Raw genomic sequence first — 56,485 nt, forward strand, 5'->3', positions numbered from 1 at the left:
TGGCTTCCGGGGTGAAGGTGTAGGTGCCGTTGGCGTTGATCACCAGGCTGCCGATGCCATTGAGCGCGGCGGTCTGGCCCGCATTGAAGCTGCCGTTGATGCCGGCCACGCTGAAGCTGGTGACGGTGAGGCTGTTGTCCACATCGCTGTCGTTGCCCAGCACGTTGCCGGTGGCCGAACTGTCTTCGGCCACGCTGTTGCTGTCGGCGGCCAGAACGGACGCATCGTCCACCGGACTTACGTTGCCGAAGCTCAGCTCACCGGTATCAGTGGCAGTGCCGTCACTGACGCTATAGGTCGCGGTCGGCACCGGGCCGTTGTAGTTCGGGGCCGGCGTGAAGGTGTAGGAACCATTGCCATTGATGACCAGGGTGCCGACGCCGGAGAGGGTGGCGGTCTGGCCAGCTGAATAGGTGGTTCCGCCTACGCTGAACTGGGTGACGGTGAGGCTATCGCCGTCGGTGTCGCCGTCGTTGGTCAGCACGTTGCCGCTGGCCGGAGTGTCCTCGGTCACTGCAGTCGGGCCATCGTTGGCTGCGACGGGGGCATCGTTCACCGGATTCACGCCAATAGTGACGACGATGGTATCGGTGCCGCCTTTGCCGTCTTCGACGATCACCGTGAAGTTGTCGGTGCCGTTGAAGTTCGGGTTGGGCGTGTAGGTGTAGGAGCCATCCGGGTTGATCACCACGGCGCCGTTACGCGGGCCGTCGCCGGGCGAGTAGGTCAGCGGGTCGCCCTCGGGATCGGTGGCGCCCAGCTGCCCGTTCACCGGGGTGTCTTCGTCGGTGGTGAGGCTGGCGTCCTGGGCTTGCGGAGCACCATTGGGGACATCCGGTCCCGGCAGGGTTTCATCCGGCAGTCCGCTATCGGGCTCATCGGCCGGGGCTGCATCCACGGTGGGCGTGGCGTCGTCCTCTACCAGCACTTCGGTCGCGAGCGGCTCGATTCCGGTGGTGAAGCCAATAGTGGGGTCGACGCGATCACCCGTCGCATCCAGCATCACGAAGCTGTGGCCGCCACCAGCGGCACCGCCACCCGCACCACCCGCGCTTGGGCCGGCCGCGGTAGCTTCGAGTTCCTTGGTCGGGTCGACGCCCGCCTCAATGGCCTTTTGCAACTGGGCGACGTCATCGGCAGGCGTTTGCGGAGCGGTTTGCGCAGCCTGGGCCTCAATGCTGGCGACTGCGTCGGTCTCGCTCCACTGCGCGTCACGACCCAGATCGACGGTACGACCGTCGGTGAGCTCGAGCGTCACCATCCCCTCGAGGCCCGTCTGCAACTGGTCGCCCTTGAACAGGCGGTCACCCTCCACGAGCAGGCGCTGGAACCCTTCCGGGGACATTGCGAAGACCTGGCCAACAATGCTTTTGACGATCGCAATAACACTGCTCATGGGGTGACTCTCCTGAATTGGATCTGGCTTGTCGTCACTGGGGTCGATTTAGGAGGACTTCGCGCAGGACTGACATTCCCTATCTATAGTTTGTTACATGGCGAAACGGTGGCGCCAATATATTGGCTTATTACAATTGGCTATTGGATATATGCCAAAGTATTGACCAATTGGCTTCCATCCTAAACAATCGATTTCATGCTGTCACTTTGATATTTATGTGTTCGTCCACCGGGTTCGAGTGTGACTCCGTTCACGAAATCCGAGCCTTGACGGACAGCAAGCGCCAGTGAAGTTTCCGGACCTCCAATTCAACGAAAAGGATGCCAAGAATATGCGTCTGCGACTCTCCGCCGTTCTCCCTTTCGCCCTGGCTGCAAGCCTTCCCGTGCAAGCCCAGAGCCTCTCCGAGGCGATGCAGCGAGCCATGGACGTTCATCCGGAAATCCAGGCGGGCGTTAATAGCCGTCTTTCTGCCGACAAGCAGCTGAGGGCAGCCAAGGGCGGCTACCTACCGTCCGTCGACCTGCTGGGCGGTTATGGTCGCGAAGGCACCGACAACACCACCACCCGCGCCACCGGCAACGACCACTGGAAAACCATGACCCGTGGCGAGTCCAGCCTGCGACTGCAGCAGATGGTGTTTGACGGTTTTGCCACGCAGAACGAAGTCGGCCGCCAGCAGGCCACCGTGAACTCCCGTGCCTACTCGCTGCTGGGGACTTCTGAGCGCACCGCGCTGGACGTGGCGCAGGTCTATATAGATGTGCTGCGCCGCGAGGAAATGGTCCGCCTGGCCCAGGCCAACCTGCGCAGCCACGAGCGCATCTTCGATCAAATCAGCCTGCGCAGTGAACGCGGGGTAGGGCGTCTGGCCGACCAGGACCAGGCTGAAGCGCGTCTGGCCCAGGCCCGCAACAACCTGATCACCGAGCAGACCAACCTCAACGACGCCCGCACCAACTACTACAGCGTCGTGGGCATTGACCCGGCGGATCTGAGCGAGCCGGCCGGTCTGCCGGGGCAACTGCCGGAATCCCTCGAGGGAGCCCGCCAGACCCTGCTGGCCAACAGCCCGATCCTGCGTTCCGCCGAGTCCGATGTCGCTGCCGCCGAGAAACAGTACGACGCCGCGAAGTCCTTCTTCTACCCGCGCTTCGATGCCGAATTGTCCCGTGGAGCGGACAATGACATCGACGGTGAGGACGGCCACGTCAACGATTGGCAGGCGATGTTGCGCATGCGTTACAACCTGTTCGCCGGGGGCAGCAACAAAGCGGACCTGGAATCCAAGGCCTACCAGATCAACGAAGCGCTGGATATCCGCAACAACGCCCTGCGCGTGTTGAACGAGGAACTGGGCCTGTCCTGGAACGCCCTGGGCAATGCCCGCGAACAGCTGCCGATCGCCCAGCAATACGTCGACTACAGCACCCGCGTGCGTGAGTCCTACCAGCAGCAATTCAGCATTGGCGAACGTACCCTGCTCGACCTCCTGGACAGCGAAAACGAGCTGTTCACCGCCTCACGTCGCCTGGTGGACCTGCGCTACACCGAGCTGTTTACTCAGTACCGCATCAAGGCGACCATAGGCGAGTTGCTGAAAAGCCAGGGAGTGGTGGCACCGATGGCTACGGTCGTGCAGACCGAGCTCAAGCCAGAAGCAACTCTCCCCGGCCTCAACTAGGTACCTGATTCGGATCCGCGCGGCGCAGCAGGAAATCCCTCCCTCCTGCGCCGTGTCGTCCGGCCTGGGACCTGAATACCCGAAGAACCCAGAGCAGAGAATCCAGGCGTGGATCCAGAAGTCAGTCGCGCACACATCAATACCGATCCCCGCGGGCAGCATGACGATCCTTTGCTCGACTCGCTGCTATCCCTTTGTGTCCTGCATCGAAAGCCTGCCAATCGGGCGATGCTCACCAGCGGCCTGCCGCTGCCCAAACAACGCCTGACCGCCGAACTGCTACCCCGCGCTGCCGCCCGTGTCGGCCTGCAGGGCCGCTTGCTGCAGCGTCGCCTGGAGCAGATCCCGAAGATCGCCATGCCGGCCTTGCTGCTGCTCAAGGAAGGCCGTTGCGCGGTGATGCTCGGCTGGGACGACGACGGCGGTGCGCGCCTGCTGCTCAGCGAGAGCGATGGCGGTGAGGTGAAGGTCTCCCGCGAGCTGCTGCAGGAGGACTACAGCGGCCATGTGTTCTTCGCCCAGCCCCAGCACAAGTACGACCTTAATCAGGGCAGCCTGATCCCGCGCACCAAGTCCTGGTTCCGCGACACCCTCAAGCGCTCCCGCTGGCTCTACACCGATGCGGTTGCCGCCAGCCTGCTGATCAACCTGATCGGCCTGGGCGCGCCGCTTTTCGTGATGAACGTCTACGACCGCGTCGTACCCAACCAGGCTGTCGCCACCCTCTGGGTGCTGGCCGTCGGCATCGGCGGTGCCTACGTGTTCGACTTGCTGCTCAAGACCATGCGCGGCCTGTGCCTGGACCTGGCCGGCAAGAAGACCGACCTGATCATTTCCGCGACGCTGTTCGAGCGCATCGTTGGCATGGCGATGAAATACCGTCCGGCGCGGGTCGGCAGCTTTGCCCAGAACATCCACGAGTTCCAGACGTTGCGGGACTTCCTCGCCTCGCTGACGTTGACCAGTGTCATCGATCTGCCGTTCACCTTGCTGATCCTGCTGGTGATCGGCCTGCTCGGCGGCCACCTGGTGTGGGTGCCGATCCTGGCGTTTCCGCTCGCCATGGGCATCAGCTGGCTGTTGCAGAAGCCGTTGGTGGCGACCATGGATCGCACCATGGCACTGGCCGCCGAGCGCCAGTCGAGCCTGATCGAAACCCTCGCCGGCCTCGATGCGGTGAAGGTCAACAATGCCGAGAGCGACCGCCAGTACCTCTGGGAGCAGACCATCGGCACCCTGGGCCGTCTCGAGCTGCGGGTGAAGATGCTTTCCAGTCTGGCAATGAACCTGACGCTGATGATCCAGCAACTGGCTGGCGTGGTGATGATCGTCGCCGGCGTCTACCTGATCATGGCTGGCGACCTCAGCATGGGTGGGCTGATCGCCTGCTACATGCTGAATGGCCGTGCCCTCGGTCCGCTGACCCAGCTCTCCGGGCTGCTGACCCGCTACCAGCAGGCGCGCCTGACCATGAAGTCGGTGGATCAGATGATGGACCTGCCCCAGGAGCGCCAGGAAAGCGAACAGCCCCTGGTACGTTCCAAATTGCAGGGCAGCCTCGAACTGCGCCAGATCAACTTCACCTACCCGCACCAGCAGACGCTCGCTCTCAGTGAGGTCAATCTGGTCATCCGTCCGGGCGAGAAGATCGGCATCATTGGTCGCAGCGGCTCGGGCAAAAGCTCCCTGGCCAAGCTGATCGTCGGCCTCTACCAGGCAGACTCGGGCAGCCTGCTGGTGGACGGCACCGACATCCGCCAGCTGGATGTCAGTGAGCTACGCCACAACGTCGGCTATGTGCCTCAGGACATCCAGCTGTTCAGCGGCACCCTGCGCGACAACCTCATGTCCGGCGCCCGCTATGTGGAAGACGAGCTGGTATTGCAGGCGGCCGAGTTGTCCGGCGTACACGAGTTCGCCCGGATGCACCCGCAGGGTTATGAACTGCAGGTCGGCGAGCGGGGCCAGAACCTCTCCGGTGGTCAGCGGCAGAACGTCGCCCTGGCCCGCGCGCTGTTGCTTGACCCGCCCATCCTGCTGCTCGACGAACCAACCAGCTCCATGGACAACCCCGGCGAAGAACGCCTCAAGGAACGTCTCTCCGCGGTCATCGCCAATAAGACCCTGCTACTGGTCACGCACCGCGCCTCGATGCTCTCGCTGGTGGACCGTCTGCTGATCATCGACCGTGGCCGGGTCATCGCCGATGGTCCGAAGGAAGCGGTCATGGAAGCGCTGAAGAAGGGGCAGATCAGTGTCGCATAAGGATTTCGGCGCACTGCGCCAGTACTTCAAGGGTAGTGATTCGCTGGCCGACCAACCTCTGCCGGAGGTCAACAAGGCCCTGGTGGAGGACGCGCCGCGCGTGGTGCGCCTGACCATCTGGGTGCTCATTGGCTTCACCCTGTTCATGCTGCTCTGGGCTCACTTCGCGCAGGTGGATGAGGTCACCCGTGGCGAAGGCAAGGCGATTCCATCGTCCAAGCTGCAGAAGGTGCAGAACCTGGAAGGCGGTATCGTTTCCGAGCTGTTCATCCGTGAAGGCCAGGTAGTGGAGGTTGGTGACCCTCTGTTGCGCCTGGACCCGACCCGCTTCGAGTCCAACGTCGGTGAAACCGAGGCCGACCGCACGGCGATGCAACTGCGGGTGGAACGCCTGAGTGCCGAGGTGGATGACCGGCCGCTGCAGATCTCCGAAGAGCTGCGCAAGCTCGCTCCCGAGCAGGCGAACAGCGAAGACGCCCTCTACCGCAGCCGTCAGCAGCAGTTGCAGGAAGAAGTGGCTGGCCTCGAAGAGCAGCTGGTGCAGCGTCGCCAGGAGCTGCAGGAGTTCATCTCCAAGCAGGGCCAATACCGCAACAGCCTGCAGCTCCTGCGGCAGGAAATCTCCATTTCCGAACCGCTGGTGGCCCAGGGGGCGATCTCCAAGGTGGAAGTCCTGCGCTTGCGCCGAGCCGAGGTCGAGAACCGCGGCGAACTGGAAGCCACCAGCCTGGCCATTCCCCGCGCGGAGTCGGCGATCAAGGAAGCCGAGCGCAAGATTGCGGAGACCCGTTCGCGCTTCCGCAGCGAGGCGCTGGCTCAGCTCAACGAGGCGCGCACCGAACTGAACAAGGCCAACGCCACCGGCAAGGCCCTGGAGGACCGCGTCAAGCGCACCCTGGTCACTTCGCCGGTGCGGGGCATCGTCAAGCAGTTGCTGGTCAACACCATCGGCGGCGTTATCCAGCCGGGCAGCGACCTGGTGGAAATCGTGCCGCTGGACGATACGTTGCTGGTGGAAGCGCGTATCCGCCCGCAGGACATTGCCTTCCTGCATCCCGGGCAGAGCGCCATGGTCAAGTTCACTGCTTATGACTTCACCATCTACGGCGGGTTGACCGCGGACCTCGAACAGATCGGTGCGGACACCATTACCGATGATGAAGGCAACAGCTTCTATCTGATCAAGCTGCGGACCCAGAAGAGCCATCTGGGAAGCGACCAGAACCCGCTGCTGATCATCCCCGGCATGGTGGCCTCGGTGGACATCATGACCGGCAAGAAAAGCATCCTGAGCTACCTGCTCAAGCCCATCATCAAGGCTCGTGCCGAGGCGCTGCGGGAGCGGTGATCCCACTCGCGTGGGGTGGACTGTCTATTTGTAGGAGCCAGCTTGCTGGCGAACCACCGTGCAAAAACATTCGCGAGCAAGCTCGCTCCTACAAGGAAGGCGTCGCTGGCCTCACTCGGTGAACAACTTCTGCACCACCGAGAAATCCTTCTTCCCTTTGCCCTGCTTGAGCAGCAGTCGGTAGAGCTGCAACGCCAGGGCGCCCATCGGCGTGCTGGAAAGACTGCCCTGTGCGGTTTCCTGGGCCAGGCCAAGGTCCTTGGCCATCAGTTCGGCCATGAAGCCGCCATCGTAGTCCTTGCTCGCCGGTGCGTTGGGCATCACCCCCGGCCAGGGGTTGTAGCGTTCCAGCACCCAGTTGCCGCCCGAACTCTGGCGCATGATCTCGGCCAGAACCGCCGGGTCCAGGCCGTTCGCCACACCAAGGGCCATGGACTCCGCAGTGCCGATCATCTGCACCGCCAGCAGCTGGTTGTTGCAGACTTTGGCCACCTGGCCGGCGCCATCGGGGCCTGCATGGAAAATGTTCTTGCCCATGGCCTGGAAGACCGGCCGCGCCTTTTCCAGTGTCGCCGCCTCGCCGCCCACCATGAACGTCAGGGTGCCGGCCGCAGCGCCTGCAGTTCCGCCTGACACGGGAGCGTCCAGCAACTCGATGCCCTTCGCCTTGGCGGCGGCGTGAACCTTGCGTGCGGATTCCGGGGCGATGGTCGAGCATTCCAGCACCACGCTGCCGGGGGGAATGGACTCGAGTAACCCGTCGCTACCCAGCAACAGGCCTTCCACATGCTTGCTCGCCGGCAGCATGGTGATGACGACCTCGGCTCCGCTGACGGCATCGCGAGCGTCCCGGGCCGACTTGGCGCCCTCGGCCGCCAGCTCGTCGACGGCGGCCTGAATCAGGTCGTAGACCTTGAGTTCATGGCCAGCCCTGAGCAGGTTGCGGGCCATGGGCAGTCCCATGTGGCCCAGTCCGATAAAGGCGATCTTGCTCATCGTGCTTCTCCTTGGCCCGGCACCGTGGCGGCGGGCGAGTTGTCAGAGATCGTCCAGCGGATGCCGGCCTTCCCACACCGGCTCGAAATGGGCCTCGATCACCGTACGGGGAATGGCCGCCACATCCGGCCAGTGCCAGCGCGGGGCGTTGTCCTTGTCGATCAGTCGGGCCCGCACGCCCTCGGGAAACTCCGGATGGCGGCAGCAGTTCAGGCTCATGGCGTATTCCATGCGGAAGACTTCGGCCAGCGACAGGTGCTTTGCGCGGCGTATCTGTTCCCACACCAGGTGCGCCGTGAGCGGGCAGCCACCAACCAGGGTCTTGGCGGCGCGTGCCAGGGGCACGTCGCTGTCGTGCTGCAGGGCCGCAATGGCCTTCCAGGCGGAGGCCACATCGGGCACATCCAGCAGCTCGTCGATACGCTGGCGTCGTGGCAGCCATTGAGCTTCCGGCAGTTGGCTGCGGGCTTCGTGCTCCAGTGCCTTGAGCAGGCTGTTGAGCTGGGCTTCGGGGTGATCGCGCCAATTCAGCTGGACCAGACCTGCGACCAAGGCATCCTGCTGATCCTCCAGCAGGAAGCGGTCGGCCAGGTCGAGGTCCAGGGCATCGTGGGCGTTGATGGTTGCGGCACCGAGACCGAGGAACAGGCCGAGCTTGCCCGGCAGGCGGGCGAGGAACCAGCTTCCGCCCACGTCCGGGTAAAGGCCGATGTTGATTTCCGGCATGCCGAGGCGACTGGAGGGCGTGACGATGCGGATGGACGCGCCTTGCATCAGCCCCATGCCGCCACCCAGCACATGGCCGTGGGCCCAGCAGATCAGCGGTTTGGGAAAGGTGTGGATGCGGTGGTCGAGGCGGTACTCATCGGCGAAGAAGCGGCCCGCCAGCGGCGGCACTACACCGGGATGCTCGCGGCACGCGTCCACCAGTTTGCGGACATCCCCACCGGCGCAGAACGCCTTGGGGCCGTTGCCACGCAGCAGCACGCAGACGATCTCCGGGTCATCGGCCCAGGCGCGCAGTTTGGCGTCCAGGGCCTCGATCATAGGCAGGGAAAGGGCGTTGAGGCTGGTCTCGGCATCCAGGCTGGCGATGCCGATGCGCGCGCCGTGATGGCCGCTGCGTTCTTCGAAACTCACATTCATGATCGTTCTCGTCGGGCTCGAGGTCATTTGTTGCGCCAGTGCGGGTCGCGCTTCTCCAGGAAGGCGTTGACGCCTTCGCGGGTGTCCTCGGCGTCGAACAGGTCGACGAAGCGTTCGCGCTCTTCCGGCAACCAGCTGTTCGGCCCACGCTCCCGGGCACCCTGGATCAGCGGCTTGATGGTGCGTACCGCCACCGGGCTCTGCCGCGCCACCTTGGCGGCCAGCAGCAGGGCGGTGCCACGGGCTTGGCCGCTATCCACCACCTGTTCCACCAGGCCGATGCGCAGGGCGGTCTCTGCATCCACGCGCTCGCCGCAGAGAATCATGCGCTTGGCCCAGCCTTCACCCACCATCCAGGACAGCGCCTGGGTGCCGCCCGCGCAGGGCAGCAAGCCGACGGCAGCCTCCGGGAGGGCCATCTGCGCCTGGCGTTCGGCGATGCGGATATCGCAGGCCAGGGCGCATTCCAGGCCACCGCCCATGGCGTAGCCGTTGATCGCGGCGATGGACACGCCACGGAAATCCCGCAGGGCTTCGAATGCCTCGCCGAAGCGGCGGGCCATTTCGCGGGCGCGCGCCTTGTCGCCATCGGCGAAGAGGTTGAGGTCCGCCCCGGCGCTGAAGAACTTCGGCCCCTGGCCGGTCACCACCAGCGCGTAGATCTGGTCGTCGTGATTGAGGTGCGTGATCAGCTGCTTGAGGCCGATCAGCGATTCACGGTCCCAGGTATTCGCGGGCGGGTGGTTGATGGTGATCAACGCGGTGTGGCCGTGCTTTTCCACCGTCAGCTTGTGGGTGAGGTCGAAAATTCCTGGCTGGTAGGGTTCAACGGCGGTAGACATGTGCATCTCCTTACAGCAGGCGGTCGATGGCTCCGCCTTGTTCCAGTAAACGGCGCGCCACGATGACGCGCATGATCTCGTTGGTGCCTTCGAGGATCTGGTGCACCCGGGTATCCCGTACCCAGCGCTCCAGAGGATAGTCGTTCAGGTAACCGTAGCCGCCATGCAGTTGCAGGGCCTCGTTGCACAGCTCGAAGCATTGGTCGGTGGCAAAGCGCTTGGCCATCGCGCAGTAGAGGCTGGCCTCGGCATGGCGATGGTCCAGGCGGTGGGCGGCCAGGCGCACCATCTGCCGACTGGCGGTGAGGGCCGTGAGCATGTCGGCCAGCTTGAACTGCACGGCCTGGAAGTCGGCCAGTGGCTTGCCGAACTGTTTGCGTTCCTCGACATAGCGCAGGCTCTGCTCCAGGGCCGCCTGGGCGGCGCCGAGGGAGCAGCTGGCAATGTTCAGACGGCCGCCATCCAGGCCCTTCATGGCATAGACGAAGCCCTGGCCTTCCGGGCCGATGCGGTTCGCGAGGGGAATGCGCACACCTTCGAAGGTGATGGTGCGCGTGGGCTGGGCGCGCCAGCCCATCTTGTCTTCATTGCGGCCATAGCGGATGCCCTCGGCATCGGCTGGCACCAGGAAGCAGGAAATACCTTTGGCGCCTTCTTGTCCGGTACGCGCCATGACGATCAGGACCTGCGTGCTGCCGGCGCCGGAAATGAAGCACTTGCTGCCGTCCAGCACGTAGTGGTCGCCATCGCGGCGAGCGCGGGTGCGCAGGTGGGCTGCATCGGAGCCGGCATCCGGCTCCGTCAGGCAGTACGAGGCAAGCAGTTCGCCGCTGATCAGTCCGGGCAGCCAGTGCGCCTTCAGCGCGGCATCGCCGAATGACGCGAGCATCCAGGCGGCCATGTTGTGAATGGTGAGGTAGGCGGTTGTAGCCACGCAGCCCGCGGCGAGCTGTTCGAAGATCAGCGCGGCGCTCAGTCGGGAAAGGCCCAGGCCACCATCCTCTTCGGCGATGTAGAGCGCCAGGAAGCCCTGTTCCGCAGCACGACGTATCACCTCCAGCGGGAAGTGGTGGTTGCGGTCCCAGTCTGCGGCGGATGGCGCCAGTTCATGGCTGGCGAAGGCGCGGGCGCTGTCCACCAGCAGGCGTTGTTCTTCGGTGAGGTCGAAATCCATAGGTCGTCTGCCTTTGCTCGGTCCCGTGGCGCAGCCGGGCGCCTCGCCGCTACTTCAGGTGGATGGTCATGTTCGGGCCGGTGACCGGGCTGTCATCGAACCAGCGGGAGGTGACCGTCTTGGTCTCGGTGTAGAAGCGCACCGCTTGTTTGCCATAGGCATGCAGGTCGCCATAGAAGGAGCCTTTCCAGCCGGTGAAGGAGAAGAACGGCAGGGGCACGGGGATGGGTACGTTGATCCCCACCTGGCCGACTTCCACCGCATGCTGGAAGTGCCGGGCGGCGCCGCCGGAACGGGTGAACAGGCTGGTGCCGTTGCCGTACGGGTTGGCGTTCACCAGGGTGATGGCGTCTTCCAGGGTGTCCACTTCCATGCACACCAGCACCGGGCCGAAGATTTCCTCGCGGTACAGGCCCATCTTCGCGGTTACGCCGCGGAAGAGGGTGGGGCCAAGCCAATTGCCGTTCGGATAGTCGGGCACCTCGCACTGCGAGCCGTCCAGCAGGCATTGCGCACCTTCCGCCTTGCCTTCGGCTATCAGGCGCAGGACGCGTTGGCGAGCCTGCTGGCTGATCAAGGGGCCGAAGGCCGAATGGGCGTCTTTCCAGTGGCCCGGGCGCAGTTCGGCCATTTGCGCGGCCAGGTCCGGAATCCACTCACGCGCCTCGCCAACGAAGATGGCCACGCTGATGGCCATGCAGCGCTGACCGGCAGCCCCGCAGCTCGCACCCACCAGGTTGCTCAGCACTTGGTCCTTGTGGGCATCGGGCAGCACCACCATATGGTTCTTCGCACCGGCGAAGGCTTGCACGCGCTTCAGATGGGCCGTGCCGGTGCGGTAGATGTGCTGACCCACCGGTACCGAACCGACGAAGGAGATGGCGCGCACATCGGGATGGGTGAGCAGAGCGTCCACCTGTTCGCGGCCGCCGTGGAGTACTTGCAGGACACCTTTGGGGGCGCCGGCTTCGAGGAACAGTTCGGCGAGGCGGTTGGGAGTCAGCGGGTCCTGCTCCGAGGGCTTGAGGACGAAGGTGTTGCCGCAGGCGATGGCCAGCGGAAACATCCACAGCGGGATCATCGCCGGGAAGTTGAAGGGAGTGATTCCGACGCACACGCCCAGGGGTTGCACCCAGCTGGCCGTGTCGATTTCACGGGCGACGTTCTCCACCGTCTCGCCCATCATCAGGCTGGCCACGTTGGCGGCGTGCTCGGCCACCTCGATGCCCCGCCAGACATCGCCCTTGGCATCGGCGAAGGTCTTGCCGGTTTCGCTGGCCAACAGTTCGGCGAGTTCGTCGTGATGCTCCTTGAGCAACTGCTGGTAGCGCAGCATCAACCGGGCGCGTTCCGGGACCGGCACTTCGCGCCAGGTGAGGAAAGCCTGCTTGGCACTGGCGACGGCGGCTTCGATTTCCTCCGCCGTGGCTTTGGGCGCGAGGGCAAGGACTTCCTGGGTCGTCGGGTCGGTGATTTCGATCAGCTCGCGGGCACGGCTGTCGCGCCACTCACCGTCGATCAACTGCGGAATTGTCCGGGCCATCTGGTCCTCCACCCGTGAGACGGGACCTTGTTGTTTCTTGCCTTATAGCGGCCGCCGATCCGGATGTGGATTGACGATCTTGGCTGCGGGATGGACGATCTTGGCATTGCAGGCCACTACAAGAACCCACATGAGCCGCTCCGTCGAGACCTCCAACTGGCCTTTGCCGGCCAACGGCGTGCGCTTCACCACGCCACCGCGCCTGCGTCGCTTGCTGGCCCGCCACCCGCTGACTTCTGCCTGTTATCCGCTGGCCCTGGGCTACTACCCGGAGGCGCAGGGGCACCGCATGGAACGGCATCAGCCCGAGGACAACCTGTTGATCTACTGCCGCTCTGGACAGGGCTGGCTGGACAGTGGGGATGGACGATTCGAGGTGGCCGGTGGCGACCTGCTGCTGTTGCCCAAAGGGCAGGTCCATGCCTACGGCGCGGATGCGCAGCGGCCGTGGAGCATCTACTGGGTGCATTTCGAAGGCGAGCTGGTGGAGGACTACCTGCGCCCGTTGGGGAAATCGGCATTGCGCCGGATCGGCGTGCAGCCCCGGTTGCTGGCGGATTTCGACGCCTTGCTGGGGTTGCGCAAGCAGGGCCTGAACCTGCCGCACTTCGTCCATGCCGCGCATCAGTTGCAGACCCTGCTGACGTCCCTCGCGGTACTGCCGGTACGGGGGTATCTGAAGTCAGGCCGGGTGCTGGACGTGGACGCGGTGCAAGCGGTGATGCGCGCCCATCTGCACGACAGCCTCAACCTCGATCAGTTGGCGGCGCAGTTCAAGCTGTCGCGCTTCCACTTCGCCAAGACCTACCGCGCCCTGACCGGCCATGCGCCGATCCAGGATTTCATCCAGCTGAAGATGGCCCATGCCTGCCGCCTGCTCGATGAGGGCGACCGCGGTGTGAAGCAGATCGCCGAGCAACTGGGCTACGAGGACGTCTATTACTTCTCGCGGCTGTTCCGCAAGGTGGTGGGCATGGCCCCCAGTCATTACCGGGTGTTGCATCAGGGCTGAATCGAATGGATTCCTGTAGGGGCGATTTCAATCGCCAAGCGGACCGCAGGTTCGCCCTTGGCGAATGAATTGGCTGTGTTTGCATTAAGGGTTGAGCTGCATTGCCCCGTAGGAGCTGGCCTGCCAGCGAATGGCCCCGTTTCGCTAGCAAGCTAGCTCCTACAAGGCTCCTGGGCCCCTACAGCAGGATCAATCCGCCTCAGGCGGCCTGCCGCCCAACAGCTTGAGCCACAGGGCAACCACTTCGGCCAGTTCGGCACGGAGCACCTGGGGCGTTGGCAGTTCCATGCGCTGGTAGGCCGGTAGTCGTGCCAGGCGGTCATCGTTGCGGGGTTCTTCCAACAGTTGGCTGGCGACCTGCACCACGTCGGCGAGGTCAACCGGGCCCTTGTGCTGGCGGCACCAGTCGCGGCGCAGGCGTGCACAGTCCTGCAGGTTGGTCGGCAATTTCCAGGCACTGAGCAACAACACGCCGACTTCGGCGGAGAGCTGTTCGCAAAGCCGTTGCACGTCGACTTCCAGGCGTGACACCTGTGGCCATTGGTGCAGCTCTCGGAGAAGCGGCAGGCTGCCGATGTCCTGAAGCAGGCCTGCCAGCAGCGCGTCTTCTTCCTCCAGGTGGGGCAGGTGCTGGGCCAGGCCCGCGCTCAGGGCGGCGCGTTGCAGGCTGAGGTGCCAGCGCTTGTTGAAGACCTTGCGCAGGCTGGGTTCGTCGCCTTCGAACAACTGGTGCAGCTCGAACGCCAGCACCAGGTTGACCAGGCGTCTGCCATCCAGTTGCCTGACCACATCCAGCAGCCGCGCGCCGGGCTGGATGTGGCCGAGCAGGGGCAGGGCCGCGAACTCCATCAGGCGTTCGACCAGATTGGGGAAGTTCTCCAGCAGGGCAGTGGCCTGCTCGTGGGAGGGGGCGTCACTCGTCAGCAATTGGCGCAGGCGCAGGGAAGCCTCAGGCATCGGCGGCAGCGCGCCGGCGTCCTTGAGAAAGCGCTCGTAGAGCGCGAGTTTCACCGTGTCGTGACGATTATCCATGTGGGCTTGCTCCAGACGTCCTTGATTGACAAGGGTAGTGGGCATTTCTTAGGGTGCCCGACCATCGGGCGGGAAGCGCCCCGGCAATCGCCACGGAATAGATAGAGTGATGACTGAAAGCGACGACCGGATCAGGCTCGAAGAGAGTTGGAAAGAAGCTCTGCGGGATGAATTCGAAAAGCCCTACATGAAGGCCCTGGGCGACTTCCTGCGCCAGGAAAAGAGCGCCGGCAAGGTGATTTTCCCGCCCGGACCGCTGATCTTCAATGCCCTGAACTCCACGCCGCTGGAGCAGGTGAAGGTGGTGGTCATCGGCCAGGACCCCTACCACGGACCGGGCCAGGCGCATGGTCTGTGCTTCTCGGTTCAGCCGGGCGTGCCGACGCCGCCGTCCTTGCAGAACATCTACAAGGAACTCAAGCGCGACCTGAACATCGAGATTCCTTCCCACGGCTACCTGCAGTCCTGGGCAGAGCAGGGCGTGTTGCTGCTCAACACCTCCCTCACCGTCGAGCAGGCTCGGGCCGGTTCCCACGCCGCCGCCGGCTGGCAGCCCTTCACCGACAAGGTCATCGAAGTCGTGAGCCAGAGCCGTCCGCGCCTGGTGTTCCTGCTCTGGGGCTCCCATGCGCAGAGCAAGGAACGGCTGATCGACCCTACCAAGCACCTGATCCTGAAGTCGGCGCATCCCTCGCCGCTGTCGGCTTATCGGGGCTTCCTCGGTAATGGCCACTTCAGCCGCTGCAACAAGTTCCTTGCCCAGCACGGCCTGGACCCGATCAACTGGAGCCTGCCCGACCTCTGAGGTCGGGTTCAGCCGGGGTAGCATTCCAGCCCCTTGAGGTCGGTGACCATTTCGCCGATGTATTCGCGCAGCGCATTGCGCTGCCGCTCATCGGCGCTGTTGAACAGGTCGGTGAGCAGCTGCGCAAGGGCGTTCTCCGCTGCCGGATAGGCCTTGCGGTACTCCGGCGTCCAGGCGTCTTCCGGCTCCTGCAACAAGGCAGTCATGCGCGCCGGGAAGTTCGAGGCGTGTCGAACGTACAGGGCGTTGCGCACCTCCTTCTGCCAGTTCTCGCGGTTCTCCGCCCAGATGCGGTTGTAGTCGCCCTGGCCTTTGGCCCAGGTATCGATTCGCGCCACCTGGCTCGCCCGCAAGGGCCCCATCCATTGCTCGACGCGCGCGCGCATCCGCAGCGACCTGGCTGTCACCTGCTCCTTGAGGGGCGGCGCGACGTGCTCTTCGCGAAGTCTCGCATTGCGTTCGTCCATGGCGACGTAGAGCTCGCCCATCTGCGTGGGTGAAAGGTCCTTTGCCAGCCCCAGCACCGTAGGGGTGACCTGTACGGAGAGGTCGTGCACGGCATTGCGTACCTGCACGAACTGACCGCGCAGGTCGGTGGCACTTACTTGCGGGCGCTGGCTCATCTGGTCGAGTTGTTCCAGCCAGGCAACGTACTCCGGCAGCTGAGTGCTGCAGTGCCAGGCCAGGTGCTTTTGCAATCGTGGTGTCATCCAGGCTTCCTGGCTGTCATCGAGGGTGATGTATTTGCTGATCCACCACGGGATGACCAGGTCAAGATTGCGGTAGGCCAGGTCGAGCCGGCTGCAGGCGACCAGCAGCAGGATGGCTGTGGCGAGCAGCGAATAGCGGAATGCAGCCATGCGTCCGGACATGAAAGTCAGCCTTGGGCGACCAGCGAATAAGGGGAGAGCATAGGCGCGTCTCATTTCCTGTGGACCGGTGGCCGCAACCGGATGTTGCAGAAGAATAAAAAAAGCCCGCACAAGGCGGGCTAAGCGTGGCTCTCTTGCTTCGTCCAGCGCCGGAACACCGGTTCGGCGAGGAACAGCACCAATAGCAATCGCAGCACCTGCAGGGCGGTGACCAGCGGCACCGAGAGTTGCAGGGCTTCCGCGGTCAGGCTGAGTTCGGCGATGCCACCGGGCATCATGCCCAGCATCAGCGAGCGGTGATCGAGCCCGTCCAGCCACCCGAGCAGCTCCGCTGCCAGCGAGGCAAAGGCCATGCCCAGGGCAGTGGCGAACAGCGTCCGGGCGATGAAGGCGGGCGCGCGACGGAAGAATGCACGGTCGAAGTGGCAGCCCAGGGCGCTGCCGATCAGCCATTGGCCCAGCTGGCTGGCGCCCTGCGGCAGGCCGAGTTGCAGGTCGAAGCCGATGCTCATCGCGGCACTCACCAGCAAGGGGCCGATCAGCCAGGGGTTGGGTTGGTTAAAGCGTTGCATCAGCATTGCCAGCAACGCGCCACCGCCCAGCAGAAGGGCAAGCCAACTCCAGTCGACCTGTGCCATCTGGTGCTGTGTGGCAGGCACGCCGACGAACAGCTGGAACAGCGCGGGCACGCTCAGCACCACCAGCAGCAAGCGCAGGCTCTGGCCGGCGGCGACGCGGCTGAGCACCGCGCCATTGCGCTGGCCGAGGTTGACCATCTCGCTGGCGCCACCGGGCATGCTGGCGAAGAAAGCGGTGGCACGATCCTCGCCGCTGCGCAGCATCAGGCTGATACCGATGACGCTGGAGAGGGTGGTGGCCACGGCGCCGACCAGGATGATCGCGCTATTGGCCAGCACCTGCTCGATGACCGCCGGGGTGAAATGCAGCCCGATGCCGATGCCGACTACCCACTGGCCGCATTTGCGGCCGCCGGGGACTTCCGCCAGCGGCAGGTTGCCGATGCAGCGCACGGCGATCACGCCCAGCAGCGAGCCCACCATCCATGGCAGCGGCCAGCCCACCAGGCTGGCCAGCCAGCCGCCGGCGGCACCCACCAGCGGCGTCAGCAACCACTTAGGCATGGGCCAGCTTCGCCTTGGCCCGACGTGTACGCATCCAGCGGATGCCCGGCAGGGCCAGCATGATCGCAGTCAGCACCCAAAGGGCGATGGTGATCGGGCTGCTCCAGAGAATGCCCAGATCGCCGTCGGTGATGGAGAGCGCGCGACGCAGGTTGGATTCCATCAACTCACCGAGGACGAAGCCGAGGATCAGCGACGACAGCGGGAAGTCCATCTTGCGCAGCAGGTAGCCAAACACCCCGAGGGCGGCCATCAGCACCAGGTCAAAGGTGGTGCTGTGCACGGCGTAGACGCCGACCACGCTGACGATGGTGATCGCCGGCACGAGGATCCAGGTCGGCACGCTGAGCATGCGCGCGAACAGGCCCACCAGCGGGATGTTCATCACCAGCAGGATGACGTTGCCGATGAACAGCGAGGCGATCAGGCCCCACACCACATCGGGCTGCTGCTCGAACAGCAGCGGGCCGGGCGTGATGTTGTACAGGGTCAGGGCGCCGATCATCACGGCGGTGGTGCCCGAACCCGGTACACCGAGAGTCAGCATCGGGATCAGCGAACCGCAGGCCGAGGCGTTGTTGGCCGCTTCCGGAGCCGCGACACCCCGCAGATCTCCCTCGCCGAAGCGGCCGGAGCTGCCTGCCATGCGCTTTTCGCTCATGTAGCTGATGGCGCTGGCGATGGTGGCGCCGGCACCCGGCAGCACGCCGATGACAAAGCCCGACAGGGAGCTGCGCACGCTGCTCCACCAGGTGAAGGTGAATTCCTTGAAGTTGAACAGCATGCGTCCGCTGGCCTTGACCGCTTGCTGGCCGGTAGCGGTGTGTTCGAGCATCAGCAGCACTTCGCTGACGCTGAACAGGCCGATGACCACGATCACGAACTGGATGCCATCGGACAGCCCGACGCTGTCGAAGGTGAAGCGGTAGACGCCGGTAGTCGCGTCCACGCCGACGGTGGCCAGGCCCAGGCCGATCAGGGCGGAGAGCAGGGTCTTGACCGGCTTGTCGCCGACCATCCCGCCCAGGCAGGCGATGGCGAAGACCATCAGCACGAAGTATTCGGCGGGTCCGAAGGCCACCGCCCAGTTGGCCAGGATCGGAGCGAAAAGCACGACCCCGATGGTGGCGATGGTGCTGCCGATGAAGGAGCTCATGGCGGACAGCGACAGGGCGATGCCCGCCTTGCCCTGACGCGCCATCGGGTAGCCGTCGAGAGTGGTCATGATGGCCGCGGCGTCACCCGGTACGTTGAGCAGGATGGCCGAGATGCGCCCGCCGTACTCGCAACCCAGGTACACGGCGGCCAGCAGGATCAATGCGGTTTCCGGCGGCAGGCCGAGGGCGAAGGCCAGGGGCAACAGGATGGCCACGCCATTGATCGGTCCCAGGCCCGGAAGCAGGCCGACGACGGTGCCGACGAACGCGCCGAACAGCGCTACCAGCAGGTTGATCGGGCGCAGGGCGACATCGAAGCCCTGGGCCAGGAAGTTCAGGGTTTCCATCTCAGTTCTCCAGGAATGCCAGCAGGCCCAGGGGCAGCGGGACATCCAGCAGATAGTCGAACAGGCCGTAGAGCAGCCCGCCCATCAGCACACCGCTGACCAGGCTGGCCAGCGGACGCCCCATGAACAGCACGCCGAGGCCGAAGCCGACCAGGGAGGTGCTGACGATGAAACCAAGGGGTTCGAAGAGCAGCGCATAGGCGAACAGGGCGAACACGCAGAGGGCCACCTTGCGCGCCAGTGGCCAGGAGATCGGCAGATTGTCGGCATCGCCTGGCTTGTAGATCAGCCAGATTGCAGCGGTGGCCATCAGGAACAGCAGCAGCAGGGGGTAGGCGCGCGGGCCGACCGGGTCGTAGCTGAAGGGGGCCTGGAAGCCCCAGGCGACCACGGCGAGCATGGCGCAGACGAGCAGCCAGACCGCAGCGAAGATTCGTACGTACATGGCGGAATACCCAGAAAGGATGTAATCCCCTCCCCGTGTCGGAGAGGGGAGGGATCAGGCGTTTACTGCGCCAGGCCGAATTCGCCAGCGAGTTGCTTGTACTGCTTCACCTGGTCGAAGACGTAGGCCTTCAACTGGTCGCCGGTGAGGCTCAGGGGGAACAGGTCGCGCTGTTCACGCAGCTTGCCGAACTCGTCGCTGGCCAACAGGGTGTCGAACTGCTGCTTCCACCAGTTGAAGTCCTCGTCGCTCACCTCCGGGCCCATGTAGAAACCACGGATCACCGGCCAGACGATGTCGAAACCCTGTTCCTTGGCGGTGGGAATCTCTGCCAGCTTGCCGGGCAGGCGCTGATCGGACAGCACGGCGAGGATGCGGATCTTGCCGGCGGCGAGCTGCGGCGTGATTTCCCCCAGGCCGCTGCTGGTGACCTGCACGTGGCCGCCGAGCATGGCGGTCAGGGTTTCGCCGCCGCCCTCGAAGGCTACGTAGCGCAGTTTCTGCGGGTCGATGCCGGCGGCGCGGGCGATCAAGGCGGTCTGCATCCAGTCCTGGCCGCCAATGGTGGCGCCGGCGCCGAAGACGATGGCGGCCGGGTCTTTTTTCACGGCTTCGACCAGCTCGCCCAGGGTTTTGTAGGGGGAATCGGCGCGCACGGAGATGGCGCCGTAGTCGGTGCCGATGCCCGCCAGCCAGCGCACGGCGTTCTCGTCATAGCGGCCGAACTTGCCTTGCGCGAGATTCAGCAGGGAGCCGGAGGAGAAGGCAGTGATGGTGCCGGCGTCCTTCGGGCGCTGGGCTACCACTGCGTTGTAGGCCACGGCGCCGACGCCGCCGGGCATGTAGGTCACGCGCATGGGCGCCTTGAGCAGACCTTCATCCTTCAGGCCGCTCTGGGCCAGCTTGCAAGTCAGGTCGAAGCCGCCGCCGGGCTTGGCCGGCGCGATGCACTCGGGGCGCTTGGGCTCGGCCATCAGCTGGGTGGACAAGAGCAGGCCGGAGGTGATCAGGGCGATGCGGGAGAGGGCAGTTTTCATCGGGGTTCTCCTGTGGAGTTTTATTGTGGTTCACCAAATGGGCAGTGCGTAACTGACGATCAGGCGCAGTTCATCCGCATCGCGGGCGAAGTTGGAGCGGAATCCGGCGTGGCGGACGCGCACACCCAGGTTTTTCAGGCTGCCGCTCTGCACCACGTACTTGAACTCGACATCGCGTTCCCATTCGCGGCCTTCTTCGCTGCTGCCGGTCACCTGGGCGTTGTCACTGGTGATGTAGCGGGTCATGAAGCTCAGGCCGGGCACGCCCATGGCGGCCAGGTCCAGGTCGTAGCGGGCTTGCCAGGAGCGCTGGTCGGCGTTGGCGAAGTCGTTGATCTGCACGAAGTTGACGAGGAAGGGGTCGCTGCCATCGATGTAGGCGTAGCCGGTGTCGCCGCTCATGCGCTGGTAGCCCAGGCCGAACTTCTGGCTGCCCTGGCCGTAGCTGACCATGCCGTTGAGGGCGCGGTTGTCCACCTTGCCGGCCTCGGCACGGCCGGTGTCGTCGCTGATGACGTAGCGCAGGTCGGCGCTGAGGGTGCCAGCACCGAGCGGGTGGCTGGCGAGCAGGCCGAAGAAGTTCTGCCGGTAGACCTCGTCCAGTTCGGCAAAGTAGTAACGCCCGGTGAGATGCTTGTTGAAGACGTAGTCGGCGCCGGCAAGGTCGAAGTGGTCGCCCGTGGCGGCCGCCGCGAAGCGCTTGTTCTTGTTGTTGATGGCCAGGTCTTCGGAGTTGGTGGAGGCTCGGTCCTTGACCTCCGACAGGCGTCCGCCGGTGAAGGTCAGGTTGCTGATCTCCTTGGAGCTGAGCAGGCCGCCTTCGAAGACCTGGGGCAGGATGCGGCTGTCGCTGGCCTTCACCACCGGCAGCTCGGGAATGTGGGTGCCGAGTCGCAGTTCGCTGTTCGAGGCGCGGAGTTTCGCGGTCAGGCCGAGCTTGCTGTATTCGTCTGGGGTGCCGCCGTCGTCCTGCACTGGTAGCAGGTCGGTTCCGCTACGACCGGGGCCGGAGTCGAGCTTGATACCAAGCATGCCGAGAGCGTCGAGGCCAACGCCGACGGTGCCTTCGGTGTAGCCGGATTGGAGATTGAGGATGAAACCTTGCGCCCATTCTTCGCGCTTGGACTGGCCGCTGCCGTCGCGGAAGTCGCGGTTGAGGTAGATGTTGCGGGCTTCGAGGGTCGCCGAGCTGTCCTTGATGAACTCGGCATGGGCTGACGTGGCCAGGGTGCAGCCAGCGATGGCGAGGCTGAGTGTGCAAACAGGCGCATGCGCCTGCCGTGCGGCAGTGAGCATCGAGTGGTCTCCATTGTTGTTCTTGTAAGCCGGCGCAACCACGGGCCGGCTTTTAGGGGGTGGTACTTGCCACCCTGTCGCGATGCTATGCAGTGAAACTTTCGCCAGCCTTTCAGCGTGAAAGAAAGTCGTCATGTCGTTCACAGAGGCTGGCGCACCGTTAAACTTCTGACCGATCGCTGCCATTTCGGAGACTTTGTCGTGCGAATCCTGCTGGTCGAAGACCATCCACAGTTGGCTGAGAGCGTTGCCCAGGTGCTCAAGGGCGCGGGTTGGACGGTGGACGTATTGCACGACGGCGTCGCCGCCGACCTGGCGCTGGCCAGCGAGGACTACGCGCTGGCGGTGCTGGATGTCGGCTTGCCGCGCATGGACGGCTTCGAAGTGCTGGCGCGTCTGCGCGGGCGCGGCAAGACACTGCCGGTGCTGATGCTGACCGCCCGTGGCGAGGTGAAAGACCGGGTCCATGGCCTGAACCTCGGTGCCGACGATTACCTGGCCAAGCCCTTCGAACTCACTGAGCTGGAAGCGCGGGTGAAGGCGCTGCTGCGCCGCAGTGTTCTCGGGGGCGAGCAACAGCAACGCTGCGGCGCGCTGGTGTATGACCTGGGCACGCGGCGTTTCAGCCTGGCGGACGAAATCCTCAGCCTGACGTCACGGGAGCAGTCGGTGCTGGAAGCGCTGATCGCACGGCCGGGGCGCGTGATGAGCAAGGAACAGCTGGCCTCCCAGGTATTCGGCCTGGACGAAGAAGCCAGTCCCGACGCCATCGAAATCTACATCCATCGCCTGCGCAAGAAACTGGAAGGCAGCGCAGTGCGTATCGTCACCTTCCGGGGCCTGGGCTACCTGCTGGAGAGCCAGGATGCGTGAAGCCGGCAGCCTGCGCGGGCGGCTGCTGCGGCGTCTGGCGTTGATGCTGGGTGCGCTGCTGCTGATCGCCAGCCTGAGTTCCTATTGGAATGCCCGCGAGGCCGCCGACACGGCCTACGACCGCACGCTGCTGGCCTCGGCACGGGCCATCGCCGATGGCCTCTATGAGACCGATGGTCGCTTGCGGGCGGACGTGCCCTACGTGGCGCTCGATGTCTTCGCCTACGACAGTGCCGGGCGCATCTTCTACCAGGTGATCGATCCGGACGGGAAACTGGTGTCCGGCTACGACCACCTGCCGGCGCCACCGCCGGGCACCCTTCGCACGGACGATTACCCTGCCTTGGCGCGCTTTTACGACGCCGAGTACGAGGGCACAGGCGTGCGCGTGGTCAGCCTGCTGCAGCCGGTGAGCGAGCCCAGGCTGAACGGCATTGCGGAAATCCGCGTGGCGGAAACCGAAAGCGCCCGTGAGCGCCTCGCCCGGGGCCTGCTGGTCGACAGCATCTGGCGCCTGGTGTTGCTTGTGGTGGCGGCGTTGGTGCTGGTCTGGCTGGCCGTCAGCGCTGCTTTGCGTCCGTTGAACAAGCTGCGCCTGGCGGTGGAAGAGCGTCAGGCGGATGACCTTCGACCCTTGCCGGAAGTCGCGGTGCAGCGCGAGTTGCGTCCCCTGGTGGATGCGCTCAACCAGTTCACCGAACGTCTGCGCGGACTGTTCCAGCGCCAGGCGGACTTCATTGCCGATGCCTCCCATGAACTGCGCACGCCGCTGGCCGCTCTCAAGGCGCGGGTGGAGCTGGGCTTGCGCGAGCACGAACCGGCGGTCTGGCGCTCGACGCTTGAGGAGGCAGCGCAGAACACCGATCGCCTGACTCACCTGGCCAACCAGTTGCTATCCCTGGCGCGTATCGAAAGCGGTGCGCGTGCCATCGCCGAAGGCGGTGCCGAACGCATCGAGCTGGGCCAACTGGCCAGAGAACTGGGCATGGCGTTGGCGCCCCTGGCCCATGCCCGCGGTATTGCCCTTGCCCTGGAGGCGGAAGATCAGGTCTGGGTGATGGGCGAGCCGACCCTGCTCAACGAACTGCTCTGCAACCTGGTGGACAACGCGCTGGCCCATACGCCCAAGGGTGGCAATGTGATCCTGCGGGTTCGTTCACCCGCGCTGCTGGAGGTCGAGGACGACGGCAGCGGCATTCCGCCCGAGGAGCGCGACAAGGTGTTCCAGCGCTTCTATCGTCGCAATGCCCAGAGCGGGGGCGCGGGGTTGGGGCTGGCCATTGTCGGTGAGATTTGCCGCGCCCATCAGGCTGAGATCAGCCTGCACGATGGTGACAGCGGTGGATTGAAGGTGCGGGTGAGTTTCCCGCCGGCGTGATGCCATGCCATGTGATGTAGGGGCGAATTTATTTGCTGTGTCAGCTGCATTGCCCCTGTAGGAGCTGGCTTGCCAGCGAATGGCCCCCTTTTCGCTAGCAAGCTAGCTCCTACAAGGCATGCGATTGAAATCGCCCCCACACCTACGGTGCCAGGCTCAGCGGCTGCTGGACTTCCATCAGGTACTGGGCAACCTTGCCGCTTTCGCGCAATCGGGCCAGGCCCTGGTTGAAACGGGCGATCAGCTCGGCGTTGCCGGGCACCTCGCGGGAGAGCATCAGGTGCAGGCTGTCGCTGCGCAGGGGGAGGGGATGAAAACTCATCTGCTTGCGCTCGGCTGAACTGAACTTGTCGTTGAGCAGCGCGAAGGCGACCACCTTGTCCATGGGAAATGCATCGAGCCGCCCGGCCAGCACCATGCGCAGGCCTTGCTCTTCACCGCTCAGGCGCTTGACCTGGATCTGGCCGCTGCGCTCGGCCTGCTGGAAGGTCGCCCCGTAGTCATAGCCAATCGCACCGCCGAGGCGTATGCCCTTGAGGTCGGGGATGCGTTTCCAGTCGAGGGGGTGATCCTTGCGGTGGAACAGGTAGTAGCTGCTTTCCACGACCGGGTCGCTGACGAAGAAGCGTTGCTCCCGCTCCGGGCTGCGCAGCCAGACGGCGGTACCGGCGCGTTCGCCGCGTTCGGCCAGGTGCATCGAGCGGGCCCAGGGATAGAACTCCCAATGCACCTTGATGCCTTCCAGGGCGAAAGCTTCTTCGACGATGCGCGACGCCACGCCCTGGTGCGGCAGGCTGGCGCCCAGGTAGGGCGCCCACTCGCCGTTGGTCAGGCGCACTTCTTCCCCGGCGGCGAGGCCGTGGAACAGCAGGCAGAAGGCGAGCAGGAATACGCGCATCCGGTTCCATCCAGCGACGTAGGGGAACCTGAGTCTAGCGCCGGATGGACGAATGCGCGCAAGGCTTTACTGGAGCATGCCCATGGCCGCTTCCATGGCGGCGGAGAGGTCTTCGTCCGCCTGCATGTCGACGTTCGGGTCGAGGCCGAGCTTGGCGAAAGCGGGCACTTTGGCCCAGTCCAGCTGGGTGTAGGGATGCTCGCTGCCGAGGTAGCTCTGCAGGGTGGCGACCTGGACGATGTCGATGTAGTCGACGCGGGCCGAGTTGCGGCTGAAGTCCAGGTACTGGTTGGGAACGGCGGCGATCGGCTCGGGGAATTCCCAGGCACGCAGGATGCGGTCGCCGATGAGCGGGTGAATGCGCTCGATCACGTGGTTGAGGCTGATGGAGTCGGCCAGCAGTTCGTTGTGCTCTTCGGCATAGGTGAGGATCGGCAGTACGCCGATCTGGTGCACCAGGCCGGCCAGGGTGGCCTGGTCAGGCATCAGGCGGGTGTAGTGACGGCAGAGCACGTGGCAGATGCCGGCGATTTCGGTGCTCTTGTTCCAGACTTCGCGCATCTTGCGATCGACCACGTCGGTGGTGGCCTGGAACATCTGCTCCATGGCCAGGCCGGTGGCGAGGTTGCTGGTGTAGTTGATGCCGAGACGGCTGATGGCCATCTGCAGGTCGGTGATTTCCTTGTTGGTGCGCAACAGCGGACTGTTCACCACCTTGATGATGCGGGCGGTCAGCGCGGCGTCATTGCCGATTACCTTGGTCAGGTCCTGGATGCTAGCGTTCGGGTCTTCGGCGGTTTCGCGCACCTTCAGCGCCACTTCCGGCAGGGTCGGCAGCACCAGTTCATCGCATTCGATCGCTTTGATGAGGTCTTGTAGGACTTTATCGGCAAGCTTGCTCATTGAGATTCTCGTCAGGGGCGGGCTAGCGTTGGATTTCGCGGTCGGCGTCCAGGGTATAGGGCAGGTCGAGCAGGCTCAGGGCCGGGCCATCGGCAGCACCGAGGTGGATGCGGCCATCCTTCACGGCGTCCTCCTGAAGCACGGCGAGCAGCTCGCAACCGTTCGTTGCTGGTGCTGCCAGCACCACTTCACCTACGGAACTCTGGTGGACCGGGGAGAACAGCTCGGCACCCGGCAGGGGCAGCTCGCCGGCGGCCAGGGCCAGGCGGTAGAGGCGACGCTTGAGTTTGCCCAGGTACTGCATGCGGGCAACGATTTCCTGGCCGGTGTAGCAACCTTTCTTGAAGCTGACGCCGCCCAGGGCCTGGAGATTGATCATCTGCGGGATGAACATCTCGCGAGTGGCGCCGAACACCTGGCCCACGCCAGCGCGTACCTGCGCCAGCAGCCAGGCATCCAGGGGAGCTTGCGGCAATTGGGCGGCCAGGCGGGCTTCCACGGTGCCGGCCTCTGCCTGGGGAACCCAGAGTTCGGCATGGCCGTTGGCCAGACGCACGGCGATCAGCTTGCCGTCACGGGCGACGCTGTCGACGGTGTGTGGCAGGTCCAGCCCCAGGGCAAGCAGCGCACCATCGCCCTGGTTGAGGCCGAAGCGCGCCCAGGCGGTGCTTTCGTCGGTCAGGGTGGATTTGGAGAAGACGGCATATTTCTTCAGGTCGGCCAGCTGCGTTTCGACCAGGTCGCTGGCCATGGCCAGGAGTAGGCCTTCGCCCTCGATGAGGATGCGGAAGCTGGAAGTCATCCGGCCCTTGGGCGTGCAGCGGGCACCCAGGCTGCTGGTGGCCTGGTCCAGGTAATTGAGGTTGCAGGTCACCTGGCCCTGGAGGAATTTCGCGGCATCCACGCCGCGCACGGCGAGCAGGCCTTCATGGGTGAGCGGACAGAAGAAAGCTGAGTCGGCCATTACGGATCGCTGGAAAAAGGTCTGGGGCGCCATCATAGAGTCCCGCTGGTGGCTTGTCAGCGGGTGCCCGGGACGGCGGCTGTGGTTATAATGCGCGCCTCATTCCTGGAGGCGCTGTGATGGCCGACTCAATTGAACTGAACCGACTCTTCTGGCACAGCCGTCGCGGCATGCTTGAACTGGACGTGCTGCTCGTCCCCTTCGTGAAGGAGGTCTATCCCAGTCTCGACGCTGAAGACCAGGCCCGCTTCCGCAAGCTGCTGGAGTGCGAAGACCAGGACATGTTCGGCTGGTTCATGCAGCGCGGCGAACCGGAAGATGCGGACTTGCGCCGCATGGTTCGCATGATCCTGGACCGTGTCCAGCCCAAGTAACGCCTTCGAATGCCACTGGCGCCCGTCGCGGCGCCTGATGGCGCTCTACCTGATCCTGTCTTTCCTGGCCGTTCTGGCCCTGTCGTTCGCCGACATTCCTCTCTGGGCGCGGCTTGCCGGCTATCTTGCCTGCTCGGTGCACGCCGCCTGGTGCCTGCCCAGGCAGATTCTCCTGACATCCCCCAAGGCCTTTACCGGATTGCGCCTGAATGACGACGGCTGGCAGCTGTGGCGCGCGCTGGATGGCTGGACGCCGGTCCGCTTGCGCCCTGACAGCATGGCGCTGCCGCTGGCGGTGATCCTGCGCTTTCGGGTTCCGGGAGCGTACTGGAGTGGCGGGCTGTGCATTCCGGCGGATGCCCTCGATCAGGAGCAGCATCGCCGGTTGCGGGTGAGGCTGGGCTTCAGTCGCCGAAGGTGGGCGGAGCCAGGATAGTGTCCTTGGCCTCCGGAAGCAGGTCCGGGTAATCCAGCGTGTAGTGCAGGCCGCGGCTCTCGTGCCGCTGCATGGCCGAGCGGATGATCAGTTCTGCCACCTGCGCGAGGTTGCGCAATTCGATCAGGTCGCGGCTGACCTTGTAGTTGCTGTAGAACTCATCGATTTCACTGAGCAGCAGGCGCACACGGTGCTGGGCGCGCTGCAGGCGCTTGCTGGTGCGCACGATACCCACGTAGTCCCACATGAAGCGCCGTAGCTCGTCCCAGTTGTGGGCGATGATCACGTCCTCGTCCGAGTCGGTCACCTGGCTGGCGTCCCAGGTCGGCAGGTGCGTGGGCATGCGCACCTTGTCCAGCTGGCCGAGCATGTCTTCCGCCGCCGAGCGGCCATAGACGAAGCATTCCAGCAGGGAGTTGCTGGCCATGCGGTTGGCGCCGTGCAGGCCGGTGAAGCTGGTCTCGCCAATGGCGTAGAGGCCCGGAATGTCGGTGCGCCCGTGCTTGTCCACCACCACGCCGCCGCAGGTGTAGTGCGCCGCGGGAACCACCGGGATGGGCTCGCGGGTGATATCGATGCCGAAGTCCAGGCAGCGCTCGTAGACGGTGGGGAAGTGGCTCTTCACGAACTCGGCGGGTTTGTGGCTGATGTCCAGGTAGACGCAGTCCACGCCCAGGCGCTTCATTTCATGGTCGATGGCCCGAGCCACGACATCGCGGGGGGCCAGTTCGGCGCGAGGGTGGAAGCGCTGCATGAAGCGCTCGCCATTGGGCAGCTTCAGCAGCCCGCCTTCGCCACGGACCGCTTCGGTGATCAGGAAGCTCTTGGCCTGCGGGTGGTAGAGGCAGGTGGGGTGGAACTGGTTGAACTCGAGGTTGCCGACCCGACACCCTGCGCGCCAGGCCATGGCGATACCGTCGCCGCAGGCACCGTCAGGGTTGCTCGTGTAGAGGTAGACCTTGGCGGCACCACCGCAGGCGAGCACCGTGAAGCGGGCGTGGAAGGTGTCCACTTCGCCATTGTTGCGATTCAGTACATAGGCACCCAGGCAGCGCTGGCCCTCGCGCCCAAGCTTGCGCTCGGTGATCAGGTCGACGGCCACCCGTTGTTCCAGCAGCTGGATGTTGGGGCGTTTCTTGGCCTGTTCCAGCAGGGTGTTGAAGATGGCGGCACCGGTAGCATCGGCGGCATGGATGATGCGCCGATGGCTGTGGCCGCCTTCGCGGGTGAGGTGGAATTCGAAACCGCCGTCTTCGCGGGCGCTTTCGTCGTCACGGGTGAACGGCACGCCCTGGTCGATCAGCCATTGGATGGCCGCACGGCTGTGTTCTACCGTGAAGCGCACGGCATCTTCGCGACACAGGCCGGCACCGGCGACGAGGGTGTCCTCGACGTGGGAATCGACGGTGTCGGTATCGTCCAGCACGGCGGCGACCCCGCCTTGGGCCCAATAGGTCGAACCATTGCTGAGATCGGCCTTGCTCAGGACCACGATGTTCAGGTGCGAGGGCAGGGTAAGGGCCAGGGTCAGGCCGGCGGCGCCGCTGCCGATGACCAGTACGTCATGCTGGAAATGTTGGCTCATGTCGGTTCCCGCGAAAAAAGCGGCGGCTAGTATATAGGTGGGGCGGGCGGCACAATAGCGCGCTTATGACCATGCATGGCGCGAGGGAACTTTTTTAGTCGTTCGGGTTCCATTCAGGGTCACCATTTTGAAGAGACGGTGCTTGCTTACATTCACGCAACGAATGCACATGAAATGTGCAGCCCGGATGCCTGTAGATCAAGCGACTTATATTCGGCGCAGCATGGCCGCGAGCCCTGCTGCGCAATTCCGTGCAGATGAAAAAACAATCTGCGGGAAGCTTGCTTGGAGGGGAGAACTTTTGCGCAACGCCCGAGTCTATTTTGGCAAGCCGATCCACTGGCTGGCGCAACACCCCTTCGAGAACGACGAGGAGTGTTCATGCTAACCCAGGAAGAGGATCAGCAGCTGGTCGAACGGGTGCAGCGAGGCGACAAGCGGGCTTTCGATCTGCTGGTGTTGAAGTACCAGCACAAAATTCTCGGATTGATCGTGCGTTTCGTGCACGACGCCCAGGAAGCCCAGGACGTAGCCCAGGAAGCCTTTATCAAGGCTTACCGTGCGCTCGGAAACTTCCGCGGCGACAGTGCGTTTTATACGTGGCTGTACCGTATCGCCATCAATACGGCGAAGAACCATCTGGTGGCGCGTGGCAGACGCCCGCCAGATAGTGATGTAAGTGCTGAGGACGCCGAGTTTTATGACGGCGACCACGCCCTCAAGGATATCGAGTCACCGGAGCGAGCCCTGCTGCGTGACGAGATCGAGGCCACAGTGCACCGGAGCATCCAGCAACTGCCGGAAGATTTGCGCACGGCGTTGACCCTGCGCGAGTTCGACGGTCTGAGTTACGAAGACATTGCGAGCGTTATGCAGTGTCCGGTCGGTACTGTGCGATCCCGCATCTTCAGGGCGCGGGAAGCCATCGATAAAGCCTTGCAACCTCTGTTGCATGGAACCTGAGACAGCGGCGACAGCCAAGAGGGGAACCGCCATGAGTCGTGAAGCTATGCAGGAATCGCTGTCCGCGGTGATGGATAACGAGGCGGACGAACTGGAGCTGCGTCGAGTTCTCGCCGCCAGCGAAGATCAAGAGTTGCGGGCAACCTGGTCGCGTTACCAGATCGCCCGTGCCGTGATGCACAAGGAGCTGCTGGAGCCGCGCCTGGACATCGCCGCTGCTGTTTCGGCCGCACTGGCCGAGGAAGCCGCACCGCCGGTAGTCAAGGCCGTGCAGGGCCCTTGGCGCAGCCTGGGTCGCCTGGCTGTGGCCGCATCGGTCACCGTGGCTGTGCTGGCGGGTGTTCGCCTGTACAACCAGGACGAAGCCGCCGGCACCCAGCAACTGGCTCAGCAGCAAGCTGGCCAACCCGCCATGGTCATGCCGCAGGCCCAGCAGGGTGCCGTGCTGGCTGGCTATAGTGAGGAAGCCCAGCAAGTGCAGCAGCCCATCGGCGCGACCCAGTCGTCGTCCGGTTGGCATGAGAAGCGCTTGCCGGCTTACCTGCGGCAACATGCGCAGCAGGCGGCCATGAGCGGTAGCGACAGTGCTCTGCCATACGCCCGCGCTGCCAGTCTGGAGAGCCGCTGAGGAGGAACATGCGCGCACTACCGGTAATCATCTTGCTTGGCGGCTGGTTGGCTCAACCAGTCCTGGCCGCCGACGCTCAGGACTGGCTGCAGCGACTCGCTGACGCGGAGCTGCGCCAGAGTTTCCAGGGAACGTTCGTCTACGAACGAAATGGGAGTTTCTCCACTCACGAAGTCTGGCATCAGGTCCAGCAGGGTGGGGAAGTGCGCGAGCGTTTGTTACAGCTCGATGGGCCGGCGCAGGAAGTGGTGCGGGTCAATGGCCGCACCCAGTGCGTGGGTGGTTCCCTATCCGATCAATTGTCCGATGGCCAGGTCTGGCCTGCCCGGGCGCTCGATACCAAGCAGCTCTCCGAGTGGTACGACCTGCGCCTGGCCGGCGAGTCGCGAGTAGCCGGGCGACCGGCAACGGTGCTGACCCTGACCCCGCGTGACCAGCACCGCTACGGCTTCGAGCTGCATCTGGATCGCGATACCGGCCTGCCCCTCAAGTCGCTGTTGCTCGGTGACAAGGGGCAGCTCCTCGAACGCTTCCAGTTCACCCGCCTCGATACTGCCGGAACCCCGGCCGATTCCGATCTGCAGCCCAGCTCCACTTGCAAGGCCGTTCGGCTCACCGAGGCGCAAGGCGACAAACCTGTCCACTGGCGATCCGAATGGCTGCCTCCGGGCTTCAGCCTGTCCAGTGCCCAGGAGCGTCGTAGCCCAGTGTCATCCGATGCGGTGTCCAGCCTGCTCTACAGCGACGGACTGGCGCGCTTCTCGGTATTCCTCGAGCCGCTGCATGGCGCTGTCGTCGAAGATGCGCGCAGCCAGCTGGGGCCGACCGTGATGGTGTCCAAGCGGGTCAGTACGCCAGATGGCGACGTGATGGTGACGGTGGTCGGCGAGATCCCGCTGGGAACGGCCGAACGCGTCGCCCTGTCCATGCGGGCAGCGGAGGCCACTGCGACACAATGATCCCTGCTACAGGATCTGCATCCGAATTGCAGCGCGGGAGCCCAGGCTCCCGCCTTGTCTTTTTCACGATGTTCCACCGGGCCTGGGGCTGATGCTCCCGGCCCGTTTTGCTTTTGTTTTTCTGTTTTGCTCGCAGGGCCGGGCGGCCCGGTGAGTTCATACCACTCGTTATGCGACGGGAGCTGTATGTCGATGCTTAACCTCAAATCCTGTATGACCGCCGTGGCAGCCCTGCTGCTACTCGGTCAAACCCTCGTGGCCCGTGCCGAACTGCCGGACTTCACGCCTCTGGTTGAAGAGGCGTCCCCGGCAGTTGTCAACATCAGTACCCGGCAGAAGCTGCCCCAGCGTGGTACCGCTGGTGCCCCGGTGATGCCTGACCTGGAAGGCCTGCCGCCCATGCTGCGCGAGTTCTTCGAGCGCAACATGCCGCAAGTGCCGCGCAATCCCCAGGGCGGCCGCCAGCGCGAAGCACAGTCCCTTGGTTCCGGTTTCATCATTTCCAAGGACGGTTATGTCCTGACCAACAACCATGTGGTGGCCGATGCCGATGAGATCATCGTGCGCCTGTCCGACCGTAGTGAGCTGGAAGCCAAGCTCATCGGCGCCGATCCGCGTACCGACGTGGCACTGCTGAAGGTCGAAGGCAAGGATCTGCCGATCGTGAAGATCGGCAAGTCCGACGAGCTCAAGGTGGGAAGCTGGGTGCTGGCCATCGGTTCGCCCTTCGGTTTCGACCATTCGGTGACCGCCGGCATCGTCAGCGCCAAGGGTCGCAGCCTGCCGAACGAGAACTATGTGCCGTTCATCCAGACCGACGTGGCCATCAACCCGGGCAACTCCGGTGGCCCGCTGTTCAACCTGGACGGTGAAGTGGTCGGCATCAACTCGCAGATCTTCACGCGCTCCGGCGGCTTCATGGGCCTGTCCTTCGCCATCCCGATCGACGTCGCCATGAGCGTAGCCGATCAGCTCAAGTCCGAAGGCAAGGTCAGCCGCGGCTGGCTGGGAGTCGTGATCCAGGAAGTGAACAAGGACCTGGCCGAATCCTTCGGTCTGGACAAGCCGGCCGGTGCGCTGGTGGCCCAGGTCCAGGAAGGTGGTCCGGCAGCCAAGGGCGGCCTGCAGGTCGGTGACGTCATCCTGAGCATGAATGGCCAGCCGATCGTGGTTTCCGCTGATCTGCCGCACCTCGTGGGCAATCTCAAGCCCGGCAGCAAGATCCAGCTCGAAGTGGTGCGTGGCGGTAGCCGCAAGACCCTCGACATGGCCATCGGTGCGCTTCCGGAAGACGGCGACGAAATGGCCGCCGCGACCGGTGATGGCGTCGAACGCAGCAGCAATCGCCTGGGTGTGAGCGTGGTCGAGCTGACCGACGAGCAGAAAAAGTCCCTGGACATTCAGGGTGGCGTGGTCATCAAGGAAGTCCAGGATGGTCCGGCTGCCATGATGGGGCTGCGTCCGGGCGATGTGATCACTCACCTGAACAACCAGGCCATCACGTCTGCCAAAGCGTTCACCCAGGTCGCCAAGGACCTGCCGAAAAACCGTTCGGTGTCCATGCGTGTCCTGCGTCAGGGCCGCGCCAGCTTCATTACCTTCAAGCTGGCCGAGTAAAGCGGTTGCGGTACGAAAGGGCGGCCATTGGCCGCCCTTTTTCGTTCCTGCCTTCCGCCGCATGGGCGTGACGGGCAGGTCGCCGATCAGGTAAACTCCCCCGCTATTTTTCGGCGAGCAACCTGCTTGCGGCTTCTTTTGAGTGTTGACCTGTGAGTGACCTGAGTCATATCCGCAATTTCTCCATCATCGCCCACATCGACCATGGCAAGTCGACCCTGGCTGACCGCTTCATCCAGATGTGCGGCGGCCTGTCCGATCGCGAGATGGAGGCCCAGGTACTGGACTCCATGGACCTGGAACGCGAGCGCGGCATCACCATCAAGGCCCACAGCGTCACCCTGCACTACAAGGCTCAGAGTGGTAAGACCTACCAGCTGAACTTCATCGACACCCCCGGCCACGTGGACTTCACCTACGAAGTCAGCCGTTCCCTGGCAGCCTGCGAGGGCGCGCTGCTGGTGGTGGACGCCGGCCAGGGCGTTGAAGCCCAGTCCGTGGCCAACTGCTACACCGCCATCGAGCAGGGCCTGGAAGTCATGCCCGTGCTGAACAAGATGGACCTGCCCCAGGCCGAGCCGGAGCGGGTGAAGGAAGAAATCGAACACATCATCGGCATCGACGCTACCGACGCCGTCCCTTGCAGCGCCAAGAGCGGCATGGGCGTGATCGAGGTGCTGGAACGCCTGGTGGAAGTGATCCCGGCGCCGGAAGGCGAGGTCGACGCACCGCTGCAAGCCCTGATCATCGACTCCTGGTTCGACAACTACCTGGGCGTGGTCTCTCTGGTGCGCGTCAAACATGGTCGCGTGAAGAAGGGCGATAAGATCCTGGTGAAGTCCACCGGCAAGCTCCACCAGGTGGACAGCGTGGGCGTATTCACCCCGAAACACACCGAGATGCCGGATCTGAAGGCTGGCGAAGTAGGTTTCATCATCGCCGGCATCAAGGACATCCTGGGCGCGCCGGTAGGCGATACCCTGACCCTGTCCAACACCCCTGACGTAGACGTGCTGCCAGGCTTCCAGCGGATCAAGCCGCAGGTTTACGCCGGCCTGTTCCCGGTCAGCTCCGACGATTTCGAGGACTTCCGTGAAGCCCTGCAGAAGCTGACCCTGAACGACGCGGCCCTGCAGTACGAACCGGAAAGCTCCGAGGCCCTGGGCTTCGGTTTCCGTATCGGCTTCCTCGGCATGCTGCATATGGAGATCATCCAGGAGCGCCTGGAGCGCGAATACGACCTGGACCTGATCACCACCGCGCCGACCGTGGTCTTCGAGATCGTGCAGAAGAACGGCGAAACGATTTACGTCGACAACCCGTCCAAGCTGCCCGACCTCGCCTCCATCGCCGAAATGCGCGAGCCGATCGTTCGCGCCAACATCCTGGTTCCCCAGGAACACCTCGGCAACGTCATCACCCTGTGCATCGAGAAACGCGGCGTCCAGCGCGACATGCAGTTCCTCAGCTCGCAGGTCCAGGTCTGCTACGACCTGCCGATGAACGAGGTGGTGCTCGACTTCTTCGATCGCCTGAAGTCGGTAAGTCGTGGATATGCGTCGCTGGATTACAGCTTCGATCGCTTCGAACCGGCTAATCTGGTGAGGCTGGACGTGCTGATCAACGGCGAGAAAGTCGATGCACTGGCACTCATCGTGCACCGCGACCAGGCCCACTACAAAGGTCGTGCGTTGACCGAGAAGATGAAGGAATTGATCCCGCGTCAGATGTTCGACGTGGCGATCCAGGCGGCGATCGGTGGACAGATCGTTGCGCGTACTACCGTAAAAGCGCTCAGGAAGAACGTTCTGGCCAAGTGCTACGGCGGCGACGTCAGCCGTAAGAAAAAGCTGCTGGAGAAGCAGAAGGCCGGTAAGAAACGGATGAAGCAGGTCGGCAGCGTGGAAATCCCGCAGGAAGCCTTCCTCGCTGTGCTCAAAGTGGATAGCTAGGGTCTATGTCGATCAATTTCCCGCTGTTGTTGGTTATCGCCGTGGCAGTTTGCGGCGTCCTCGCTCTTGTCGACCTCGTTCTGCTGGCGCCGCGCCGGCGCTCTGCGATTGCCGCTTACGAAGGGCAGGTCACCGAGCCCGATCCGGACGTCGTCGACAGGCTGAACAAGGAACCGCTGCTGGTGGAGTACGGGAAGTCGTTCTTCCCGGTACTGGCCATCGTGCTGGTGCTGCGCTCCTTCCTGGTCGAACCGTTCCAGATCCCGTCCGGCTCGATGAAGCCGACGCTGGAAGTGGGCGATTTCATCCTGGTCAACAAGTTCGCCTATGGCATCCGCCTGCCGGTGCTGGATAACAAGGTGATCGAAGTGGGTGACCCGCAGCGCGGCGATGTCATGGTGTTCCGCTATCCCAGCGACCCGAACATCAACTACATCAAGCGTGTGATTGGCCTGCCGGGCGATCGCATTGCCTACAGCAGCGACAAGCACCTGACCATCAACGGTCAGCCGGTCGCCGAGAAGCTGCTGGGTGAAGAACCGGGCACTCTGGGAAGCGCCAATCTCTATGAAGAGAAACTGGGCGAGGCCGAGCACCTGATCCGCAAGGAAATGAAGCGCTACCGCATGGAGCCGGGTCGCGAGTGGGTGGTACCCCAGGGGCATTACTTCATGATGGGCGACAACCGGGACAACTCCAACGACAGCCGTTACTGGAACGACCCCCGCATTCCGAAGGACCTGCTCGGCATGGTTCCCGACCGGAATATCGTCGGCAAGGCCTTCGCCGTGTGGATGAGCTGGCCAGATCCGAAGATGCGCAACCTGCCAAACTTCTCCCGAGTAGGCCTGATTCACTGACAGGCCCCTCGTCATCGCGGTTTTGCGGCGTTGTTCATGACAGCGCCGCAGTCGCTATATAGTCTTGCTTGCGGGCCAACCGGCCTCCAATAAAAACAGACATTGAGGTCGATCATGACGTTCGCGCGTAAGCAGAAGGGTATGTCGGTTATGGGCTGGCTGCTGGTCCTGGCCTTAGTGGCTTTCCTGGCCAGCACCGCCTTCAAGGTCATCCCGCATTACCTGGATTTCTTCTCCCTTGAGAAGATAATCACTTCGGTGGAAACCGAGAAAGCCCTGGAAATCAGGACGATTCCCGACTTCTACAGCCATGTATCCAAGGGCATGCAGGTCAACGGCATCCGTGACCTGGACCTGGACAAGGCATTGAAGGTGACCCTGGAAAACAACGAGTTCCAGGCGCACCTGCAGTATGAAAAACGCGAACCCCTGGTCGAGAACCTCGATCTGGTGGTGCGCTTCGACAAAGAATTCCGTGTGCGAGCCCAGTGAGCGTATCCCTCAGTCGTCTCGAGCGTAAGCTCGGCTATACCTTCAAGGACCAGAGTCTGATGACTCTGGCCCTGACCCACCGCAGTTTTGCGGGGCGCAACAACGAGCGCCTCGAATTCCTCGGCGATGCCATCCTCAATTTCGTCGCCGGCGAGGCGTTGTTCGAACGCTTCCCGCAGGCCCGCGAGGGCCAGTTGTCGCGCTTGCGCGCACGGTTGGTGAAGGGTGAGACCCTGGCGCTACTGGCTCGTGGCTTCGAACTGGGCGAGTACCTGCGCCTGGGGTCGGGCGAGCTGAAGAGCGGCGGTTTCCGCCGTGAGTCGATTCTCGCCGATGCACTGGAAGCGCTGATCGGCGCCATCTACCTGGATTCCGGCATGGAGGCCGCGCGCGAGCGCGTCCTCGCCTGGCTGACCAATGAACTGGAAGGCCTGACCCTGGTGGATACCAACAAGGATCCCAAGACCCGTCTGCAGGAATTCCTGCAATCGCGGGCCTGCGAACTGCCACGCTATGAAGTGGTGGATATCCAGGGTGAACCGCACTGCCGAACCTTTTTCGTCGAGTGCCAGGTCACCCTGCTGAATGACAAGACCCAGGGCCAGGGCGCCAGCCGCCGTATCGCTGAACAGGTGGCCGCGGCCGCCGCCCTGGTCGCCCTTGGTGTGGAGAATGGCAATGACTGATATCGATACCCCCCGCTGCGGCTATGTCGCCATCGTCGGCCGCCCCAATGTGGGCAAGTCCACGCTGCTCAACCACATCCTCGGACAGAAGCTGGCGATCACCTCGCGCAAGCCGCAGACCACCCGCCACAACATGCTGGGGATCAAGACCGAGGGCAACGTCCAGGCGATCTACGTCGACACCCCAGGCCTGCACAAGAAGAGCGACAAGGCACTGAACCGCTACATGAACCGCAGCGCCTCGGCGGCGTTGAAGGACGTGGACGTGGTTGTCTTCGTCGTTGACCGTGACCGCTGGACCGAAGAGGACCAGCTGGTGCTGGAGCGTGTGCAGTATGTGCAGGGCCCGGTTCTGCTCGCGGTGAACAAGACCGACCGCATGGACGAGAAGGGCGACCTGATCCCGCACTTGTCCTGGCTCCAGGAACAGCTGCCGAACGCCGAGCTGGTGCCGATCTCCGCTCTGCAAGGCCATAATCTGGATACCCTGGAGCGCCTGGTTGCCGAGCGTCTGCCGGAAGGGGATCACTTCTTCCCGGAAGACCAGATCACCGATCGCAGCAGCCGCTTCCTTGCCGCTGAGCTCGTCCGCGAGAAGATCATGCGCCAGCTGGGTGCCGAGCTGCCCTACCAGATCACCGTGGAAATCGAAGAGTTCAAGCAGGAAGGCCATGTGCTGCACATCCACGCCCTGATCCTGGTTGAGCGCGATGGTCAGAAGAAGATCATCATCGGCGACGGTGGCGAGCGCATCAAACGCATCGGCCAGGACGCCCGCAAGGACATGGAAACCATGTTCGACTCCAAGGTCATGCTCAACCTCTGGGTGAAAGTGAAGGGCGGCTGGTCCGACGACGAGCGTGCCCTGCGTTCCCTGGGCTACAACGACCTCTGAGCCTCTCCATGATCAGCGCGGCGCTACCGGCGTTCGTCCTGCACAGCAGGGCCTATCGGGAAAGCAGCGCGCTGGTCGACTTCTTCACGCCTGAAGGCCGCCTGCGCGCGGTAATGCGCGGTGCTCGCGGCAAGGCCGGTACCCTGGCGCGGCCATTCCTGCCACTGGAAGCCGAGTTCCGTGGCCGCGGCGAGCTGAAGAACGTCGGCCGGCTGGAGAGTGCCGGCATTCCCAACCTGCTGGCTGGCGAGGCGCTGTTCAGCGGCCTCTACCTCAATGAACTGCTGATCCGCCTGCTGCCGGCCGAAGACCCGCAACCGGCGCTGTTCGAGCATTACGCCGTCACCGTCCAGGCCCTGGCCGCCAACCGTCCGCTGGAGCCCCTCCTGCGCGCATTCGAATGGCGCCTGCTGGACGAGCTGGGCTATGGTTTCGCCCTGGATTCGGACCTCGCCGGGCAACCCATCGCACCCGACGGCATCTACCGCTTGCTGCCGGATGCCGGACTGGAGCCGGTGGCGCAGCTGCAACCCGGCCTGTTCCAGGGCCGCGAACTCCTCGCGCTGGCCGAAGCCGACTGGAGCGCCCCCGGCGCCCTCGGAGCGGCCAAGCGCCTGATGCGCCAGGCCCTGGCACCTCACCTGGGCGGCCGGCCACTGGTCAGCCGCGAGCTATTCATGACGATCAAGGAACCTCCCCGTGACTGAAGCCAACCGCGTACTTCTCGGCGTCAACATCGACCACGTCGCCACCCTTCGCCAAGCCCGCGGCACTCGCTACCCGGACCCGGTCAAGGCAGCGCTGGACGCCGAAGAGGCAGGCGCCGACGGTATCACCGTGCATCTGCGTGAAGACCGCCGTCACATCCAGGAGCGGGATGTGCGCCTGCTCAAGGAGGTTCTGCAGACCCGCATGAACTTCGAGATGGGCGTGACCGAGGAAATGATGGTCTTCGCCGAGGAAATTCGTCCCGAGCATGTCTGCCTGGTGCCGGAAACGCGCCAGGAGCTGACCACCGAGGGTGGTCTCGACGTTGCTGGTCAGGAGGCTCGCATCAAGGCCGCCGTGGAGCGCCTGGCCAAGGTGGGCAGTGAAGTGTCGCTGTTCATCGACGCCGATCCGCAGCAGATCGAGGCGGCGCACCGCGTTGGCGCCCCTGCTATCGAACTGCATACCGGCCGCTACGCCGATGCCCACAATCCGGAAGAAGCCGCTCACGAACTGCAGCGTATACAGGAAGGCGTGGCGCTGGGCCTTCGCCTCGGCCTGATCGTCAACGCCGGTCACGGCCTGCACTACCACAACGTCGAGCCGGTTGCGGCGATCCCGGGGATCAACGAACTCAACATCGGCCACGCGCTGGTGGCCCACGCGCTGTTCGTTGGTTTCAAGCAGGCGGTGGTAGAGATGAAGCAACTGATCGTTGCGGCGGCCCCCAAGCGCTGATAGGTGCGGCTTTGTAGTCCGCTCAGCGAATGAATTCGCCCCCACAGGGAGTTGGTTCCCTGTGGGGGCGATTTCAATCGCGAAGGGCTGCGCAGCGGCTCCGTAGGTTGGCGCCGAGGAACGAGGCCCAACGATGTGCGGGGTGACATTGCTGCGTTGGGTTTCGCGGGCTCTACCCAACCTACGAAAAGCAGGCCGTGCCCCCATAAGCAGCGATCGTCAGGGTTTGCGGGCGATCAGCACGGCGCGAGCCGGTGCCGGCAGGCCCTCGATGGTGCGGCTGTGGTCGGCGGGGTCGAGGAATTCGGGCAGCGACTGGTATCGCATCCACTCCGTGCTGCGTTGCTCGTCGACACTGGTGTAGCTGACATCCACGCAGCGGACATCCACATAACCCGCGCGGCGCAGCCACAGCTCCAGTGCCGGGACCGAAGGCAGGAACCAGACATTGCGCATCTGCGCGTAGCGGTCCTCGGGCACCAGTACTTGCTGGGCGTCGCCTTCCACCACCAGAGTTTCCAGCACCAGCTCGCCATTCCGGCGCAGGCAGTCCTTGAGGTCGAAGAGGTGGTCGATGGGCGAGCGACGATGGTAGAGCACGCCCATGGAGAACACGGTGTCGAAACCTTCCAGCTTCGCTGGCAAGTCTTCCAGCGCCAGCGGCAGGTGCCAGGCCGGGAGGTCCGGGAGGAAGCGCTTCATGGCCAGGAACTGGCAAAAGAACAACCAGTTCGGATCGATACCCACCACGCTATCCGCGCCGGCACCCAGCATGCGCCACTGGTAGTAACCATTGCCGCAACCGACATCCAGCACGCGGCGACCGCGCAGGTCGAGATGAGGCGCTACCCGTGACCACTTCCAGTCCGAACGCCACTCGGTGTCGACGTGCACGCCGAACAGTTCGAACGGTCCCTTGCGCCACGGGATGAGTCCCTGCAGTGCAGACTTCAATGCGGCGCGGGTCGATTCGTCACAGGGGGCGTCGAGCAGGAAGCGCTGGGCCAGTTCCACCTGTTGCGGTTGCAGGTCCGGGAGTGCATTGACCGCCGCGCCCCAGCGCTCCAGGTCGCCGTGGCCAACCGCCATCTTTGCGTCGAGTTGTGCGGGCAGGTCGGCCGCCCAATCCTGCAGGGGAGTGCCTGCCAGCTTTTGCTGCAGGGCATCAAGGTCCAGCGTACGAATCATGGTAGGGCGATCAGTGAGGCGAAATTGAGGCACTGGAACCAGGGCACGACCTTGGAGAAACCGGCGGCCAACAGGCGCTCGCGGTGTTCTTCCAGGCTGTCCGGGTGCATGACGTTTTCCAGCGCGCTGCGCTTCTGGGCGATTTCCAGCTCGCTGTAACCATTGGCGCGCTTGAAGGCGATATGCAGTTCGGTGAGCAGTTGGTGCTCCTCGGCATCTTCGAAGCGCAGCTTTTCGGAGAGGATCAGCGCACCGCCAGGCAGCAGCGCCTTATGGATGCGGGAGAGGAGTTCGACACGGTGCTCTCGGGGAACGAATTGCAGGGTGAAGTTCATCGCCACCAGCGAGCAGGGCTGGAATTCCAGGGCGAGGATATCGGCTTCGATCACCTCGACCGGCAACAACTCCTGGAACATGGCGTCCTGGGCGTGCAGGTATTCGCGGCAGCGTTCCACCATGGCGCTGGAGTTATCCACAGCGATGACCTTGCAACCGTCGGTCTTCACATGGCGACGCAGTGCCTGGGTCACCGCGCCAAGGGAACTGCCCAGGTCGTAGAGCGGGGTACCGGGCTGGGCGAACTGCGCGGCCAGCACGCCGATGTTCTCGACGATGGTGGGATAACCCGGTACCGAGCGCTTGATCATGTCCGGGAAGACCCGGACCACGTCCTCGTTAAAGGCGAAGTCGGCGACTTGGGTCTGGGGATTGGCGTAGATGCGATCGGGACGTTCGGTCACGGGCCGGTACCAGCAATGGAAAAGGCCGGCATTCTAACGGACTGCGCGGCGCGGCCAAACCACCCTCACTTCAGCTGATCGGAAAAGAACTCGCCCGCGCCCTGCAGGGGGCCCAGCGGATTGCGTTTGACTTCATGCCGGCGGATGTTCGGCTCGCCGTTACTCACCTTGTGCACCACCACGTCATCCACCAGCACGAACACGGCGCGGAAGACCCAGCCCTGCAACTCCCGGTTCTTGCGGAAGTTGAACACGTCGGCCCAGAAGTTGCCGACCCGCTGGGTATCCGTCTTGGTGAACTCGAAGGCGTAGCCGATGCAGCGATCCTTGGCCTCCAGGCATTTCATCAAGCCTTCAGGCAGGTAGTCGATGGGCACGTTGGGCTGGACGAACATGAGACGCACATCGATAAAGGAAAGCATCTTGCCATTGCCCTGGATCAGCGGGTCGAAGCCCAGGGAAAACAGCTCGGGGCGCGTCGTCTTTCCCGGCACAGCCTGCGAATAGCGGATCTCCGCATCGGTGTAGTCCCTGAATGGCGACAGAACTTCGGCTCGCTCGCTGGGCAGCAGGCTACCGCAGCCTGCGAGAAGAACTGCACAGCAAAGCAGGCTCCACAGTCGTACCAGGCTCCCCATCACACGCTCCATTTTCGAGTGTCCGCCTAATTGCTATAGCCGATTTCCCGAGAGGGTGCCGGTGGATTTTTCGAGGAGGGTACTGCGGTCGAAAATGCCACTACCGAGGCCGCGATGCCGAACTGGCCCAACCAGTAGCTGAGAATGATGAAGTAGCTCGCGCCGTCGAATGGCGAGACGAAACGGTTGATGCCGATGAGGCTGTCGGAGAGCACGAACAGCGCTGCGCCACCTGTCGCCAGCATCGCCGACCTGCGTTCGACGCCCGCGCTGAGCCGGGCCAGTGCGCGCCAGAGCATCGCGCTGATAGCCAGCGCATAGCAGGCCACCGGTAACAGCAGCGTGCCCAGTCCGCCAGAGGCGAGCAGGGCGAAGATGCTGCCTCCGCAGCCTACCGCCACCAGCAGGGCAAGCGGCGCCAGTCGGGTGCTTTGCTGCAGGTAGGCGCGCAGGTAGGCGAGGTGGGCGAGCAGGAAGGCTCCGAGGCCGAAGACGAACAGATCGGCCGGCCATTCCAGCAGCATGTCGCCGAGCAGGGACAGGAGCAGGCCTATCGTGATCCAGCGGCGATACGGCCCGGAAGGCGCACGACGCAGCCAGAGCAACAGGGCGATGATGGGGACGGGTTTACTGACCAGGCACAGCCAGTCCAGTTCAAGTGTGATGCCGGTGAGAAAAGACAGCACACCGGCCAGGCCGAAGATCAAGGTTCCCATGAATGCTCCCGCAAATCTGTCAGAGCAGCACTATGGGAACCCGTCACGGCGCTCGCCAGGCGGCGGACGCCATTGGTGCAGTCATTTGGCGCTATTTGACGCTGATCTGGCAGTCGAAGGATTCGGCCGGCGCCACATCGGTCTCCCAGGGGCGCTGGTAATCCAGGTGCAGGCGGCCCTCGCCGGGCTGGTTGGCCTTGAAGCGCCAAGTGGATTGGCCCGCGCTTCCCACCAGGCCCGCGTCTTCGGGGGTCGAATAGACCTCCGGGCCGAGGCTCTGCAGCACATTGGCGGCGGCGTCACGAACGACCCAGCGGAAGCCGGTGGTGGGATTGCTGGGCAGGGTCAGCACCAGTGGCTGGCCCTGGCTAAGGGATAGCGGGCAGTCGTCCTGCTGGTCCTGAAGCACCACGGGGCCGGTCTTCTGCTGGGCGCAGGCGCCGAGCAGGATGAATCCCAGGGGCAGCAGCAGGCGAGGGGAGGGAACGAGGGACATCGGCGGCTCCGTCGGTCAAGGGCGGGGCTCAGCATAACGGCTGACTCCGACCTTGCGTAGGTTCCGAAGGGGAAATCTCATCTCAAGCGAGGCTGTGGGAGCGATTTCAATCGCGAATGATTTCGCTCCCGCCCGCCGGACGCGCAGGCTCAGGCGAACAGCACCTTCGCCACATCGCCGAAGCGGCGCGCGAAGTGCACCGTCAAGCCTTCCTTGAGGTAATCCGGCAGTTCCTCGAAGGCGCCGCGGTTGGCTTCCGGCAGGATCAGCTCGAAGATTTTCTGCCGGCGGGCGGCAATGACCTTCTCGCGGACTCCGCCGATGGGCAGAACCTGGCCGGTGAGTGTCAACTCGCCGGTCATGGCTACGCCTTTCTTCGGCGTCTGGTTGCGTGCCAGGGACAACAGGGCGCTGGCCATGGTGATGCCGGCGCTGGGGCCATCCTTGGGCGTCGCGCCCTCCGGCACGTGTAGGTGGACGAACGCCTGGTCGAAGAACGTCGGGTCGCCGCCATAGCGTTTCAAGTTGGAGCTGATGTAGCTGTAGGCGATCTCGGCCGATTCCTTCATGACTTCGCCCAACTGGCCGGTGAGCTTGAAGCCCCGGTTCAGGGTATGGATACGCGTCGCTTCGATGGGCAGGGTGGCACCGCCCAGGCTGGTCCAGGCCAGTCCGGTGATCACGCCGATACCCGCCAGCACCTGTTCCCGTCGGAACGGCGGCAGGCCGAGGAAGTTCTCCAGGTCCTTCTGTCCGACCTTGATCTTTGCCTCGGGCTCCTCCAGCAGGCGTACCACGGACTTGCGGATGATCTTGCCCAGCTGTTTCTCCAGCTGGCGAACGCCCGCTTCCCGCGCATAACCATCGATCACCGAGGTGAGGGCGCCGTCGGTGATGGACAGGCGGTCCTTCGGCACGCCGGTACGTTCCAGCAGGCGCGGCCAGAGGTGACGCTTGGCGATGGCGTGCTTCTCTTCGGTGATGTAGCCGGAGAGGCGAATGGTTTCCATGCGGTCCAGCAGCGGGCCGGGGATGGAATCCAGGGTGTTGGCGGTGCAGACGAACAGCACCTTGGACAGGTCCAGGCGCAGGTCCAGGTAATGGTCGAGGAATTCGACGTTCTGTTCCGGGTCGAGTGTTTCCAGCAGGGCCGAAGCCGGGTCGCCCTGGTAGCTGGCGCCGAGCTTGTCGATCTCGTCGAGCATGATGACCGGGTTCATCACCTCCACTTCCTTCAGGGCTTGCACCAGCTTGCCGGGCAAGGCCCCGATGTAGGTGCGACGGTGGCCCTTGATTTCGGCCTCGTCGCGCATGCCGCCGACGCTGAAGCGGTAGAACGGGCGGCCCAGGGATTCGGCGATGGACTTGCCGATGCTGGTCTTGCCCACGCCGGGCGGGCCCACCAGCAGCACGATGGAACCGGATATTTCGCCCTTGAAGGCACCCACCGCGAGAAACTCGAGGATGCGGTTCTTCACGTCGTCGAGCCCGGCGTGGTGCTTGTCCAGCACCTGGCGGGCACGTTTGAGATCGAGCTTGTCCGCCCCGTACACGCCCCAGGGCACGGACGTGGCCCAGTCCAGGTAATTGCGGGTCACCGCGTATTCCGGCGATCCGGTTTCCAGGATCGACAGCTTGTTCAACTCGTCGTCGATGCGCTTCTTCGCCTGCTCCGGCAGCACCTTGCCTTCCAGGCGCTGGGTGAACTGCTCGCTGTCGGCACTGCGGTCATCCTTGGTGATGCCCAGCTCCTGCTGGATCAGCTTGAGCTGCTCCTTGAGGAAGAACTCGCGCTGGTGCTGGCCGATCTTGCGGTTCACCTCGGCGGACAGCTCGCTTTGCAGCCGCGCCATTTCCACTTCCTTGCGCAGCAGCGGCAGCACCTTCTCCATGCGCTTGAGGATCGGCACCGTGTCCAGCACCTCCTGCAGCTCATGGGCGGGGGCGGTGGTCAATGCGGCGGCGAAGTCGGTCAGCGGCGACGGGTCATTCGGGCTGAAGCGGTTGAGGTAGTTCTTCAGTTCTTCGCTGTACAACGGGTTGAGCGGCAACAGCTCCTTGATCGCATTGATCAGCGCCATGCCGTAGGCCTTCACCTCGTCTCTAGGGTCTTGCGGGCTCTGTGGATAATCCACTTCCACCAGGAAGGGAGGGCGATGGCGCTTGAGCCAGCCGCGAATGCGTACGCGCGACAAGCCCTGGGCCACGAACTGCAGTTTGCCGCCCTCGCGGCTGGCGTGGTGCACGCGCACCAGGGTGCCGTGTTCCGGCAGGGTGTTGGGATCGAAATGGCGCGGGTCTTCCGGCGGGTTCTCCATGAAGAACAGCGCCAGGCAGTGATGCTCCGTCTTGGCCACCAGCTCGAGGGTTTCCCCCCAGGGTTCCTCGTTGACGATCACCGGCAGCACCTGCGCCGGGAAGAACGGGCGGTTGTGGATCGGAATGATGTAGACCTTGTCCGGCAGGGTCTGGCCAGGCAGTACCAAGCCTGTCCGCTGGCTGGAAGTGGCTTCTTCGACGATGTCGGCGTTGATGTCCTGATCGCTCATGGGGGCACCTGGCAATTGGCTTACCCAGGCTATGTGGGGCAATGCGATGGCCTTTTCAACCGCCCGGTGTCACGGCCTTCTGCCGTGCGGCGCTGTGCAACCCCGGTTGCGCCGGCTAGAATGCGCAAATTTTGATCAAGCCCCCCATGCTCGAAGCCCGCCTCCTGCGCCTGGACGATCAGGCCCATCACCACGCCCACGGCCATCACCAACTGGTGATGTCCCTTGCCGGCCGCGCCGAGTTCGAGGTGGATGGCCGCGGCGGCGAGGTCTGTCGGATGCGCGCGTGCCTGGTGCCGGGCGATGCCGGGCACGAATTCGCGGGCGTGGGCGAGAACCGCATGCTGATCCTCGATCTGGACGGGCACGGCACGTCGGCCGAGGACCTGGAGCTGCTGGGTCGACTCTTCGAGACACCGCGTTATCCGGAACTGGATGCGGACTTCCAGAACCTCCTGAGCTATGCCGGCGCGGAGCTGGCGCGCTATGGCAGCGACCCGCTGCTGGCCAGATCCCTGGGTGGACTGCTGTTGCGCGCCCTGTATCTGCGCCTGTTCGGGGATGAGCAGCGTCGCCCGGCGGGCAGCCTCGATATCGAGCGTCTGGATGGCTATATCCAGGGCAATCTGTCGCGGCGGATCAGCGTGGCCGAGCTGGCCCAGGTAGCCTGCCTGAGCCCGAGTCACTTCCATGCCCAGTTCAAGGACCACCTGGGCCTGACGCCTCACCAGTACCTGCTGAAAACCCGCCTCGATCGCGCCGCCCGTCTGTTGCGCGAGAGCGAACAACCCCTGGTGCGGATCGCCGAGGAATGCGGCTTCTCCAGCCAGAGCGCGTTGACCACTGCCATGCGGCGCTATCTGGGGCTCACGCCCAAGCGACTGCGCAGCGCCAGGTAGTTCCTTCCTGCCCCCATCGATCTGTTTTCTGCCCTGGGTAACTGCCGGAGTTGCAACCTTTTCAAAGGTTCTTCTTTCGGGTTGTACCTGTTGGGCAACCTGGCGTTGGCTGTGGAAATGGCGAAATTTGCCGGAATGTCGATTTCATGGGCTTGCAGGCGGGTTGCACCTTTTGGCGGAAAGTTCCCTGAATCAGAGGATTCGGCAAAGAAACCAGAGAATCGTAAAAGAAAGGCGCAGTGCCATATCTCTAAATTCCGCACTCGCCTTCCGGGGCCCAAATGGGAATCGTTCTTGCGAGCCCTGATGGATGTACTAGACCGAGCAATAGCGCGGTTCGCAGGTGCGCCGGGAGCGTTACGGATTCGTGCGATGGGCCAGGTCCACCAGGGCTGGTCCGTCGTCGCATTGGTGGGGCCGGACGCCCTGTGACCATTGCCCGATCGGGATTACATCGGCCCCATGGCTGACGTGGTCGGGAAGCAAACCGGTAGCCGCCACAAGTGGCCACCAAATACCAACCACGGGAGCGGACTACCCGCCGCCCCCGAATAAAAACAAACGAGCAGGGGAGACCCCCATGAGTATGAGCAACCCGATGCTGATCACTTTCGTGATCTATATCGCGGCCATGGTGCTGATCGGCTTCGCCGCCTATCGCTCCACCAACAACCTTTCCGACTACATCCTCGGTGGTCGCAGCCTCGGTAGCTTCGTTACCGCCCTGTCCGCCGGCGCCTCCGACATGAGCGGCTGGCTGCTGATGGGCCTGCCGGGTGCCGTCTACCTCTCCGGTCTCTCCGAAAGCTGGATCGCCATTGGCCTGATCATCGGCGCCTACCTCAACTGGCTGCTGGTTGCCGGCCGTCTGCGCGTGCAGACCGAGCACAACGGCAACGCCCTGACCCTGCCGGACTACTTCACCAACCGCTTCGAAGACAACAGCCGCATCCTGCGCATCTTCTCTGCCGTGGTGATCCTGGTGTTCTTCACCATTTACTGCGCCTCCGGCGTTGTCGCCGGTGCCCGCCTGTTCGAGAGCACCTTCGGCATTTCCTACGAAACCGCCCTGTGGGCCGGTGCCGCTGCCACCATCTGCTACACCTTCGTCGGTGGCTTCCTGGCTGTGAGCTGGACTGACACCGTCCAGGCCAGCCTGATGATCTTCGCCCTGATCCTCACTCCGATCATCGTGATGATTGCCACCGGTGGCATGGACACCACCTTCGCTGCCATCGAACTGAAGGACGCAGCCAACTTCGACATGCTCAAGGGCGCCAGCTTCGTCGGCGTGATTTCCCTGCTCGCCTGGGGCCTGGGCTACTTCGGCCAGCCGCACATCCTGGCGCGCTTCATGGCTGCTGACTCGGTCAAGTCCATCCCGAACGCCCGCCGCATCTCCATGGCCTGGATGATCTTCTGCCTGGCCGGCGCCGTGGCCGTGGGCTTCTTCGGTATCGCCTACTTCTCCGCCCATCCGGAGCAGGCTGGCGCGGTTACCGAGAACCACGAGCGCGTGTTCATCGAACTGGCCAAGATCCTCTTCAACCCCTGGATCGCCGGTGTGCTGCTGTCCGCCATCCTGGCCGCGGTGATGTCCACCCTGAGCTGCCAACTGCTGGTGTGCTCCAGTGCCCTGACTGAAGACTTCTACAAGGCCTTCTTCCGCAAGAACGCCAGCCAGACCGAACTGGTCTGGGTCGGTCGCGCCATGGTGCTGCTGGTGGCCGTGATTTCCATCGTCATCGCTGCTGATCCGGACAGCAAGGTTCTGGGCCTGGTGTCCTATGCCTGGGCCGGTTTCGGCGCTGCCTTCGGTCCGGTGGTGATCCTGTCCCTGATCTGGAAAGGTATGACCCGTAACGGCGCCTTGGCCGGCATGATCCTCGGTGCAGTCACCGTGGTGGTGTGGAAGAACTTCTTCGGCTGGACCGGCCTGTACGAAATCGTTCCGGGCTTCATCCTCTGCATCCTCGGCATCCTGATCTTCAGCCGCATTGGCAACGGCCCGTCCGCCGCCATGATCAAGCGCTTCGACGAAGCCGAGAAGGAATACCAGGACGCCCACGTCTGACACTGTGCGGCACGCGGCCGGTCGTCCGCGTGCCGTGCTCCGGGTTGATCCCGGGCTCTCACCAACGACCCGATAGTGCTTCACCGGCCCATGTCCCTGGATATGGGCCGGTTTTTTTTGCCCTGTGGATAAGTAAATGCGTGCCTGCCCGGCACTACGCGATTTTCGGTGCTTCGACCATAGTCCGGGTTTGGTAAGACCATGGTCGAATGGCCCTGTAGAAGGGTGGGGGATACAAAAGACGCCATACAAAAACAACTACCCACCGAGGTAAGACCCAATGAGTGCTGCTTCTCTTTATCCGGTCCGCCCTGAAGTGGCCGCCCAGTCCCTCACCGACGAAGCGACCTACAAAGCCATGTACCAGCAGTCCGTGATCAACCCAGACGGATTCTGGCGCGAACAGGCCAAGCGCCTGGACTGGATCAAGCCTTTCACCAAGGTTAAGCAGACCTCCTTCGACGACCATCACGTCGATATCAAGTGGTTCGCCGACGGCACCCTCAACGTCTCCGCCAACTGCCTGGACCGCCATCTCGCCGAGCGCGGCGACCAGGTCGCGATCATCTGGGAGGGCGACGATCCTTCCGAGCACGAACACATCACCTACCGCGACCTGCACGAGCGGGTCTGCAAGTTCGCCAACGCCCTGCGCGGCCAGGATGTGCATCGCGGCGACGTCGTGACCATCTACATGCCGATGATCCCGGAAGCCGTGGTCGCCATGCTGGCCTGCACCCGTATCGGCGCCATCCACTCCGTGGTGTTCGGTGGCTTCTCCCCCGAGGCCCTGGCTGGCCGCATCATCGACTGCCGCTCCAAGGTGGTGATCACCGCCGACGAAGGCTTGCGCGGCGGCAAGAAGACTCCGCTCAAGGCCAACGTCGATGACGCGCTGACCAACCCGGAAACCAGCAGCGTGCAGAAGATCATCGTGGTCAAGCGCACGGGCAGCGAGATCAAATGGAACCAGCACCGCGACGTCTGGTACGAAGACCTCATGAAAGTGGCGGGCAGCACCTGCGCGCCGAAGGAGATGGGCGCCGAGGATCCCCTGTTCATCCTCTACACCTCCGGTTCCACCGGGAAGCCCAAGGGTGTGCTGCACACCACCGGCGGCTACCTGACCTACGCGTCGCTGACCCATGAGCGCGTGTTCGACTACCGCCCGGGCGAAGTGTTCTGGTGCACCGCCGACATCGGCTGGGTGACCGGTCACACCTATCTGGTCTACGGGCCGCTGTCCAACGGCGCCACGACCGTGATGTTCGAAGGCGTGCCGAACTATCCGGACATGACCCGCGTGGCGAAGATCGTCGACAAGCACAAGGTCAACGTGCTCTACACCGCGCCGACCGCCATTCGCGCCATGATGGCCGAGGGCAAGGCTGCGGTCGAAGGCGCCGATGGCTCCAGCCTGCGCCTGCTCGGTTCCGTGGGCGAGCCGATCAACCCGGAAGCCTGGCACTGGTACTACGAGAACGTCGGCCAGAGCCGCTGCCCGATCGTCGACACCTGGTGGCAGACCGAAACCGGCGCCTGCCTGATGACGCCGCTGCCGGGCGCCCATGCCATGAAACCGGGCTCTGCCGCGCGTCCGTTCTTCGGCGTTCAGCCGGCGCTTGTGGATAACCTCGGCAACATCATCGAGGGGCCGGCCGAAGGCAACCTGGTGATCATCGACTCCTGGCCGGGCCAGGCGCGCACCCTGTATGGCGACCACGACCGCTTCGTCGATACCTACTTCAAGACCTTCCGTGGCATGTACTTCACGGGCGACGGTGCCCGTCGCGACGAAGACGGCTACTGGTGGATCACTGGCCGCGTGGATGATGTGCTGAACGTCTCCGGTCACCGCATGGGCACCGCCGAGATCGAAAGCGCGATGGTGGCCCACCCGAAAGTCGCCGAGGCCGCCGTGGTGGGCGTGCCGCACGACATCAAAGGGCAGGGCATCTATGTCTACGTCACGCTGAACGCTGGCGAGGAGACTTCCGAGCAACTGCGTCAGGAACTGAGAAACTGGGTGCGCAAGGAGATCGGTCCGATCGCTACCCCAGACGTAATCCAGTGGGCTCCGGGCCTTCCGAAGACCCGCTCGGGCAAGATCATGCGCCGTATCCTGCGCAAGATCGCCGTCGCCGAGTACGACTCCCTCGGCGACATCTCCACCCTGGCTGATCCCGGCGTGGTGCAACACCTCATCGATACTCATCGCACCATGCAGGCCGCCTGACCGGCACCTGCAGCGAAACCCCGCCCGGGCCACAAGCCCGGGCGGGGTTTTGCATTTCAGGGTCGGAAGAATCGGTGCAGCGTCGCACGGATGAAATTCCCCCCCCCCCATTTCGGCCGAATGGAAATCGCATCACGCCGCGTTGCAATTACCGATTCTTTATCGGGTTCCGCAGGGGGAGGGGAGCGCGGGTAACAGTCGCGGTTACGGGGTGCACCCATCTGGTTCCAATGGGAACGCATCGCGCTCTTTCGGAGCGTTCTTTACGTCATTGAAAACAAGTTCAAACTCGTAAGGCCGCAGAATAATTGGGCTTTCTATTTTATGGTCCGATAATTGCTTTGTTATAGGGTTCTGCACACCTTCTTCTCGGCACTTTTCCATGTGCCTGTCAATGCTCTTCCGACCCCTCTCCAGTGCTTCTGTAATTTGTTGTCGCATTGAAGAAATATCGACTTCGGGGCTGTGGCTAGAATGCCGCACACCCAGTCGGAGCCTTTTGCACACGGCATTCAGCCAGCAAAGACGACGACTCTTTCTACAATTCGTGGACCGTCTGGGCGAATCTCACGCTGCCAACAGAAGCCATATCCCTTTGAAGGAGTCATAACATGAAGAAGATTGCACTTCTCGGCGCCATGGCGCTGTCCCTGTTGTCGCCGTTGGCCGCCATTGCAGACGATGCGAAGCCGCTGCGTATCGGCATCGAAGCCGCTTACCCGCCCTTCGCCTACAAGACTCCGGAAGGCAAGATCACCGGCTTCGACTACGACATCGGCAACGCCCTGTGCGCCGAGATGAAAGTCGAGTGCAAGTGGATCGAGCAGGAGTTCGACGGCCTGATCCCGGCCCTGAAAGTACGCAAGTTCGACGCCGTGCTCTCTTCCATGAGCATCACCGAAGAGCGCCTGAAATCGGTCGACTTCACCAAGAAGTACTACCACACCCCCGCGCGCCTCGCGATGAAGGAAGGCACTGTCATCAATGACCCGCTGACCGACCTCAAAGGCAAGAAAGTCGGCGTGCAGCGCGCTTCCATCTACGACCGTTACGCCACCGACGTTTTCGCGCCGGCTGGTGCCGAAGTGGTTCGCTACAGCTCGCAGAACGAAATCTTCCTGGACATGACCGCTGGCCGTCTCGACGCCACCCTGGCGGACGTGGTGAACATCGACGACGGTTTCCTCAAGACCGACGCCGGCAAGGGCTTTGCCCTGGTAGGTCCCGACTTCAACGAGAAGAAGTACTTCGGTGAAGGCGCCGGTATCGCCGTGCGCAAGGGCGACACCGCCCTGGCCGAGAAGATCAACACTGCCATCGCCGCCATCCGTGCCAATGGCAAGTACAAGGAAGTGCAGGACAAGTACTTCAAGTTCGACGTCTACGGCGAGTAATCGCTTTTCCCTGAAAGTGGCACAAACTTCACATAGCGGTTTGTGCCACTTTTTCGTTGTGGCGGTGCCGCCCGGTGCATCCCGGCGCGCTGCATGAGGATCTGAATCATGCTCAACGGCTACGGCTCGACCATTCTCGATGGTGCCTGGCTCACCCTGTTGCTGGCCCTGTCTTCCATAACCATGGCGGTGGTGCTCGGCCTGATCGGCGCGGCGTTCCGACTGTCCCCGATCAAGTGGCTGTCCTTGCTGGGCGAGGCTTACGCCACCGTGATCCGTGGCATTCCCGACCTGGTGCTGATCCTGCTGATCTTCTACGGCGGCCAGCAGATCGTGAACGTCGTCGCGCCCATGGTGGGTTACGAGGACTACATCGATCTGGACCCCTTCTGGTCCGGCGTCTTCACCCTCGGTTTCATCTTCGGCGCGTACCTCTCGGAAACCTTCCGGGGCGCTTTCATGGCGATCCCGAAAGGGCAGGGCGAGGCGGGCCTGGCGTATGGCATGAGCGGCACCAAGGTGTTCTTCCGCATCCTCGTGCCGCAGATGATCCGCCTGGCGATTCCCGGCTTCACCAACAACTGGCTGGTGATGACCAAGGCCACCGCGCTGATTTCGGTGGTCGGCCTGCAGGACATGATGTTCAAGGCCAAGAGTGCAGCGGATGCGACCCGTGAACCCTTCACTTTCTACCTCGCGGTTGCCGCGCTCTATCTGGTGCTGACCAGCGTCTCCTTGCTGGCGCTGCGTTACATGGAGCGACGTTACTCGGCGGGCATCAAGGCGGCTGAACTATGATCTTCGACTACAACGTGATCTGGGAGAGCCTGCCGCTCTACTTCGGCGGTGTGCTGGTAACCCTCAAGCTCCTGGCGATTTCCCTGGCACTGGGCCTGACCACGGCCGTGCCGCTGGCGCTGATGCGGGTGTCCAAACAGCCCTGGGTGAACTTCCCGGCCTGGCTCTACACCTATGTGATTCGCGGCACCCCGATGCTGGTGCAACTGTTCCTCATCTACTACGGCCTGGCCCAATTCGAGGCGGTGCGTGAAAGCGTCTTCTGGCCTTATCTGTCCAACGCGACCTTCTGCGCCTGCGTCGCTTTCGCGATCAACACCAGTGCCTATACCGCCGAGATTCTCGCCGGCAGCATCAAGGCCACGCCCCATGGCGAGATCGAAGCGGCCAAGGCCATGGGCATGTCCCGCGGCAAGCTCTACCGCCGCATTCTGCTGCCGTCGGCCCTGCGTCGTGCGCTGCCGCAGTACAGCAACGAAGTCATCATGATGCTGCACACCACCAGCCTGGCGTCCATCGTCACCCTGATCGACATCACCGGCGCCGCGCGCACCGTGAACTCGCAGTACTACCTGCCGTTCGAAGCCTTCATCACCGCGGGTGCGTTCTACCTGTGCCTGACCTTCGTCCTGGTACGCCTGTTCAAGGCGGCTGAGCGCCGCTACCTGGCCTACCTGGCCCCGCGCAAGGCCTGACCTCATGCAGCGTATCGACCATGAACTGCCCTGGGGATGCCTGGGGACCCGCCGCCAGCTGACGGTCTTCCGTTTCGGCAGCGGCGAGCGCAAGGCATACATCCAGGCGTCCCTGCACGCCGATGAGCTGCCGGGCATGCGTGTGGCCGTGGAGCTCAAGCGCCGCCTGTGCGAGCTGGAAGAGCAGGGCCGCTTGAAGGGCGTGATCGAGCTGGTGCCGGTGGCCAACCCCGTTGGCCTTGGCCAGCTCGTCCAGGCTGCCCAGCAGGGCCGCTTCGAGCTGGGTAGCGGAAAGAACTTCAACCGTGATTTCGCGGACCTCGCCAGCCTCGTGGCGGATCGCCTGGACGGCCGTCTGGGCGCCGATGCGACGGCGAACGTGGCGCTTATCCGCCAGGCCATGGGCGAAGCCCTGGCTGCACTGCCACCGGCAGGTTCCGAGCTGGCGGGCATGCAGCGTCTGCTCCTGCAGCATGCCTGCGACGCCGACCTGGTCCTGGACCTGCACTGCGACTTCGAAGCGGCAGTACATCTCTACTGCCTGCCGCAGCACTGGAGCGCACTGCGTCCCTTGGCTGCGCGCCTGGAGGCCGGCGCGGTCCTGACCGCCGAAGACTCCGGCGGCAGCTCGTTCGATGAGTCCTGCTCGCTGCCCTGGCTGCGTCTGGCCCAGCGTTTCCCTGACGCATCGATTCCGCTGGCCTGCATGGCGACCACCGTGGAGCTGGGCAGCATGGTGGATACCGACAAGCCGCTGGCCGAGGCGCGCGCCGAAGCCATCCTGGCCTTCCTCGCCGACCAGGGCCTGATCACCGGTGAGTGGCCGGTTGCCCCGCAGGACTGCTGCGAGGCGACGCCGTTCGAAGGGGCTGAATATCTCTATGCACCGCACTCCGGGGTCGTGAGCTTCCTCCAGAGCGCCGGGGCGAAGGTCAAGGCTGGCGATCCGCTGTTCGAAGTGATCGACCCGCTGGATGACCGTCATGCAGTGGTTTGCGCGTCGATTGACGGCGTGCTGTTCGCGCGTGAGCGGATGCGATTCGCGCAACCTGGACTTTGGCTGGCCAAGGTGGCCGGCCGTGAACCCATTCGTCAGGGACGCCTGCTGAGCGACTGAGCCAAACGAGACCGAAACCATGTACAAACTGGAAGTCCAAGATCTGCACAAGCGCTATGGCAGCCACGAAGTCCTCAAGGGCGTGTCCCTGGCGGCGAAGGCTGGCGACGTCATCAGCATCATCGGCTCGAGCGGCTCGGGCAAGAGTACCTTCCTGCGCTGCATCAACATGTTGGAGCAGCCCCACGGCGGCAAGATCCTCCTCAATGGCGAAGAGCTGAAGCTCGTGGCCAACAAGGATGGCGGCCTGAAGGCGGCCGATGCCAAGCAACTGCAACGCATGCGTTCGCGTCTGGCGATGGTGTTCCAGCACTTCAACCTCTGGTCGCACATGAGCGCCCTGGAGAACGTGATCGAGGCGCCGGTGCATGTGCTCGGCGTACCGAAGAAGGAAGCCATCGAGAAGGCCGAGCATTACCTGGCCAAGGTGGGCGTGGCCCATCGCAAGGACGCCTATCCGGCGCACATGTCCGGCGGTGAACAGCAGCGCGTGGCGATTGCCCGTGCCCTGGCCATGGAACCGGAAGTGATGCTGTTCGACGAGCCCACTTCGGCTCTCGATCCGGAGCTGGTGGGTGAAGTGCTGAAGGTCATGAAGGACCTGGCCGTCGAAGGCCGCACCATGGTCGTGGTCACCCACGAGATGGGTTTTGCCCGCGAGGTGTCCAACCAGCTGGTGTTCCTGCACAAGGGCCTGGTGGAAGAGCGCGGTTGCCCGAAGGAAGTGCTGGCAAACCCGCAATCCGATCGCCTCAAGCAGTTCCTTTCCGGCAGTCTGAAGTGATCCCCGCTGCGGCGGCCTGAGGGCCGCCGCAGCGCATTCGCATCCCTGTTTCACCACGTCTCTTTCCTTTTTCCGGGGTCTGCTAAGCTGCCTGCCATGACTGCCCATCGAATCGCTTTTCTCCTCTGGCCCGGTACCAAGGCGCTGACCCTGGCGCTGGCCGAGGAAGCTCTGCGCGTTGCCCAGCGACTGCATCCGGAAGTGGTCTACGACATGTCCTTCCTGCAGGCCGAGCCGGCCACCGAGGGAGCCTGGCGCCTGCCGGGCGACGCCTGGGTGGGCAAGCTGGAAGGCCTGCATCGCCTGTTCCTGGTGGCCGACGAGCCGCCGGCCCAGATCTCGCCGGCACTCTCTGCCTCGCTCAAGCAGGCCGTGCGTGCCGGCTGCGTGGTCGGCGGTCTCTCCGCCGGTGTCTATCCGCTTGCCCAGCTGGGCCTGCTGGATGGCTATCGCGCTGCCGTGCACTGGCGCTGGCAGGACGACTTCACCGAGCGATTCCCCAAGGTGATTGCGACCAGCCATCTGTTCGACTGGGACCGCGACCGTCTGACCGCATGCGGTGGCTTGGCGGTGCTCGACCTGCTGCTGGCTGTGCTGGCCCGTGATCACGGTGCCGAGCTGGCTGGCGCGGTGTCCGAGGAACTGGTGGTGGAGCGCATCCGCGAGGGTGGCGAACGCCAGCGCATCCCATTGCAGAACCGACTGGGTTC

General features: G+C 63.7%; 52 protein-coding genes (1 of these 52 cut by a window edge). 29 read left to right on the forward strand and 23 right to left on the reverse strand.

The window, feature by feature from the left end:
* Positions 1-1,396 (reverse strand): retention module-containing protein (locus E8E95_RS14405; protein WP_280351201.1); only part of this gene is annotated, 1,396 nt, incomplete at its 3' end.
* A gap of 334 nt (positions 1,397-1,730) precedes the next feature.
* On the opposite strand from E8E95_RS14405, the gene E8E95_RS14410 reads away from it, so the two are divergent.
* The 3 genes from E8E95_RS14410 to E8E95_RS14420 all read left to right on the forward strand — a co-directional run bounded on the left by E8E95_RS14410 (position 1,731) and on the right by E8E95_RS14420 (position 6,696).
* Positions 1,731-3,083 carry a TolC family outer membrane protein gene (locus E8E95_RS14410; RefSeq protein WP_280351203.1) on the forward strand — a complete coding sequence of 451 codons (1,353 nt, stop codon included), beginning with the start codon at positions 1,731-1,733 and terminating at the stop codon, positions 3,081-3,083.
* 108 nt (positions 3,084-3,191) lie between these two features.
* Positions 3,192-5,348: a type I secretion system permease/ATPase gene (locus E8E95_RS14415; RefSeq protein ID WP_280351205.1), complete on the forward strand. Its 2,157-nt coding sequence runs from the start codon at positions 3,192-3,194 to the stop codon at positions 5,346-5,348.
* Positions 5,338-6,696 carry an HlyD family type I secretion periplasmic adaptor subunit gene (locus tag E8E95_RS14420; protein WP_280351207.1) on the forward strand — a complete coding sequence of 453 codons (1,359 nt, stop codon included), beginning with the start codon at positions 5,338-5,340 and terminating at the stop codon, positions 6,694-6,696. Before E8E95_RS14415 ends, E8E95_RS14420 begins: the two co-directional genes overlap by 11 nt.
* Positions 6,697-6,807: 111 nt before the next feature.
* On the opposite strand, the gene mmsB is transcribed toward E8E95_RS14420, so the two are convergent.
* From mmsB to E8E95_RS14445, 5 genes are read right to left on the reverse strand one after another with little or no spacing between them, the layout of a single operon-like run.
* The gene (gene mmsB, locus E8E95_RS14425; RefSeq protein WP_280351209.1) at positions 6,808-7,692 is read right to left on the reverse strand and encodes a 3-hydroxyisobutyrate dehydrogenase; all 885 of its coding nucleotides are present in this window, start codon (positions 7,690-7,692) and stop codon (positions 6,808-6,810) included.
* Between the two features lie 42 nt (positions 7,693-7,734).
* A complete protein-coding gene (locus E8E95_RS14430) occupies positions 7,735-8,838 on the reverse strand; it encodes an enoyl-CoA hydratase/isomerase family protein (protein WP_280351211.1) in 1,104 nt (367 codons plus the stop codon).
* Positions 8,839-8,861: 23 nt separating this feature from the next.
* Positions 8,862-9,680, reverse strand: coding sequence for an enoyl-CoA hydratase (locus E8E95_RS14435; RefSeq protein ID WP_280351213.1), 819 nt, complete (start codon positions 9,678-9,680; stop codon positions 8,862-8,864).
* 10 nt (positions 9,681-9,690) lie between these two features.
* Entirely contained in the window at positions 9,691-10,854 is a 1,164-nt protein-coding gene (locus tag E8E95_RS14440) for an isobutyryl-CoA dehydrogenase (RefSeq protein ID WP_280351215.1), read from the reverse strand.
* Between the two features lie 49 nt (positions 10,855-10,903).
* The gene (locus E8E95_RS14445; protein WP_280351217.1) at positions 10,904-12,397 is read right to left on the reverse strand and encodes a CoA-acylating methylmalonate-semialdehyde dehydrogenase; all 1,494 of its coding nucleotides are present in this window, start codon (positions 12,395-12,397) and stop codon (positions 10,904-10,906) included.
* Between the two features lie 130 nt (positions 12,398-12,527).
* Between E8E95_RS14445 and E8E95_RS14450 the strand changes: the two genes are divergently transcribed.
* Entirely contained in the window at positions 12,528-13,409 is an 882-nt protein-coding gene (locus E8E95_RS14450; RefSeq protein WP_280351219.1) for an AraC family transcriptional regulator, read from the forward strand.
* A gap of 189 nt (positions 13,410-13,598) precedes the next feature.
* On the opposite strand, the gene E8E95_RS14455 is transcribed toward E8E95_RS14450, so the two are convergent.
* Positions 13,599-14,441, reverse strand: coding sequence for an HDOD domain-containing protein (locus E8E95_RS14455; RefSeq protein WP_280351221.1), 843 nt, complete (start codon positions 14,439-14,441; stop codon positions 13,599-13,601).
* Positions 14,442-14,550: 109 nt separating this feature from the next.
* Between E8E95_RS14455 and ung the strand changes: the two genes are divergently transcribed.
* Positions 14,551-15,246 (forward strand): uracil-DNA glycosylase, encoded by a 696-nt coding sequence (gene ung, locus E8E95_RS14460; RefSeq protein WP_280351223.1) that lies wholly within the window; start codon positions 14,551-14,553, stop codon positions 15,244-15,246.
* 8 nt (positions 15,247-15,254) lie between these two features.
* On the opposite strand, the gene E8E95_RS14465 is transcribed toward ung, so the two are convergent.
* The 6 genes from E8E95_RS14465 to E8E95_RS14490 form a co-directional block, all read right to left on the reverse strand.
* Positions 15,255-16,118, reverse strand: coding sequence for a DUF6279 family lipoprotein (locus E8E95_RS14465; protein ID WP_280351225.1), 864 nt, complete (start codon positions 16,116-16,118; stop codon positions 15,255-15,257).
* Between the two features lie 119 nt (positions 16,119-16,237).
* Positions 16,238-17,260: an AbrB family transcriptional regulator gene (locus tag E8E95_RS14470; protein ID WP_280351227.1), complete on the reverse strand. Its 1,023-nt coding sequence runs from the start codon at positions 17,258-17,260 to the stop codon at positions 16,238-16,240.
* Positions 17,253-18,764, reverse strand: coding sequence for a tripartite tricarboxylate transporter permease (locus E8E95_RS14475; protein ID WP_280351229.1), 1,512 nt, complete (start codon positions 18,762-18,764; stop codon positions 17,253-17,255). Before E8E95_RS14475 ends, E8E95_RS14470 begins: the two co-directional genes overlap by 8 nt.
* 1 nt (position 18,765) lies before the next feature.
* Entirely contained in the window at positions 18,766-19,209 is a 444-nt protein-coding gene (locus E8E95_RS14480) for a tripartite tricarboxylate transporter TctB family protein (RefSeq protein ID WP_280351231.1), read from the reverse strand.
* Positions 19,210-19,271: 62 nt separating this feature from the next.
* On the reverse strand, positions 19,272-20,246 hold the full coding sequence (locus tag E8E95_RS14485; protein WP_179060989.1) for a tripartite tricarboxylate transporter substrate binding protein: 975 nt from the start codon (positions 20,244-20,246) through the stop codon (positions 19,272-19,274).
* A gap of 30 nt (positions 20,247-20,276) precedes the next feature.
* The gene (locus E8E95_RS14490) at positions 20,277-21,542 is read right to left on the reverse strand and encodes an OprD family porin (protein ID WP_280351234.1); all 1,266 of its coding nucleotides are present in this window, start codon (positions 21,540-21,542) and stop codon (positions 20,277-20,279) included.
* Between the two features lie 201 nt (positions 21,543-21,743).
* On the opposite strand from E8E95_RS14490, the gene E8E95_RS14495 reads away from it, so the two are divergent.
* Positions 21,744-22,415 carry a response regulator gene (locus tag E8E95_RS14495; RefSeq protein ID WP_077527432.1) on the forward strand — a complete coding sequence of 224 codons (672 nt, stop codon included), beginning with the start codon at positions 21,744-21,746 and terminating at the stop codon, positions 22,413-22,415.
* Complete coding sequence (locus E8E95_RS14500) at positions 22,408-23,793, forward strand: sensor histidine kinase (protein ID WP_280351236.1); 1,386 nt, start codon at positions 22,408-22,410, stop codon at positions 23,791-23,793. Before E8E95_RS14495 ends, E8E95_RS14500 begins: the two co-directional genes overlap by 8 nt.
* A gap of 142 nt (positions 23,794-23,935) precedes the next feature.
* On the opposite strand, the gene E8E95_RS14505 is transcribed toward E8E95_RS14500, so the two are convergent.
* The 3 genes from E8E95_RS14505 to E8E95_RS14515 all read right to left on the reverse strand — a co-directional run bounded on the left by E8E95_RS14505 (position 23,936) and on the right by E8E95_RS14515 (position 26,558).
* Entirely contained in the window at positions 23,936-24,691 is a 756-nt protein-coding gene (locus E8E95_RS14505) for a transporter substrate-binding domain-containing protein (RefSeq protein ID WP_280351238.1), read from the reverse strand.
* A gap of 66 nt (positions 24,692-24,757) precedes the next feature.
* Positions 24,758-25,594 (reverse strand): HDOD domain-containing protein, encoded by an 837-nt coding sequence (locus E8E95_RS14510; protein WP_179060985.1) that lies wholly within the window; start codon positions 25,592-25,594, stop codon positions 24,758-24,760.
* A 22-nt stretch (positions 25,595-25,616) separates the two neighbouring features.
* Positions 25,617-26,558: a folate-binding protein YgfZ gene (locus E8E95_RS14515; protein WP_280351241.1), complete on the reverse strand. Its 942-nt coding sequence runs from the start codon at positions 26,556-26,558 to the stop codon at positions 25,617-25,619.
* A 119-nt stretch (positions 26,559-26,677) separates the two neighbouring features.
* Here E8E95_RS14515 and E8E95_RS14520 point away from each other — a divergent pair, with 119 nt between their 5' ends.
* Together E8E95_RS14520 and E8E95_RS14525 are read left to right on the forward strand one after the other, a co-directional pair.
* Positions 26,678-26,932 (forward strand): succinate dehydrogenase assembly factor 2, encoded by a 255-nt coding sequence (locus E8E95_RS14520; protein WP_077527427.1) that lies wholly within the window; start codon positions 26,678-26,680, stop codon positions 26,930-26,932.
* Positions 26,916-27,368 (forward strand): protein YgfX, encoded by a 453-nt coding sequence (locus E8E95_RS14525; protein WP_280351243.1) that lies wholly within the window; start codon positions 26,916-26,918, stop codon positions 27,366-27,368. Before E8E95_RS14520 ends, E8E95_RS14525 begins: the two co-directional genes overlap by 17 nt.
* Here E8E95_RS14525 and nadB read toward each other — a convergent pair.
* On the reverse strand, positions 27,337-28,953 hold the full coding sequence (gene nadB, locus E8E95_RS14530) for an L-aspartate oxidase (protein ID WP_280351245.1): 1,617 nt from the start codon (positions 28,951-28,953) through the stop codon (positions 27,337-27,339). The two genes, E8E95_RS14525 and nadB, sit on opposite strands and share 32 nt — an antisense overlap.
* 381 nt (positions 28,954-29,334) lie before the next feature.
* On the opposite strand from nadB, the gene rpoE reads away from it, so the two are divergent.
* From rpoE to pdxJ, 11 genes are all read left to right on the forward strand, one after another.
* The gene (gene rpoE / locus E8E95_RS14535; RefSeq protein WP_077527424.1) at positions 29,335-29,916 is read left to right on the forward strand and encodes an RNA polymerase sigma factor RpoE; all 582 of its coding nucleotides are present in this window, start codon (positions 29,335-29,337) and stop codon (positions 29,914-29,916) included.
* Between the two features lie 31 nt (positions 29,917-29,947).
* Entirely contained in the window at positions 29,948-30,544 is a 597-nt protein-coding gene (locus E8E95_RS14540) for an RseA family anti-sigma factor (protein WP_280351248.1), read from the forward strand.
* A gap of 8 nt (positions 30,545-30,552) precedes the next feature.
* A complete protein-coding gene (locus tag E8E95_RS14545) occupies positions 30,553-31,503 on the forward strand; it encodes a MucB/RseB C-terminal domain-containing protein (protein ID WP_280351250.1) in 951 nt (316 codons plus the stop codon).
* 192 nt (positions 31,504-31,695) lie between these two features.
* Complete coding sequence (locus E8E95_RS14550; protein WP_280351252.1) at positions 31,696-33,120, forward strand: DegQ family serine endoprotease; 1,425 nt, start codon at positions 31,696-31,698, stop codon at positions 33,118-33,120.
* Between the two features lie 152 nt (positions 33,121-33,272).
* Entirely contained in the window at positions 33,273-35,072 is a 1,800-nt protein-coding gene (gene lepA / locus E8E95_RS14555; protein ID WP_280351254.1) for a translation elongation factor 4, read from the forward strand.
* A gap of 5 nt (positions 35,073-35,077) precedes the next feature.
* A complete protein-coding gene (lepB, locus tag E8E95_RS14560) occupies positions 35,078-35,932 on the forward strand; it encodes a signal peptidase I (protein ID WP_280351256.1) in 855 nt (284 codons plus the stop codon).
* A gap of 114 nt (positions 35,933-36,046) precedes the next feature.
* The gene (locus E8E95_RS14565) at positions 36,047-36,424 is read left to right on the forward strand and encodes a DUF4845 domain-containing protein (RefSeq protein ID WP_280351258.1); all 378 of its coding nucleotides are present in this window, start codon (positions 36,047-36,049) and stop codon (positions 36,422-36,424) included.
* Positions 36,421-37,110, forward strand: a complete 690-nt coding sequence (rnc, locus tag E8E95_RS14570; protein ID WP_077527417.1) for a ribonuclease III — start codon at positions 36,421-36,423, stop codon at positions 37,108-37,110. The genes E8E95_RS14565 and rnc overlap by 4 nt, the downstream gene beginning before the upstream one ends.
* A complete protein-coding gene (gene era / locus E8E95_RS14575) occupies positions 37,103-38,005 on the forward strand; it encodes a GTPase Era (protein ID WP_179060976.1) in 903 nt (300 codons plus the stop codon). Before rnc ends, era begins: the two co-directional genes overlap by 8 nt.
* An 8-nt stretch (positions 38,006-38,013) precedes the next feature.
* Positions 38,014-38,712 carry a DNA repair protein RecO gene (recO, locus tag E8E95_RS14580; protein ID WP_280351262.1) on the forward strand — a complete coding sequence of 233 codons (699 nt, stop codon included), beginning with the start codon at positions 38,014-38,016 and terminating at the stop codon, positions 38,710-38,712.
* Positions 38,705-39,451 (forward strand): pyridoxine 5'-phosphate synthase, encoded by a 747-nt coding sequence (gene pdxJ / locus E8E95_RS14585; protein ID WP_280351264.1) that lies wholly within the window; start codon positions 38,705-38,707, stop codon positions 39,449-39,451. Before recO ends, pdxJ begins: the two co-directional genes overlap by 8 nt.
* Before the next feature lie 219 nt (positions 39,452-39,670).
* Here the strand turns inward: pdxJ and cmoB are convergent, their stop codons facing one another.
* The 6 genes from cmoB to lon form a co-directional block, all read right to left on the reverse strand.
* On the reverse strand, positions 39,671-40,639 hold the full coding sequence (gene cmoB, locus E8E95_RS14590; protein WP_280351266.1) for a tRNA 5-methoxyuridine(34)/uridine 5-oxyacetic acid(34) synthase CmoB: 969 nt from the start codon (positions 40,637-40,639) through the stop codon (positions 39,671-39,673).
* Positions 40,636-41,379 carry a carboxy-S-adenosyl-L-methionine synthase CmoA gene (cmoA, locus tag E8E95_RS14595; protein WP_280351268.1) on the reverse strand — a complete coding sequence of 248 codons (744 nt, stop codon included), beginning with the start codon at positions 41,377-41,379 and terminating at the stop codon, positions 40,636-40,638. Before cmoA ends, cmoB begins: the two co-directional genes overlap by 4 nt.
* A 65-nt stretch (positions 41,380-41,444) precedes the next feature.
* Positions 41,445-42,017: a hypothetical protein gene (locus E8E95_RS14600; protein WP_179060971.1), complete on the reverse strand. Its 573-nt coding sequence runs from the start codon at positions 42,015-42,017 to the stop codon at positions 41,445-41,447.
* 26 nt (positions 42,018-42,043) lie between these two features.
* Entirely contained in the window at positions 42,044-42,733 is a 690-nt protein-coding gene (locus E8E95_RS14605; RefSeq protein ID WP_280351271.1) for a lysoplasmalogenase, read from the reverse strand.
* A 91-nt stretch (positions 42,734-42,824) separates the two neighbouring features.
* Positions 42,825-43,229 (reverse strand): protease inhibitor I42 family protein, encoded by a 405-nt coding sequence (locus E8E95_RS14610; protein WP_280351273.1) that lies wholly within the window; start codon positions 43,227-43,229, stop codon positions 42,825-42,827.
* 149 nt (positions 43,230-43,378) lie between these two features.
* Positions 43,379-45,778 (reverse strand): endopeptidase La, encoded by a 2,400-nt coding sequence (gene lon, locus E8E95_RS14615; RefSeq protein WP_280351276.1) that lies wholly within the window; start codon positions 45,776-45,778, stop codon positions 43,379-43,381.
* Between the two features lie 146 nt (positions 45,779-45,924).
* On the opposite strand from lon, the gene E8E95_RS14620 reads away from it, so the two are divergent.
* The 9 genes from E8E95_RS14620 to argR form a co-directional block, all read left to right on the forward strand.
* Positions 45,925-46,677, forward strand: coding sequence for an AraC family transcriptional regulator (locus tag E8E95_RS14620; RefSeq protein WP_280351278.1), 753 nt, complete (start codon positions 45,925-45,927; stop codon positions 46,675-46,677).
* 580 nt (positions 46,678-47,257) lie between these two features.
* On the forward strand, positions 47,258-48,751 hold the full coding sequence (gene putP / locus E8E95_RS14625; RefSeq protein ID WP_280351280.1) for a sodium/proline symporter PutP: 1,494 nt from the start codon (positions 47,258-47,260) through the stop codon (positions 48,749-48,751).
* 280 nt (positions 48,752-49,031) lie between these two features.
* The gene (gene acs / locus E8E95_RS14630; protein WP_280351282.1) at positions 49,032-50,987 is read left to right on the forward strand and encodes an acetate--CoA ligase; all 1,956 of its coding nucleotides are present in this window, start codon (positions 49,032-49,034) and stop codon (positions 50,985-50,987) included.
* A 611-nt stretch (positions 50,988-51,598) separates the two neighbouring features.
* Positions 51,599-52,381: an ABC transporter substrate-binding protein gene (locus E8E95_RS14635; RefSeq protein WP_077527404.1), complete on the forward strand. Its 783-nt coding sequence runs from the start codon at positions 51,599-51,601 to the stop codon at positions 52,379-52,381.
* A gap of 108 nt (positions 52,382-52,489) precedes the next feature.
* The gene (locus E8E95_RS14640; protein WP_179060964.1) at positions 52,490-53,179 is read left to right on the forward strand and encodes an ABC transporter permease; all 690 of its coding nucleotides are present in this window, start codon (positions 52,490-52,492) and stop codon (positions 53,177-53,179) included.
* Positions 53,176-53,874, forward strand: coding sequence for an ABC transporter permease (locus tag E8E95_RS14645; protein WP_077527402.1), 699 nt, complete (start codon positions 53,176-53,178; stop codon positions 53,872-53,874). The genes E8E95_RS14640 and E8E95_RS14645 overlap by 4 nt, the downstream gene beginning before the upstream one ends.
* Positions 53,875-53,878: 4 nt before the next feature.
* Positions 53,879-54,991: a M14 family metallopeptidase gene (locus E8E95_RS14650; RefSeq protein ID WP_280351287.1), complete on the forward strand. Its 1,113-nt coding sequence runs from the start codon at positions 53,879-53,881 to the stop codon at positions 54,989-54,991.
* Between the two features lie 19 nt (positions 54,992-55,010).
* Positions 55,011-55,775, forward strand: a complete 765-nt coding sequence (gene aotP, locus E8E95_RS14655; protein ID WP_028626373.1) for an arginine/ornithine transport ATP-binding protein AotP — start codon at positions 55,011-55,013, stop codon at positions 55,773-55,775.
* A gap of 96 nt (positions 55,776-55,871) precedes the next feature.
* A protein-coding gene (gene argR / locus E8E95_RS14660) for a transcriptional regulator ArgR (protein ID WP_280351289.1) crosses the window boundary here: on the forward strand, positions 55,872-56,485 show its 5' portion. 379 nt of this gene lie beyond the right edge of the window; 614 of the gene's 993 nt are visible here — the first part of the coding sequence; its start codon is at positions 55,872-55,874; its stop codon lies beyond the right edge, outside the window.

This window comes from Pseudomonas sp. BN414 (assembly GCF_029871275.1).
GTDB lineage: Bacteria > Pseudomonadota > Gammaproteobacteria > Pseudomonadales > Pseudomonadaceae > Metapseudomonas > Metapseudomonas resinovorans_C.

What these genes read in the sequence shown, in the direction of transcription:
- E8E95_RS14445 (WP_280351217.1), bottom strand. Translation starts at nt 12,397, where the DNA reads ATGGCCCGGACAATTCCGCAGTTGATCGACGGTGAGTGGCGCGACAGC.
- E8E95_RS14475 (WP_280351229.1), bottom strand. Translation starts at nt 18,764, where the DNA reads ATGGAAACCCTGAACTTCCTGGCCCAGGGCTTCGATGTCGCCCTGCGC.
- E8E95_RS14640 (WP_179060964.1), top strand. Translation starts at nt 52,490, where the DNA reads ATGCTCAACGGCTACGGCTCGACCATTCTCGATGGTGCCTGGCTCACC.
- ung (WP_280351223.1), top strand. Translation starts at nt 14,551, where the DNA reads ATGACTGAAAGCGACGACCGGATCAGGCTCGAAGAGAGTTGGAAAGAA.
- acs (WP_280351282.1), top strand. Translation starts at nt 49,032, where the DNA reads ATGAGTGCTGCTTCTCTTTATCCGGTCCGCCCTGAAGTGGCCGCCCAG.
- E8E95_RS14605 (WP_280351271.1), bottom strand. Translation starts at nt 42,733, where the DNA reads ATGGGAACCTTGATCTTCGGCCTGGCCGGTGTGCTGTCTTTTCTCACC.
- E8E95_RS14455 (WP_280351221.1), bottom strand. Translation starts at nt 14,441, where the DNA reads ATGGATAATCGTCACGACACGGTGAAACTCGCGCTCTACGAGCGCTTT.
- E8E95_RS14430 (WP_280351211.1), bottom strand. Translation starts at nt 8,838, where the DNA reads ATGAATGTGAGTTTCGAAGAACGCAGCGGCCATCACGGCGCGCGCATC.
- E8E95_RS14520 (WP_077527427.1), top strand. Translation starts at nt 26,678, where the DNA reads ATGGCCGACTCAATTGAACTGAACCGACTCTTCTGGCACAGCCGTCGC.
- cmoB (WP_280351266.1), bottom strand. Translation starts at nt 40,639, where the DNA reads ATGATTCGTACGCTGGACCTTGATGCCCTGCAGCAAAAGCTGGCAGGC.
- E8E95_RS14565 (WP_280351258.1), top strand. Translation starts at nt 36,047, where the DNA reads ATGACGTTCGCGCGTAAGCAGAAGGGTATGTCGGTTATGGGCTGGCTG.
- lon (WP_280351276.1), bottom strand. Translation starts at nt 45,778, where the DNA reads ATGAGCGATCAGGACATCAACGCCGACATCGTCGAAGAAGCCACTTCC.
- E8E95_RS14600 (WP_179060971.1), bottom strand. Translation starts at nt 42,017, where the DNA reads ATGGGGAGCCTGGTACGACTGTGGAGCCTGCTTTGCTGTGCAGTTCTT.
- nadB (WP_280351245.1), bottom strand. Translation starts at nt 28,953, where the DNA reads ATGAGCCAACATTTCCAGCATGACGTACTGGTCATCGGCAGCGGCGCC.
- E8E95_RS14490 (WP_280351234.1), bottom strand. Translation starts at nt 21,542, where the DNA reads ATGCTCACTGCCGCACGGCAGGCGCATGCGCCTGTTTGCACACTCAGC.
- E8E95_RS14620 (WP_280351278.1), top strand. Translation starts at nt 45,925, where the DNA reads ATGCTCGAAGCCCGCCTCCTGCGCCTGGACGATCAGGCCCATCACCAC.
- E8E95_RS14635 (WP_077527404.1), top strand. Translation starts at nt 51,599, where the DNA reads ATGAAGAAGATTGCACTTCTCGGCGCCATGGCGCTGTCCCTGTTGTCG.
- E8E95_RS14440 (WP_280351215.1), bottom strand. Translation starts at nt 10,854, where the DNA reads ATGGATTTCGACCTCACCGAAGAACAACGCCTGCTGGTGGACAGCGCC.
- E8E95_RS14550 (WP_280351252.1), top strand. Translation starts at nt 31,696, where the DNA reads ATGCTTAACCTCAAATCCTGTATGACCGCCGTGGCAGCCCTGCTGCTA.
- E8E95_RS14645 (WP_077527402.1), top strand. Translation starts at nt 53,176, where the DNA reads ATGATCTTCGACTACAACGTGATCTGGGAGAGCCTGCCGCTCTACTTC.
- E8E95_RS14650 (WP_280351287.1), top strand. Translation starts at nt 53,879, where the DNA reads ATGCAGCGTATCGACCATGAACTGCCCTGGGGATGCCTGGGGACCCGC.
- rpoE (WP_077527424.1), top strand. Translation starts at nt 29,335, where the DNA reads ATGCTAACCCAGGAAGAGGATCAGCAGCTGGTCGAACGGGTGCAGCGA.
- E8E95_RS14450 (WP_280351219.1), top strand. Translation starts at nt 12,528, where the DNA reads ATGAGCCGCTCCGTCGAGACCTCCAACTGGCCTTTGCCGGCCAACGGC.
- lepB (WP_280351256.1), top strand. Translation starts at nt 35,078, where the DNA reads ATGTCGATCAATTTCCCGCTGTTGTTGGTTATCGCCGTGGCAGTTTGC.
- putP (WP_280351280.1), top strand. Translation starts at nt 47,258, where the DNA reads ATGAGTATGAGCAACCCGATGCTGATCACTTTCGTGATCTATATCGCG.
- E8E95_RS14610 (WP_280351273.1), bottom strand. Translation starts at nt 43,229, where the DNA reads ATGTCCCTCGTTCCCTCCCCTCGCCTGCTGCTGCCCCTGGGATTCATC.
- E8E95_RS14470 (WP_280351227.1), bottom strand. Translation starts at nt 17,260, where the DNA reads ATGCCTAAGTGGTTGCTGACGCCGCTGGTGGGTGCCGCCGGCGGCTGG.
- E8E95_RS14540 (WP_280351248.1), top strand. Translation starts at nt 29,948, where the DNA reads ATGAGTCGTGAAGCTATGCAGGAATCGCTGTCCGCGGTGATGGATAAC.
- E8E95_RS14515 (WP_280351241.1), bottom strand. Translation starts at nt 26,558, where the DNA reads ATGGCCGACTCAGCTTTCTTCTGTCCGCTCACCCATGAAGGCCTGCTC.
- E8E95_RS14545 (WP_280351250.1), top strand. Translation starts at nt 30,553, where the DNA reads ATGCGCGCACTACCGGTAATCATCTTGCTTGGCGGCTGGTTGGCTCAA.
- E8E95_RS14505 (WP_280351238.1), bottom strand. Translation starts at nt 24,691, where the DNA reads ATGCGCGTATTCCTGCTCGCCTTCTGCCTGCTGTTCCACGGCCTCGCC.
- E8E95_RS14500 (WP_280351236.1), top strand. Translation starts at nt 22,408, where the DNA reads ATGCGTGAAGCCGGCAGCCTGCGCGGGCGGCTGCTGCGGCGTCTGGCG.
- E8E95_RS14435 (WP_280351213.1), bottom strand. Translation starts at nt 9,680, where the DNA reads ATGTCTACCGCCGTTGAACCCTACCAGCCAGGAATTTTCGACCTCACC.
- E8E95_RS14485 (WP_179060989.1), bottom strand. Translation starts at nt 20,246, where the DNA reads ATGAAAACTGCCCTCTCCCGCATCGCCCTGATCACCTCCGGCCTGCTC.
- era (WP_179060976.1), top strand. Translation starts at nt 37,103, where the DNA reads ATGACTGATATCGATACCCCCCGCTGCGGCTATGTCGCCATCGTCGGC.
- E8E95_RS14465 (WP_280351225.1), bottom strand. Translation starts at nt 16,118, where the DNA reads ATGTCCGGACGCATGGCTGCATTCCGCTATTCGCTGCTCGCCACAGCC.
- E8E95_RS14410 (WP_280351203.1), top strand. Translation starts at nt 1,731, where the DNA reads ATGCGTCTGCGACTCTCCGCCGTTCTCCCTTTCGCCCTGGCTGCAAGC.
- E8E95_RS14510 (WP_179060985.1), bottom strand. Translation starts at nt 25,594, where the DNA reads ATGAGCAAGCTTGCCGATAAAGTCCTACAAGACCTCATCAAAGCGATC.
- aotP (WP_028626373.1), top strand. Translation starts at nt 55,011, where the DNA reads ATGTACAAACTGGAAGTCCAAGATCTGCACAAGCGCTATGGCAGCCAC.
- E8E95_RS14480 (WP_280351231.1), bottom strand. Translation starts at nt 19,209, where the DNA reads ATGTACGTACGAATCTTCGCTGCGGTCTGGCTGCTCGTCTGCGCCATG.
- mmsB (WP_280351209.1), bottom strand. Translation starts at nt 7,692, where the DNA reads ATGAGCAAGATCGCCTTTATCGGACTGGGCCACATGGGACTGCCCATG.
- recO (WP_280351262.1), top strand. Translation starts at nt 38,014, where the DNA reads ATGATCAGCGCGGCGCTACCGGCGTTCGTCCTGCACAGCAGGGCCTAT.